The 57,671-nt window shown below is 36.1% G+C and carries 55 protein-coding genes and 2 pseudogenes (1 of these 57 running past the window's edge); 19 read left to right on the top strand and 38 right to left on the bottom strand.

The features are described from left to right. Window positions 1–1,078 carry the 5' portion of a sucrose-specific PTS transporter subunit IIBC gene (locus BLR36_RS13865; RefSeq protein ID WP_093062350.1) on the bottom strand. It extends 326 nt beyond the left edge of the window, so only the first 1,078 of its 1,404 coding nucleotides appear in the window; it begins with the start codon at window positions 1,076–1,078; its stop codon lies off the left edge, out of view. Window positions 1,079–1,245: 167 nt separating this feature from the next. Further along, window positions 1,246–2,235, bottom strand: a complete 990-nt coding sequence (locus tag BLR36_RS13860) for a LacI family DNA-binding transcriptional regulator (RefSeq protein ID WP_093062349.1) — start codon at window positions 2,233–2,235, stop codon at window positions 1,246–1,248. A gap of 239 nt (window positions 2,236–2,474) precedes the next feature. Between BLR36_RS13860 and BLR36_RS13855 the strand changes: the two genes are divergently transcribed. Further along, window positions 2,475–3,371 (top strand): EamA family transporter, encoded by an 897-nt coding sequence (locus BLR36_RS13855; protein WP_093062348.1) that lies wholly within the window; start codon window positions 2,475–2,477, stop codon window positions 3,369–3,371. A 173-nt stretch (window positions 3,372–3,544) separates the two neighbouring features. On the opposite strand, the gene BLR36_RS13850 is transcribed toward BLR36_RS13855, so the two are convergent. Then, on the bottom strand, window positions 3,545–4,042 hold the full coding sequence (locus tag BLR36_RS13850) for an LURP-one-related/scramblase family protein (RefSeq protein ID WP_093062347.1): 498 nt from the start codon (window positions 4,040–4,042) through the stop codon (window positions 3,545–3,547). Between the two features lie 429 nt (window positions 4,043–4,471). Here BLR36_RS13850 and BLR36_RS13845 point away from each other — a divergent pair, with 429 nt between their 5' ends. The 3 genes from BLR36_RS13845 to BLR36_RS13835 all read left to right on the top strand — a co-directional run bounded on the left by BLR36_RS13845 (window position 4,472) and on the right by BLR36_RS13835 (window position 6,301). After that, the gene (locus tag BLR36_RS13845) at window positions 4,472–4,771 is read left to right on the top strand and encodes a hypothetical protein (protein WP_093062346.1); all 300 of its coding nucleotides are present in this window, start codon (window positions 4,472–4,474) and stop codon (window positions 4,769–4,771) included. Window positions 4,772–5,144: 373 nt separating this feature from the next. Continuing rightward, complete coding sequence (locus BLR36_RS13840) at window positions 5,145–5,507, top strand: YciI family protein (protein WP_093062345.1); 363 nt, start codon at window positions 5,145–5,147, stop codon at window positions 5,505–5,507. A gap of 125 nt (window positions 5,508–5,632) precedes the next feature. Then, window positions 5,633–6,301 carry a Type 1 glutamine amidotransferase-like domain-containing protein gene (locus BLR36_RS13835; protein ID WP_093062344.1) on the top strand — a complete coding sequence of 223 codons (669 nt, stop codon included), beginning with the start codon at window positions 5,633–5,635 and terminating at the stop codon, window positions 6,299–6,301. Window positions 6,302–6,650: 349 nt separating this feature from the next. Here the strand turns inward: BLR36_RS13835 and BLR36_RS13830 are convergent, their stop codons facing one another. Then, on the bottom strand, window positions 6,651–7,046 hold the full coding sequence (locus tag BLR36_RS13830) for a VOC family protein (RefSeq protein WP_093062343.1): 396 nt from the start codon (window positions 7,044–7,046) through the stop codon (window positions 6,651–6,653). Between the two features lie 328 nt (window positions 7,047–7,374). On the opposite strand from BLR36_RS13830, the gene BLR36_RS13825 reads away from it, so the two are divergent. Beyond that, window positions 7,375–8,499, top strand: coding sequence for a hypothetical protein (locus tag BLR36_RS13825; RefSeq protein ID WP_093062342.1), 1,125 nt, complete (start codon window positions 7,375–7,377; stop codon window positions 8,497–8,499). A 256-nt stretch (window positions 8,500–8,755) separates the two neighbouring features. On the opposite strand, the gene BLR36_RS13820 is transcribed toward BLR36_RS13825, so the two are convergent. Next, entirely contained in the window at window positions 8,756–9,718 is a 963-nt protein-coding gene (locus BLR36_RS13820; RefSeq protein ID WP_093062341.1) for a helix-turn-helix transcriptional regulator, read from the bottom strand. 116 nt (window positions 9,719–9,834) lie between these two features. Between BLR36_RS13820 and BLR36_RS13815 the strand changes: the two genes are divergently transcribed. From BLR36_RS13815 to BLR36_RS13795, 5 genes are all read left to right on the top strand, one after another. Further along, window positions 9,835–10,314, top strand: coding sequence for a GyrI-like domain-containing protein (locus tag BLR36_RS13815; RefSeq protein WP_093062340.1), 480 nt, complete (start codon window positions 9,835–9,837; stop codon window positions 10,312–10,314). A gap of 572 nt (window positions 10,315–10,886) precedes the next feature. Next, complete coding sequence (locus BLR36_RS13810; protein WP_371326733.1) at window positions 10,887–11,120, top strand: DUF2975 domain-containing protein; 234 nt, start codon at window positions 10,887–10,889, stop codon at window positions 11,118–11,120. Between the two features lie 10 nt (window positions 11,121–11,130). Then, window positions 11,131–11,361, top strand: coding sequence for a helix-turn-helix domain-containing protein (locus BLR36_RS13805; RefSeq protein ID WP_093062339.1), 231 nt, complete (start codon window positions 11,131–11,133; stop codon window positions 11,359–11,361). Between the two features lie 57 nt (window positions 11,362–11,418). Then, complete coding sequence (locus BLR36_RS13800) at window positions 11,419–12,666, top strand: DUF4153 domain-containing protein (RefSeq protein ID WP_093062338.1); 1,248 nt, start codon at window positions 11,419–11,421, stop codon at window positions 12,664–12,666. A gap of 245 nt (window positions 12,667–12,911) precedes the next feature. Then, window positions 12,912–13,358, top strand: a complete 447-nt coding sequence (locus tag BLR36_RS13795) for a staygreen family protein (RefSeq protein WP_093062337.1) — start codon at window positions 12,912–12,914, stop codon at window positions 13,356–13,358. A gap of 364 nt (window positions 13,359–13,722) precedes the next feature. Here BLR36_RS13795 and BLR36_RS13790 read toward each other — a convergent pair whose 3' ends face one another. The 19 genes and pseudogenes from BLR36_RS13790 to rpsF form a co-directional block, all read right to left on the bottom strand. Continuing rightward, window positions 13,723–14,688, bottom strand: coding sequence for a quinone oxidoreductase family protein (locus BLR36_RS13790; RefSeq protein ID WP_093062336.1), 966 nt, complete (start codon window positions 14,686–14,688; stop codon window positions 13,723–13,725). Window positions 14,689–14,805: 117 nt separating this feature from the next. Beyond that, window positions 14,806–15,285: a 23S rRNA (pseudouridine(1915)-N(3))-methyltransferase RlmH gene (gene rlmH, locus BLR36_RS13785; RefSeq protein ID WP_093062335.1), complete on the bottom strand. Its 480-nt coding sequence runs from the start codon at window positions 15,283–15,285 to the stop codon at window positions 14,806–14,808. Between the two features lie 87 nt (window positions 15,286–15,372). Further along, window positions 15,373–15,540, bottom strand: a complete 168-nt coding sequence (locus tag BLR36_RS13780; protein WP_093062334.1) for a CxxH/CxxC protein — start codon at window positions 15,538–15,540, stop codon at window positions 15,373–15,375. Between the two features lie 167 nt (window positions 15,541–15,707). Next, a complete protein-coding gene (locus BLR36_RS13775; RefSeq protein ID WP_093062333.1) occupies window positions 15,708–16,940 on the bottom strand; it encodes a S1C family serine protease in 1,233 nt (410 codons plus the stop codon). Between the two features lie 134 nt (window positions 16,941–17,074). Further along, on the bottom strand, window positions 17,075–17,863 hold the full coding sequence (locus tag BLR36_RS13770) for an MBL fold metallo-hydrolase (protein WP_093062332.1): 789 nt from the start codon (window positions 17,861–17,863) through the stop codon (window positions 17,075–17,077). A gap of 12 nt (window positions 17,864–17,875) precedes the next feature. Continuing rightward, window positions 17,876–18,679 (bottom strand): two-component system regulatory protein YycI, encoded by an 804-nt coding sequence (locus tag BLR36_RS13765; protein WP_093062331.1) that lies wholly within the window; start codon window positions 18,677–18,679, stop codon window positions 17,876–17,878. Continuing rightward, window positions 18,666–19,994, bottom strand: a complete 1,329-nt coding sequence (locus tag BLR36_RS13760) for a YycH family regulatory protein (RefSeq protein WP_093062330.1) — start codon at window positions 19,992–19,994, stop codon at window positions 18,666–18,668. Before BLR36_RS13760 ends, BLR36_RS13765 begins: the two co-directional genes overlap by 14 nt. Next, on the bottom strand, window positions 19,985–21,805 hold the full coding sequence (gene walK, locus BLR36_RS13755; RefSeq protein WP_093062329.1) for a cell wall metabolism sensor histidine kinase WalK: 1,821 nt from the start codon (window positions 21,803–21,805) through the stop codon (window positions 19,985–19,987). The genes BLR36_RS13760 and walK overlap by 10 nt, the downstream gene beginning before the upstream one ends. Window positions 21,806–21,810: 5 nt before the next feature. Continuing rightward, window positions 21,811–22,515 (bottom strand): response regulator YycF, encoded by a 705-nt coding sequence (gene yycF / locus BLR36_RS13750; RefSeq protein ID WP_093062328.1) that lies wholly within the window; start codon window positions 22,513–22,515, stop codon window positions 21,811–21,813. A gap of 367 nt (window positions 22,516–22,882) precedes the next feature. After that, window positions 22,883–24,361 (bottom strand): peptidoglycan DD-metalloendopeptidase family protein, encoded by a 1,479-nt coding sequence (locus tag BLR36_RS13745; RefSeq protein WP_093062327.1) that lies wholly within the window; start codon window positions 24,359–24,361, stop codon window positions 22,883–22,885. Between the two features lie 321 nt (window positions 24,362–24,682). Then, window positions 24,683–24,751, bottom strand: a pseudogene (locus BLR36_RS19255) (hypothetical protein); the annotation flags it as partial. After that, a pseudogene (locus BLR36_RS13740) lies at window positions 24,736–26,004 on the bottom strand (adenylosuccinate synthase); the annotation flags it as partial. The pseudogenes BLR36_RS13740 and BLR36_RS19255, both read right to left, overlap by 16 nt. 335 nt (window positions 26,005–26,339) lie before the next feature. Continuing rightward, complete coding sequence (gene dnaB / locus BLR36_RS13735) at window positions 26,340–27,695, bottom strand: replicative DNA helicase (RefSeq protein ID WP_093062325.1); 1,356 nt, start codon at window positions 27,693–27,695, stop codon at window positions 26,340–26,342. A gap of 12 nt (window positions 27,696–27,707) precedes the next feature. Continuing rightward, the gene (gene rplI / locus BLR36_RS13730; RefSeq protein WP_093062324.1) at window positions 27,708–28,157 is read right to left on the bottom strand and encodes a 50S ribosomal protein L9; all 450 of its coding nucleotides are present in this window, start codon (window positions 28,155–28,157) and stop codon (window positions 27,708–27,710) included. After that, the gene (locus BLR36_RS13725; RefSeq protein ID WP_093062323.1) at window positions 28,154–30,130 is read right to left on the bottom strand and encodes a DHH family phosphoesterase; all 1,977 of its coding nucleotides are present in this window, start codon (window positions 30,128–30,130) and stop codon (window positions 28,154–28,156) included. The genes rplI and BLR36_RS13725 overlap by 4 nt, the downstream gene beginning before the upstream one ends. A gap of 12 nt (window positions 30,131–30,142) precedes the next feature. Further along, window positions 30,143–31,084, bottom strand: coding sequence for a YybS family protein (locus tag BLR36_RS13720; protein ID WP_093062322.1), 942 nt, complete (start codon window positions 31,082–31,084; stop codon window positions 30,143–30,145). A gap of 164 nt (window positions 31,085–31,248) precedes the next feature. Further along, a complete protein-coding gene (gene rpsR / locus BLR36_RS13715) occupies window positions 31,249–31,485 on the bottom strand; it encodes a 30S ribosomal protein S18 (RefSeq protein ID WP_093062321.1) in 237 nt (78 codons plus the stop codon). A 49-nt stretch (window positions 31,486–31,534) separates the two neighbouring features. Continuing rightward, entirely contained in the window at window positions 31,535–32,044 is a 510-nt protein-coding gene (gene ssb, locus BLR36_RS13710; RefSeq protein ID WP_093062320.1) for a single-stranded DNA-binding protein, read from the bottom strand. A 39-nt stretch (window positions 32,045–32,083) separates the two neighbouring features. Continuing rightward, complete coding sequence (rpsF, locus tag BLR36_RS13705; protein WP_093062319.1) at window positions 32,084–32,392, bottom strand: 30S ribosomal protein S6; 309 nt, start codon at window positions 32,390–32,392, stop codon at window positions 32,084–32,086. 167 nt (window positions 32,393–32,559) lie between these two features. Here rpsF and BLR36_RS13700 point away from each other — a divergent pair, with 167 nt between their 5' ends. After that, a complete protein-coding gene (locus BLR36_RS13700; RefSeq protein ID WP_093062318.1) occupies window positions 32,560–33,108 on the top strand; it encodes a DUF3267 domain-containing protein in 549 nt (182 codons plus the stop codon). 774 nt (window positions 33,109–33,882) lie between these two features. Here the strand turns inward: BLR36_RS13700 and ychF are convergent. The 3 genes from ychF to BLR36_RS13685 all read right to left on the bottom strand — a co-directional run bounded on the left by ychF (window position 33,883) and on the right by BLR36_RS13685 (window position 36,131). Beyond that, on the bottom strand, window positions 33,883–34,983 hold the full coding sequence (gene ychF / locus BLR36_RS13695; protein ID WP_093062317.1) for a redox-regulated ATPase YchF: 1,101 nt from the start codon (window positions 34,981–34,983) through the stop codon (window positions 33,883–33,885). 89 nt (window positions 34,984–35,072) lie between these two features. Continuing rightward, entirely contained in the window at window positions 35,073–35,273 is a 201-nt protein-coding gene (locus tag BLR36_RS13690; protein WP_093062316.1) for a DUF951 domain-containing protein, read from the bottom strand. 39 nt (window positions 35,274–35,312) lie between these two features. After that, window positions 35,313–36,131, bottom strand: coding sequence for a mechanosensitive ion channel family protein (locus BLR36_RS13685; RefSeq protein WP_093062315.1), 819 nt, complete (start codon window positions 36,129–36,131; stop codon window positions 35,313–35,315). Between the two features lie 78 nt (window positions 36,132–36,209). Here BLR36_RS13685 and yyaC point away from each other — a divergent pair, with 78 nt between their 5' ends. After that, on the top strand, window positions 36,210–36,809 hold the full coding sequence (gene yyaC, locus BLR36_RS13680) for a spore protease YyaC (RefSeq protein ID WP_093062314.1): 600 nt from the start codon (window positions 36,210–36,212) through the stop codon (window positions 36,807–36,809). Here the strand turns inward: yyaC and BLR36_RS13675 are convergent. The 11 genes from BLR36_RS13675 to rpmH form a co-directional block, all read right to left on the bottom strand. Further along, window positions 36,765–37,469, bottom strand: coding sequence for a DUF554 domain-containing protein (locus BLR36_RS13675; RefSeq protein ID WP_093062313.1), 705 nt, complete (start codon window positions 37,467–37,469; stop codon window positions 36,765–36,767). The genes yyaC and BLR36_RS13675 overlap by 45 nt on opposite strands. Before the next feature lie 66 nt (window positions 37,470–37,535). Further along, on the bottom strand, window positions 37,536–38,378 hold the full coding sequence (locus BLR36_RS13670; RefSeq protein WP_093062312.1) for a ParB/RepB/Spo0J family partition protein: 843 nt from the start codon (window positions 38,376–38,378) through the stop codon (window positions 37,536–37,538). After that, window positions 38,371–39,132, bottom strand: a complete 762-nt coding sequence (locus tag BLR36_RS13665; RefSeq protein ID WP_093062311.1) for a ParA family protein — start codon at window positions 39,130–39,132, stop codon at window positions 38,371–38,373. Before BLR36_RS13665 ends, BLR36_RS13670 begins: the two co-directional genes overlap by 8 nt. Window positions 39,133–39,268: 136 nt before the next feature. Further along, complete coding sequence (gene noc / locus BLR36_RS13660) at window positions 39,269–40,138, bottom strand: nucleoid occlusion protein (protein WP_093062310.1); 870 nt, start codon at window positions 40,136–40,138, stop codon at window positions 39,269–39,271. Between the two features lie 91 nt (window positions 40,139–40,229). Then, a complete protein-coding gene (rsmG, locus tag BLR36_RS13655; RefSeq protein WP_093062309.1) occupies window positions 40,230–40,946 on the bottom strand; it encodes a 16S rRNA (guanine(527)-N(7))-methyltransferase RsmG in 717 nt (238 codons plus the stop codon). 23 nt (window positions 40,947–40,969) lie between these two features. Then, window positions 40,970–42,859 carry a tRNA uridine-5-carboxymethylaminomethyl(34) synthesis enzyme MnmG gene (gene mnmG, locus BLR36_RS13650; protein ID WP_093062308.1) on the bottom strand — a complete coding sequence of 630 codons (1,890 nt, stop codon included), beginning with the start codon at window positions 42,857–42,859 and terminating at the stop codon, window positions 40,970–40,972. Between the two features lie 22 nt (window positions 42,860–42,881). After that, window positions 42,882–44,267: a tRNA uridine-5-carboxymethylaminomethyl(34) synthesis GTPase MnmE gene (gene mnmE / locus BLR36_RS13645; RefSeq protein ID WP_093062307.1), complete on the bottom strand. Its 1,386-nt coding sequence runs from the start codon at window positions 44,265–44,267 to the stop codon at window positions 42,882–42,884. Window positions 44,268–44,504: 237 nt separating this feature from the next. After that, window positions 44,505–45,254 carry an RNA-binding cell elongation regulator Jag/EloR gene (gene jag / locus BLR36_RS13640; RefSeq protein WP_093062306.1) on the bottom strand — a complete coding sequence of 250 codons (750 nt, stop codon included), beginning with the start codon at window positions 45,252–45,254 and terminating at the stop codon, window positions 44,505–44,507. Next, a complete protein-coding gene (yidC, locus tag BLR36_RS13635; RefSeq protein ID WP_093062305.1) occupies window positions 45,251–46,021 on the bottom strand; it encodes a membrane protein insertase YidC in 771 nt (256 codons plus the stop codon). The genes jag and yidC overlap by 4 nt, the downstream gene beginning before the upstream one ends. A 67-nt stretch (window positions 46,022–46,088) precedes the next feature. Next, window positions 46,089–46,436 (bottom strand): ribonuclease P protein component, encoded by a 348-nt coding sequence (rnpA, locus tag BLR36_RS13630; RefSeq protein WP_093062304.1) that lies wholly within the window; start codon window positions 46,434–46,436, stop codon window positions 46,089–46,091. Window positions 46,437–46,499: 63 nt separating this feature from the next. Then, on the bottom strand, window positions 46,500–46,634 hold the full coding sequence (rpmH, locus tag BLR36_RS13625) for a 50S ribosomal protein L34 (protein ID WP_053591131.1): 135 nt from the start codon (window positions 46,632–46,634) through the stop codon (window positions 46,500–46,502). Between the two features lie 514 nt (window positions 46,635–47,148). Here rpmH and dnaA point away from each other — a divergent pair. The 7 genes from dnaA to BLR36_RS13590 all read left to right on the top strand — a co-directional run bounded on the left by dnaA (window position 47,149) and on the right by BLR36_RS13590 (window position 57,202). Next, a complete protein-coding gene (dnaA, locus tag BLR36_RS13620) occupies window positions 47,149–48,492 on the top strand; it encodes a chromosomal replication initiator protein DnaA (protein WP_093062303.1) in 1,344 nt (447 codons plus the stop codon). A 173-nt stretch (window positions 48,493–48,665) separates the two neighbouring features. Further along, window positions 48,666–49,802 (top strand): DNA polymerase III subunit beta, encoded by a 1,137-nt coding sequence (dnaN, locus tag BLR36_RS13615; protein ID WP_093062302.1) that lies wholly within the window; start codon window positions 48,666–48,668, stop codon window positions 49,800–49,802. A gap of 100 nt (window positions 49,803–49,902) precedes the next feature. Further along, window positions 49,903–50,130, top strand: a complete 228-nt coding sequence (gene yaaA / locus BLR36_RS13610; RefSeq protein WP_093062512.1) for a S4 domain-containing protein YaaA — start codon at window positions 49,903–49,905, stop codon at window positions 50,128–50,130. Window position 50,131: 1 nt separating this feature from the next. Then, window positions 50,132–51,247: a DNA replication/repair protein RecF gene (recF, locus tag BLR36_RS13605; RefSeq protein WP_093062301.1), complete on the top strand. Its 1,116-nt coding sequence runs from the start codon at window positions 50,132–50,134 to the stop codon at window positions 51,245–51,247. A gap of 259 nt (window positions 51,248–51,506) precedes the next feature. Then, complete coding sequence (gene gyrB, locus BLR36_RS13600) at window positions 51,507–53,429, top strand: DNA topoisomerase (ATP-hydrolyzing) subunit B (RefSeq protein WP_175454091.1); 1,923 nt, start codon at window positions 51,507–51,509, stop codon at window positions 53,427–53,429. Window positions 53,430–53,456: 27 nt separating this feature from the next. Beyond that, window positions 53,457–55,973: a DNA gyrase subunit A gene (gene gyrA / locus BLR36_RS13595; RefSeq protein WP_093062299.1), complete on the top strand. Its 2,517-nt coding sequence runs from the start codon at window positions 53,457–53,459 to the stop codon at window positions 55,971–55,973. Between the two features lie 122 nt (window positions 55,974–56,095). Then, window positions 56,096–57,202 (top strand): HD-GYP domain-containing protein, encoded by a 1,107-nt coding sequence (locus BLR36_RS13590; protein ID WP_093062298.1) that lies wholly within the window; start codon window positions 56,096–56,098, stop codon window positions 57,200–57,202. Window positions 57,203–57,671: the final 469 nt, after the last annotated feature.

The following is a 57,671-nucleotide window of genomic DNA, read 5'->3' as shown; positions in this document are numbered from 1 at the left end:
ATTTTGTTTTTAAACCTACTGCTAGAGCAGCTCCCCCTTGTGCGGCTACAGAACAAGTTACAATAGCGTTGTATGGATTGTTTTTAAATTCGGAAAGTAATTGAATCTCTAACATATTGAATACATGGTGTACTCCTGTGATTACAATCAGCTGATTCAAACCGCCAATTAATAGACCACTAATACCAAGTGGCCATGAAAGAACACTTGTTGCAACTGTTAATATACCTTGTTCAACACTATGGAAAATAGGTCCTATTACGAGCAATGATAAAATGATCATCACCAAAAGAGTTAAAAACGGTGTCACAATCAAGTCCAATACTTCTGGCACACGTTTTCTGATAACCCTTTCCAGCTTAGCACCAAGAATACCCGCAATAAATGCTGGTATGACAGAACCTTGATACCCTACAACAGGTATGAAACCTAAAATAGTAATTGCTTCTGCACTTCCTCCAGCTACGTCATACGCATTAGGTAAGGAAGGGGATACAAGCATAAGCCCAAGTATCAAACCAATAATCGGAGTTCCACCGAATACTCTAAAAGTGGACCACGCAACCAAAGCTGGTAAGAAAATAAAAGCTGTATCCGTTAATACTTGTGTAAAAAGTATAAAGTTTTCTGAAATGTCTTCGGTGCTTAATCCAAATAGAGCCAGAATTTGATCTTGCATAATTAGACCACGAAGCCCCATGAATAAACCTGTAGCTACGAGAACAGGTATGATAGGAACAAATACATCCCCAAACGTCCGAATTGCCCTTTGAAATTTAGAGCCACTCTTCACGGCTTCCACTTTCTGTTCAGAAGCTGACTTCGTTTCGAGCCCAAGCTTGGATACTTCCTCATAAATCCGATTCACCGTACCAGTTCCAAATATTATTTGATATTGTCCAGAATTAAAGAAAGCTCCCTTAACCTTGTTAATGTCTTCTACTTTTTCTTGATTAATTTTGTCTTTGTCATTTACCATGATGCGAAGCCTAGTAGCACAATGAGCCACCGATTGGATATTGTCCTTCCCTCCAATTGCTTCAATAACCTCTTTTGCTATTTTACGATTTTCCTCCATCTCTCTTTCCTCCTTATGAAATCGCTTACATATAACAGAAAAAATATTTTCAAAAAGCACTCTTTTATTATCTCAAAATATTTTTTCTGTTGCTATGGAATCGATTCCATATTAGAAAAAAATAAAGTGTAATCGCAGATGACTGTATGGAATCGATTACACTGGTATTATATACTAAAATGATTTAAAAGTCTATGATCTATTAATCTAATGACATCCTTGCAGCTGCTCCCATCTATCTGCTTTAATAATAATTTTGCTGCTTCTCGACCTGCATCTTCAATGGAAAAATCGATAGTGGTTAAAGATGGAGAAATATATTTAGAAAGCTCTGATCCTCCCATTCCGGCAACAGCTATGTCGTTTGGAACAGAAAGTCCTATATCGTTTAAATATCTTATCGCACCAATTGCCAGTCGATCTGTTACAGCTAGTACTGCGGATGGTTTTTGCTTCGCATCTTCCATAATGGACTTCATGGATTCGTACCCTGATTCCACATCAAATTTTCCTTTTTGAATCCACTTATCTTCAGCAGTCAGACCATACTCTTCCAACCCTTTCAAATAACCCTGTTTCCGAAGATATCCTACGGAATGGTCTTGCTCATCCACCCCAATAAAAGCAATTTTTTTATGACCTTTCTCAACAAATAAGCTCACCATATCCCTTGAAGCCCTGTAATCATCAAAAAGGACATTGGCTAATCCAGCTATATGTTGACCGACCGTTACAAACGGGACTTCCCCCTGGTGTATTTCTTCAATTAATACTTCGTTGATATTAGTTGCTGACAAGATAATTCCATCTACATTACGGCTTTTTAATAGCTTTAAATACTCTATTTCTTTATTAGGATCCAGATTTGTGATCGTAAGAAGTATCTGATAGCCTTCCTTTGCCAGAATTTCATCAAGACCTTTTACGAGGCGGCTTGAAGTTTCAGTACTAATTTTCGGTAGTATGACGCCAATTACTTTTGTACTTTTGGTCCGCAGTGACTTGGCATACTGATTCGGTACATATCCCGTATCTTCAATAACTTTCAACACTCTTTTTTTAGCATCCTCACTGACATAACCCGAATTGTTGATCACTCTCGAAACAGTTGTCCGTGAAACTTTTGCTCTTTCTGCTATTTCCTTAATTGTTACCATGATTTTAGTCCTCCTGGACAATAAAAGATCTTTATTTTAATTACCCTGTTCTTTCTTTAAAACAATACCAACTTTTCAAGTATCAATCAAACCATTGTTTCTTACACAGCGACACTACCCAGCAACTAAGTCTACTCTTCCTATTTGTTCCTTTGTTAAAGCATTTAAGGTGGAACCAAGATTATGCTTATATATGTTATAATAGTTCGGTTGTGTCTTGACATCAAGGAGGTCATATTATGAAATTAAATAAAGGTGTTATATATATATTACTAGGTGCATCCTTTTTCGGCTTTACTCCGATATTTGCTAAACTTGGATTTAGCTTTGGCTACTCACTTGGGCAAATCAATATCGTTCAAATGGTCATCTCATTCTTTTTATTATGGTCCTTAACTCTGATTAAACGCGCGAGTTTCAAAGGGCTTAACAAGAAGAATGTTCTTCAAATAATGATTACCGGTTGCTTTATCGGTTTAACTAGTATTTTTTATTATGGTTCGATGCAATATTTACCGGCCTCGTTGGCCATTATTTTAATGTTCCAATTCGTTTGGATTGGCATCATTTTAGAATGGATTTTCAGCAAAATTAAACCTGCGCCTGTAACTATATTGTCCATCATTCTAATCTTAATAGGGGTCTTTTTTGCTTCGAATTTCGTGAATGGGGACATACAAGGTCTGCCATATAAAGGCTTAATCTACGGAATTCTATCAGCATTCACTTATGCAGGTTTTATTTTTTGCAGTGGAAAGGTCGCTGTAAATGTGGATCCATTAACGCGGAGTTCTTTGATGGTAACTGGGTCAACAATTTTAGTGTTTGTCCTTTTCATGCGGGACATTCCAACTGTCGTGCCACTGGAACTAAACTTATTTACAACAGCGATTGGCGTTTCGCTGTTTGGCGCAGTCCTACCACCATTATTTTTCGCAGCTGGTGCCCCTTTGGTTTCAGGAGGAGTTGCAAATATATTAACATCCATTGAATTACCTATTGCGATTCTTTCAGCAAGTATTATATTGTCGGAAGTGGTAACACCGTTACAGTGGTTAGGCATCGCTATTATACTAATAGCTATCGCTTTTAATGAACTCGGTACTAACTTTTTACGAATTAGGAAGCATTATTAGCGCTTAAGATGAATTCACTTAAGTACTTAGACTATTGCTAAGAGCATCTTTTTGCTAGTCTAAGACGGTAATTAATCTCGATGAAATTTGAGCTTGATTACCGTCTTTTTATTTTAATCAAGATATTCTCTCATATAATTTAGGTAAAGTGGGTGAATCTGAAAGAAAAATTATTACATCGTGGATGCGGAAGAAGCAGCTGCTTGGTCTGCTTTCACACAATCGATGGCTACAACAAACGCTATAATAATAGCCTCCATATCCTCATTCATAATTTGAACCTTGTAGCTATCGCCCCAAGTGAACCACTCTTTGCTTACCCTACCAACAACTACACCATGCTGTAACACTTCAAAGTTCATATCCCACCAGTTACCGTGTACTTCAATGTCTGCCGCATCAATCGTGTAGCGAGCTTTAAAGAAAGAAAACTCTTTCTTTATCGTTAACACCTCTCGACCATTCACTTCAACAAAAAACTTAGGTAAAAAACTGAAAACCTTTTTCGTAATAAGTGCGATTTCATCTCGAGTTGTATTCATAATAGAGAAAGTCTTAGGAATTTGCATAAAACTTCCCTCTACATAATAGATATCGTTCTCCTGCTCATCCTTCACGGTAAATTTACCGCTTAAACTGAATACTTTTTGCTTTATATATAGTTGCTTCATACTACCCCTCCTTGAACTAGAAAATCTAAAACTAAACTTTTCATTAATTCTATTTTAGCAAACTCTCAGAATAATCCCTACAACTAGAAAAGACTTTCAGTTTAGTTTTAATAGGCTATGTTTAAGATAAAGGTTGTTTTATAGTGATTGGTATGGTGACACGTACCCTACATCTGATTAAATTAGATTCTCCCGAAGGTTTACACTCAATCTAACGCGGCAGGCTAGTTGAATAAGCATTGTTTGTTTAGTTCAGATGGAAAGAGGAGTAGATAATCCTTTACTAATGTTTCGTTCGTTGTTTTCTCATCTGGCTTTGAAATAACGTTTGATTCACTAAAAGAAAGAACGATAATTTATATAAAAGTTTGATAAAATGTTATTAAAAAATTGAGATTGTGAACTATAAATGATCGGGGTGGAGATTTAGTGAATAACAATTCTTATAATATTGTCGTGCATGTTGTCAATTTAATCTTATTGGGAGCTATTGGTGTTCTCGCTTTTTTCTCTGTGGTAAATATTAGCCCAGTCCAAGACCCCATCGGTGACATATTTACATTCGGTCTTTTGGGTTTTCTGCTTGTCATGTGGGCAGTTAATTACTGGTTCCAATACAAGAAGCAAAAATGGAGTCTACCAATAGCCGGAACCATCCTGTACGTCGTCATCGCTTTGTTTGTCATGGGAGTTGTTATGCCATTCCTACGCCACATCATAGAAGCTTAGTTTTTATGAATTAACGGGTGCTTTACTTCAAGAAGGAGTAAAGCCTTTTTTCTTATTGAACTAAATCGGCAGCTTAGCTGAAGAAGGATTCCCTGTTTAGATGTGGAATAATACCAAAAGGTAAGAAATTTTATTGGAATTACTATTATTAGGGAGACATTGTTAATCTCTTGTATTTAATAGGACTATTACTAATTACGAAGACGGTAACATTTCTTATTCTACTATTGAAGCTATAAAAGCTTGATGAACAAAGGGATAAAGGAATAATGGTCAATGCTGCAATAGTAAGAATGATATCAATCTATAATGGCTGAAGGAAGGATTTACCTCAGAAAGATATTACTCAGCAAGTAAAAAGGAGGTTTTCTTAATGAAATTTATGATGGTTGTAAAGGCTTCAAAGGATTCTGAAGCAGGAACAATGCCAAAAGAGAAGATGGATCAGATGTTTGCTGCGATGAAGAAATACAATGAAGAATTGAAGAATGCTGGACTTCTGGTATCAGTCGGTGGACTCCATCCAAGCTCTGAAGGCATTCGTATTACTTACCCTGTTCCGGGAGAACCACCGACCATTACAGAGGGTCCTTTCGCCGAAGTCAATGAGTTGATCGCTGGATACTGGTTTATAGATGTGAAGTCTCGCGAGGAAGCTATCGAGTGGGCGATGCGTGCACCAGATCCGCATGGTCTTGGAGAAGGACAGATTGAGCTTCGCCAGGTATTCGAATAGACAAATAAGCTGAACGTCGGATTAACAATGATTCAAGAAGTGTTCTAATCATTTATAAAGCTAGGGTTGCTGCCTTAGAAGTAAGAAAAACTTGACAGTACCACACAAAGACAAGGAGTGAAATTATGAAATTTCTGCTCACATCTGCAGGCATCAATAACAAAAGCATACACGACGCGCTGGTTGACATGTTGGGCAAGCCGATCGCAGACTCCACCGCCCTGTGCATTCCCACTGCTATGTACGGACACCCTTGGGTTGGCCCCGGAGTCAAAGCTTGGCAGTTCATCAGTGGAAAATCCGAGAATCCTATGGTCGACCTCGGTTGGAAGTCCGTCGGCGTGCTGGAGCTCACAGCGCTACCAAGTATTGACGAAAACCGCTGGATACAGCTGGTTCAGGAGACGGATGTACTGCTGGTGTCGGGTGGCGACGCCCTTTACTTATGCCACTGGATGCGTCAATCCAGGCTGGCAGACCTCTTGCCCTCACTGAACTCAGTCTATGTGGGAATGAGTGCTGGGAGCATGGTGATGACACCTAACATCGGGGAATACTTCGTTGGCTGGACTTCACCAGGCGGCGGTGATGAAACACTGGGACTGGTTGATTTTTCAATCTTTCCTCACTTGGATCATGAGATGCTGCCGGGAAATACCATGGCTGCAGCAGAGCGATGGGCAGCAGGGATGCAGGGACCTGCGTATGCAATTGACGATCAAACCGCGATTAAAGTGATTGACGGAGCGGTAGAAGTTGTATCCGAAGGGCATTGGAAACTATTTTCACCTTGATCATACTATACGCTAGTTTCTTGGGTATAAACTGATGGGATAACTTAACGGCGAGATTCTTCAATATAGAAGAATAGTTTTTCTAATTACACTAGAGGGTAGCATTCCTGTAATGATTAAAAATGGTACATGAACAGAAGAACAACCTCTGGGTATGGAACGAGTGTCAGAAGTAGGCCGGCGAAAGGACAAACTATCTATGCTAGGAGTAAAGGGAGCTCTCCTGATAACATCAACTTTAGGTAAAACCTTAGTAAACTCCTTCAACTAACGCTGCAGGTTAGTTGAAGGAGTTTTTATGTCGCATTAGACTCATTATGTGTAATAAAAAGAATGGCGCAAAAAAAATTTACTGTTCTGGGTGAAGGATATTGCAGGCACTTAACCAATTTCCAGAGGGATCTCTAAATCCAAAACCACCAAATTCGCCTTGTAAATTTAAAGGACCAACTTCAACTTGTTTTTCTTCAAGCCACTCATATAATTCTTTTAAAGTAGGAGTATAAAAGTCAATTATGCTATGAACGATATTTGTATTTGTATTTCTGAATGATAATCCATTAATTTCTTCAGTTTCAACCAAGAAAATCGTTGGAACTCCTTTTGATTTCATAGTAAGCATAGCATTTTTTTCACCTCGAAAGTGGACTTCAGCACCCAGGATATCGATATAAAACTCTATAGATTCTTCTAAATTAGTAACTGGTATTTCCAGTGTAGCAATATGTGATATTAAATTAGTCATAGTAGCCCCCTGTGTTTTATTTGCACATATATTTTTCTACACTCAATTAAGAAATCCCTCTTAAGTTCCATTAAGAATGGAAAATAATTTATCGCTAATTCCATTTGATACATGAAGTTTGAAGTATGACAAATGGGTGGAAAAATACGATTAATATCTAATACGCATCTCGATAATAACTAACGCAGCAGGTTAGTTGAATAAGAAATGAAAGAGTGAATCTTAAAGTTCAGAATTTTAACATAAGCCCCACCAATTAGGAGGTATATTTAAATTTTGTAACATAATAGTTATGTTTCCGTCTACTTCCATGATAGGGGGTTAAGCCATGAAAAAATACATCACACCTATAGGAATTGCATTATTGTTGACAGTTGCAGGATGTGGTACTTCTGAGAAGGAACAGATTACACTTGGACAAGGTTCAGAAGTGGAAAAAAAGGAAACTGAACGGGAAATCATTGCAGAGCTGGAACAAACGTTGACTGAAACACCGGAACGGGATAAAGTTTTAGCGGAAATTGAAGAACAGCCCGAGTTTAAGGATGGAATTTACGGAAAACCGACCGACCGACTTGCAGAAAATCTATCCGTCCAGCAGGTTGAGGGCCAGATTGCAATCGCGGCACTTGAGGAAGTGTATGGAGGGCAAAAAGGTTTTCACAAAGAGGGAATCCTCTTTTTTGGAGCTGATGAAGACCCAGGTTTTTGGATTGGAATTAAGAATCCGGACGAGCGATTGGATGAGCTTCTAAAGATTCTTCAAGGTAAAGTAGATAGCGGAGAACTCCTTGCCAAATATATTCATATCTTTAAGAGTGATTTTACGGAAGAAGAGCAGTGGGCACTAACGGATCAAGTGCACCGGGAAGTAAAGAAGATGGGGGAGGTATTCCATAATCCAGGTGCTGCCTCCATGGGTATTTCGGTTGATACATTAACCGGTAACATTGAAATCAACCATAACTTCTTGACGGATGAACAAAAAGAGCAACTCAAAGAACTCTTTGTTGACCATAACATTGTTTTCTCAGTTCAAGGAAGAATGGCTCCGAAAGAAGGCGAATCTGATGTGCTATATCCGGAAAAAGAGTTTACAAATGTACCACATTCAGAAGGTAAATTTATATTGAGTATCGAGGAAGATCGATTCTTTACGGGATCCATGTATTATGACTTTACAGACGCTAAGAAAAAGCTTAAAGCTGGACAGCGGGTAATTGTGTCAGATACAGGATCTATCGCTATGTCCATGCCCGGGCAAGGAACGGCGGTGTTTGTAGAGGTATTAGCCGATTACAGGCCGGATGGTGCTGACTTAACCGAATCACAGGTTGCTGCCATTGTTGCTGAGAAATCAATTGGCTTCATTGAGAAAATAGAATTCAATCAAGATGAGGACCAATGGATTGTTTTCACTTCTCAAGACAAAGTAATTATTAATGATAAATAAACAAGTAAGCGAAGAATTCCCATTATGTGCTGAACGCCGCAATTCTTACGATGAAGGATACGTTAATATATTAGATTATCATTTGGATCTATGTGTGGAGTAAGAGAAAATCAAGTTTAACAATTTAAGTAAATCAGTTATAAAGGCGTTGATCCTTAAAAGATTAACGCCTTTTATGTTGAATACTATTATAAGTGAAATACTCTCTTCTCAAAACAAATTAACAATTGTAGAAGGGCGTTTTAACTGGTACTTCTTATGGGCAGTATAGGAATAGCCTCTCTTGTAAACCTTTTAAGACTTCTTCTGGCACTTTCCTAACTGTTATATCCCCACCCAGAAAGGGAAGCCAATTTGTTATTTCGATCAATTCTTCGGCGTTATTAATATTGATAAATGTTTCTAGAACGGCTGTAGTTTGGTAGGGATTTGTATAGGAAATGGAAACTTTTAAAGGATGGTATTTTTTGAACTGGGCTATCGCTTTTGGACCAAGCTCAAGGACAAGGTTACTCTCTATATCCCGTCTACTAAGTTTTTCTAAAATTCTTCTTTTACTTATTTTATTTTTCGTATGGTCTGGTTTGACATCGATGAGATTGGAGACAGGAAAAATCATTCTCTTTTCTTCCTTTACGTTAAAGCCTTCTACCAGCCATTTTCCCTTTTCATGATGAAGGTGCAAGAGATAAATTGGATAAAATTTTGTCATTTTCTCTTCCTTGACAGTAATCAATAAATATCGGTCCAAAAGAAGAATTTGAATAAGCTTTTCTAGTACAGGATCAGGTAAATCCGATAAATCAAGTAACTCTGGATTATGCGGGTTCGTCCCTTCAAAAAGTAAGATTTGATTTAAAAGTATAAGGTCTTCTTGCTGATTCTCTGAAATAAGGCCAAGTAATTTTTCAGCTAAAGACTGACGACTCTTTAAATAGGGAAGTTGTTGATTTCTTGTGGCCATAAAGGCGATAAAAAGTGCTTTAATCTCATTATCAGTAAAGCGAACAGTCGGAAGTACAGAGTTGTTTAAGACATTATAACCGCCATCCCTGCCAACTTCTGCGACAAGCGGCATCCCCATGGCTTCAATTTCTCTAATATCTCTAAATGCGGTCGAACGTGAGATATTAAATTCTTGCATGATTTCAGAAATTGTAAAGTGAGCTCGGTTGTTAATATACCGCATAATTGTATTAATCCGTTCAACTTTATTCATCGGAGCCTCCTAAATAGGGTCATATTTTGACATGATTTAAGGTTATTATAAACTCATCAAGTATATAAATAAATCACTTGATTGATTGAAATTAAAACGAAAGAAGGGTTTTGTATATGGAAAATTACACAATAGAAGAAAAAGACAGCTTTCTTGTTTTAGGTTTTGGAACTGAGTTAAAGAGCAATTACACAGACTATGCTGGTATTAATAAAGAAAAGGAAGACTTCTGGCATGATGTCAAACAAGATGGACGACTTGATACGTTAAAATCTTTAGCTACGAACGACTATATTTTTGTGGTGAATGAAGCAGTAAATAACAAGATGATGCATTATGCTGGCGTGATGACAGAGAAAACATTACCTGAAGCAACTAGAGTGATTCAATTCCCTAAAGGGGAATATGTAGTTGTTAAAGGAGAAGCCCAAACTGATGAGGAATTGAGTAATACGCTTACTGGCATCGCTTTTGGACAAGTATTACCAGAAACGAAGGAGTATGCCTATGTAGGCGGCCCAAATGCCGCAGTTATAATTGGGCACCGAAACGGCTTAGTATACGGTGAAATGTGGATTCCGGTTGTTAAGAAATAACTAGAGGACTAGAAGGATTGAATTGTACAAAAGCAAAATAACCATTTATGCAACAGCTTTTCATCCTTCACTTATATAACAAAACAGCAGTACCATTCTATTAAATTAGAAGGTGCTGTCTTTTTTTGCAAAAACCTCATTTGCGGCTCACTTTTCTTATACACAAAGTTAGTTTTTTTTAGTGATTAACTATAATTTAATTGAGACTCATGAGATACACCTTTAGAGCATTTCTTTGAATATTTTTGTTTTTGTCTTAATAAATTATTAACAATAAAAATATTATAAAAATAAATAAAAATTTATTGTTTATCAATAAATAACGTGTTAATATCTAAAAAACAATACTTATGAGAGGTGCTTTTCATCTTATGGGCTTTCCAGTTCTTGCTTTATGCATCTTTTTGGTACCTGAGTTAGGTAATATTGCAGCGAAATAGGTTCCATAGTTTGACTTGATTAAATACCTCGTTACTATCGTTTTTGATGCATCGGCGATTCCCTTTTACTGGCTTTGTATCAGGCTATTAAACTTTTACGCTATATTGAAAAAATAAAGTTTTCTCGCCACTATCTGTATAATCTTTGAGGAATATCAAATTCTGTGCCATCACAATCAGTACCGTGCATGTGCTAGTCTTGCCACTCTTCTATCTCTTTGCGGAGAAAGACGACGCCCAGGTGTCATCTTTGTCGGATTGGTTGTTCCTTTTGCTTCAATGATGATTGCAGTCTTTGCTGCTGTTCTTCAAAAGCTATTAAAAAATGCCATCGATATAAAATCAGAAAATGATTTAACTATATGAGGTGAAACCAATGGCAATTATAATCAATATTGATGTGATTTTGGCTAGAAGGAAAATGAGCGTAACGGTAATTTCGGAGAAGGTTGGCATCACGATGGCGAATCTTTCTGTATTGAAAAATGGAAAGGCAAAAGCGATTCGATTATCAACTCTAGAGGCTTTTTGTAAATCACTAGAATGTCAGCCTGGAGATATTTTAGAATACAAAAGTGACGAAGACAGGCAAAGAGAGTTTGATTAATAAACATTGCTGATGAAAGTAGGACTTACTATGACAATTATTAAGGGAGGTAAAATCATGGATAGCAAAAATTTAATTACTGAAAATATTGCTAATCCACATGAGCTGGAGAGAATGTTTAGAAATGACCCCAAAGCCTTTAAAAATTCATTCTCAGACGCATGGGAACAAAATCCTGATTCTCAGGTCCTTGGCATTTGGTATGAAAGATTGCATTTCAAGGAGACGGCAAATTCAGAAAAATCTTCCTTACTTCAAAAAGGCTTCTTATTCATGGGCATTTTAGCCATTCTGGCCGGGATAAGTACCAGAATCATTTTCTCTTTTGTCGAACAGGAAGCAATTGCTCCAATAAACCTAGCTTTTGGTATAATTCCCTTTATTGCTGCCTATTTTGTTTACAATAATACTCCGAAAAAAAGTGTTATTTATTCCCTTGGAGCGTTATTCCTAATTTCTTGGTTTTATCTAAATATGCTGCCATTAAATTATAAAGACAGTATTATCCTTGCTTATTTACACCTTCCTATATTTTTATGGATATTGGTAGGGCTTGCATTTACAGGAAATGAATATTCAAAAGGCAGTACAAGATTAGCCTATCTTAAATTTAATTTGGAATATTGTATTCTTTACGCTAGCATGGCAGTTAGCGGAATGGTACTAGCAACGTTAACCATGCAGTTATTTAGCTTTATTGGCTTGGATATAGAGGACTTCTATTTTAGTAACGTCGTTTTATTTGGTGCTGCCGCTCTCGCTATTGTGGCTGCATACCTGGTATCAATGAATCTTAAACTTGCTAAGAATATTACACCGTATATAGCCAAAATTTTTAGTCCCCTTGTCCTGGTCACATTGTTGGTCTATCTTATAACGGTTATATGGGTCGGAAAAAATCCATTTTTGGACCGCAATTTCCTGATAGCCTTCAACGGAATACTCCTTGGTGTATTGGCCGTTACCATATTTTCTATTATCGAGAGCGACTCAGACGAGAAAAAGAACATTTCAGATTATATAAATTTTGCCTTAATTGTTCTTGCTCTTATCATTGACAGTGTAGCTTTGTCAGCTATCGTATTCAGACTTTCTACTTACGGGATTACGCCTAATAGAATTGCTGTTTTAGGTGTAAACATACTTATCTGGGGAAACCTTATTTGGATTATGGTCTCCTATATGCGTTTTCTACAAAACAAGACTGGACCTTCACCCATCCAAGATGCGGTCACTAAGTATTTGCCAGTTTACGGACTTTGGGCGGCTTTCGTTACATTTACTTTTCCTTTCTTTTTTAATTAGGAAGGCTATATTAATGTACGGATGTTGGTTGCTCTTCCTTATAAGCACCAAAAATGAAAAAGTTATGAGTATAACTTTTTCATTTTTGGCTTTTTCCTTATTTACTTATGATACGGTCCTCCGTAACTAATCTCTATATAAGGTTTTTGTTGCGAAGCCCTCTCATTAAGACACAAGCAAATATCGAAGTATAAATGATTAATAAACATCATAATATTAAGAAAAAAGTGTTGGGAAGTGGTTGCTTGAGCATTTTTAATCCCGATAAACTTTATGTTGAGTTTAGAGAAGGAATCACCACTACAGAACCTATAATGCATAGACGCTACACACTGACCCATTCGGATATTACTGCAGACCTTTTTTTAACAATTGGATTAATTTTTGCCTACGATAAAATTAATCCAATGAGAGATGAAGTACTTGGAGAATGGACTAAAATTAGAGGTTGTTATGTATATAATGTTTATTTGGATGTAGATGGACAATTTAATCAGACTGTTGCTACAAAACGAAATGACATTTTTAGACGGGAATTACCACTTGCTTTGAAAGCAATCAGATATGGAGATAGTAGATTTTTTATTTCACATCCTGAGTTGAATAATTCTCCCATAATAGTTCACTTTATTTCAATATATCCTCAGCTTAATAAGATAGAAAATTGGGGAACTTTTGCAAATTATACTTAACTCAGATTTTATTAACCAATGGAAATAAAAAGAGAAGATGGCCAAAGTTTGAATTGAACCCCGAATAGGTCCAATTTTTTTAAAGTGTCTACTATTCGGGGTTCAGTTAGTTTATTGGTACCTCTTCTTTGATTTATAGAAACCTCATCTACTTGTGATACGGTTGCCCTCAGCGCATCTAAATGAGGTTTCCTTTATGGCAATAAGCCATTCCGGAGTACTCTGCGGGTGAATAAGGACAAAAGACATGTAAGGGTGCAACCTGATTTCTTTTCCTATGTGTTCAAACCGAAAGTAAAAAGAAAGGACGTTCTAGATTCAAAACATGAGAACGTCTTCCTTTCTTCCAACACAGCTTATCATTTTATGGTCTTAATAAAATTTTCCCTGTGCTTTTGCGGCTTTCTAGAAAATGATGCGCTTTGCGGCCATCCCGTAGTGCAAATACCGTAGGCTCAGATACCGTTACTTTCCCCTCTTCTATCCAGCGGAACAACTCGGCTGAACGGGCTATCCGTTCCTCACGGGAAGTAAGGACATTCCAAAGATCCCCACCAGTCAAAGTCTTTGACGTATCCATCAACATCCTTGGGTCAACTGGAGCAGGGTCTCCCCCTGCCATTCCAAAAAATACGACCGTTCCCCCAATGCGAGTTGCTGCAAAGCTGTCTTCGAGTGTAGAGCCTACTGAGTCATAGACAACATCCACACCTTTTCCGTTTGTTTCCTCTAAGACTTTTCTCTTCCAATCATCCGAGTACAAGAAAACCTGATTCGCTCCAGCTTTCTTAGCTGCGGACGCCTTCTCCATAGAAGAGGTTAAACCAATGATCCTTCCACCTAGGAGCTTTGCAATTTGGATGAGTAGCTGTCCAACGCCCCCTGCTGCCGCATGAACAAGAATTATCTCATTCTCCTTAACCGCATAACTATCTTTTGTTAAATAATGGGCAGTTAAGCCTTGCAGCAAAACGGAAGCCGCCTCTTCAAAAGAAATGGTTTCTGGAAGAGGAATTGCCTTTTCCAGCGGAACAGCTACTTGTTCCGCGTTAGCATATGGGACATCGGCAAATGCAACAGGATCACCAACATTGATTCCTTGGACATTTGCTCCCGTCTTTTCAACGACTCCCGCCCCTTCATAACCTAAAATAAATGGAGGATTGCCAGCAAGATGATAGTTCCCTCTTCTTCTATAAATATCTGCAAAATTCAATCCAATTGCTTTCATCCTTACTAAAATTTCATCAGGCTCGATAACAGGATCCGCAATTTCAAGATATTCCAGAACTTCCGGTCCTCCGAATGAATTAAACACAAGTGCTTTCAAATGAACGACCTCCTCTTCTATATATATTTTTTCGATACATTTTAATTTAATTACGATTGGAAATGTAAATCATTTTCTATCCTTTTGGAAGGATAGGGTGATTGATAAACACCTCATTTACTTATGATACGGTTCACCCTTCATAATCCGAAAAGCTCGGTAAATCTGCTCCACCAGCACTAGCTTCATCAACTGATGTGGTAACGTCATTTTGCTAAAGGATAGTTTTTCGTCAGAACGCTTCATCACCTCTTCGTGCAGACCAAGAGATCCACCGATAACAAAGGCAATTTTACTTCTACCGTAAGTCATCAAAGATTCTACATCACTTGCCAGCTGCTCCGATGTCTTCATCTTTCCTTCTATTGCTAGAGCAATAACATACGTGTCGGCTCCTATTTTCGCTAAAATACGGTCGCCTTCTTTTTTCTTAACGATTTCCATATCAGCTTCACTTAAATTTTCAGGTGCTTTCTCATCTGGGACTTCGACTAAATCTATTTTTGCATAAGCACCTAATCGCTTTGTATATTCCTCTATCCCCATTTTCAAGTATTTTTCTTTTAATTTTCCTACTGAAATAATTTGTATATTCACAGGTTATCCACCTTTACATTTCATTTACAAACAAGTTATACACATAGTTTATCCACATATCCACAATAGTTATCTACATCTTGTGTTTTAGTTTTCAGTAGCCACAATATATATCGCATTACTTTCACAGTAGGAGCAAACTGTGGATAACTTTTCCTCGTTATTTAATTCCTCTAGCATTGGAAAAGTTTTTTGTTCTGCTACAAACATGTCTAAAGCGTGATTTATATGGTTTTCACAGCTGAATATTCTCATTTTTTCCTCTCCTTTCGTTGTCGGAATACTTTAAATAGTTATGCACATATCCTCCGTTGTTATCCACAACCTATTTTACCAAACGAAAAACGAGTAGGAAAGACAAGCTTTTCTTTTCCTACTCGTTGTGTAAATCTCTTCTTTACATTATTTAGTTATCCACATGTTTATAGTTCAGCCGATTCCTTTAAATGGAGTGTTAACTCGACTAGTTTCCCTTGTCTGTATACTTTCACTTTCAGTTCGTCACCCGTTTCCTTTTCATTGTATAAGTGTTTTCGCAACTCAATCGTGTTTTCTACTTTTTCTCCATCCATTTCAACAATGACATCGTATGATTTCATCCCTGCTGCTGCAGCTGGAGTTCCTTCTACAACTTCGTCAACTACTACACCAGTTGTAACTTCCGCTGGTAATTTTAATGTCTCTTTTTGATGAAATGCAGGTACATTCGTCAAATCTATAAGCGTGATCCCCATAGATGGTCGAATTACTTTTCCATTTTGCTCTAAGTCTTCAATAATAGGAATAGCCGTGTTGACTGGAATGGCTAAACCGATTCCTTCTACAGTGGCTTGCGAAATCTTCATCGAGTTAATACCTATTAGTTGACCTGCTAAGTTGATCAATGCACCACCACTATTACCAGGATTAATCGCTGCATCTGTTTGTAAAACTTCTGATTGCCAATCCTCTAATCCATCTCCGTTTAAATCAACCGGGACTGCGCGGTCTTTACCTGATACTACTCCAGTTGTAACAGAGCCATAAAAATCAAGTCCCAAAGGATTACCGATAGCAATGACCGTTTCTCCTTGTTTTAATGCATCAGAGTCACCAAATTCTATTACAGAATCTATACCCTTATCATCAATCGCAAGAACTGCTAAATCTGTCCATATATCTTCTCCTACAATACTTGCTTCTACTTTAGATCCATCTGCTAATGTAACTTCCACTGATTTTGCATTTTCAATAACATGATAATTTGTAATAACATAAGCTTTCCCATTCTCTTTTTTATATATAACTCCTGATCCCGTGCCAGCATCCTGTGTTGCTTCTGACTGGCTCCAGAAGTTTGTGACTGATTGAATATTGGTTATCCCAACAACAGCGCTGGAGGCTTTTTCTACAGCTCCAGTTACATCTGTTGTAACGTCTACTGAAAGCTGTTGGGTTTGTTTAGTTGTTTCACCAGATTTCGTTGCTCTATCCGTTGGTAGATTAGTCACTACGGAAGGTATTAAAAACCATACAAGCAATGCACCTACAAGTACACCTGCTAGTCCGCTAAAGAAATAACCTGCTACTCCTCGTTTTTTTTCATTTCTTTTTTTCGGTTCTATCGGAGGTTGTTCGTTTGGTAGTTGTGGTCCATAAGGGTTATTTATATCCATCTTTCTCTTCCTCTCTATATCTAATATGTCTCTACTAACAATGTACCCATTCCACATTAAAATAAGATGAAAATTACTTGAAAAATAAATAAAAGTTCCCAATACTACATACATAGTATTGGGAACTTCTATTTTTACACAAAAACTAGCTCTGTTGGTTTATTGGCATCCGTATCATGTAGATGCACATACTCTCCTGCAATAACACCACAGGATTGAAGTGTTTGAGCAACACTCATACGAGCTAGATCCTTCATATTATTATCCTTACTCAAATGGGATAAATAAATATTTGTATTCTTCACATCAATTACTTCACTCATCGCAACTGCAGCATCCTCATTAGAGACGTGTCCTACATCACTTAATATTCTTCGTTTAACGGACCAAGGATAACGTCCCATCTGTAGCATACTAACATCGTGATTGCTTTCAAAAACAAAGGAATCCGCTCCTTTAATAAGTCCTTTCATTCGGTCACTCACATATCCAGTATCTGTAATTAAAACGAGCTTCCGATCGTTTTCGTGAAAAATGTAAAACATCGGATCCGCTGCATCGTGGGATACTGCAAAGGATTGGATATCAATGGATCCAAAACTTTTTACTGTTTCCATATCAAATTGAAATCGCTGATCTAATGGAACATTTCCAATAAGAGGATCCATTGCTGTCCAGGTTTTTTCATTTGCAAAAATGGGAACCCCATACTTTCTAGCTAAGACACCTAACCCTTTAATATGGTCGCTATGCTCATGTGTGATGAAAATTCCTGATAGCTTTTTAATATCTCGGTCAATCTCTTGAAATAATTGATCCATCTTTTTACCACTCAAGCCGACATCTACTAAAAATGAATGTTCATCATTTTCCACATATATAGCGTTACCACTACTACCACTTGCTAATACACTGAACTTCATCATTAAAACTCCTTATTCTACTGCTGTTTGTTCCTTCTCGGTTTGAATATCAACAACTCTGCCCTCTACTGCATTTACAAAGTATTCTTCGATTGTTCCATCTAAAAGTTCTACAAGTATATGCCATGTTGGTGCAAAGACCTGCGTCTCTGTTAGTTGAGCTAATGTAGAATATCCCAGTTTAATTTCTTTAATCATAGAATCTGGTTTTAATAGCGAATTATCATACAGTTTATTGATCACCTGCATATGAGGCAACAGCTTTTGCGACATATTAAAATTCTCTAAATCATCAAGTATTGTCTGTTCATATCCAATAAGTTCGTTTTCTTCATTCCAGCGAACTAGTAGTTTCGCATTCGAATTATAATAAACGAGTCGTTTGTTTACTTGTTGAAATAATATAGCAGTATTATTTTCTTCATCTATTTTCCAAAGACTATAAGCAGCACCATTTATCACTTGCTCATGTACTATTTTTTCTAACGTATTTTCATCTGTTATCTTTATAGGTTCATCGAACGTGCTGATTATTTTATCTTTAGCCGCTATTTCTATTGTCTGGTTAGACAATTCTTCAATTTCCTCTTGGTTAAAATTATGGACGGTACCCGATACATATGAAGCTTCTTTAATCTCATCGTTTGTGGCTAAAACTTTTATATTGTCAAGAATAAGTTTTTCTTCAATAGGTGTATCATTAGGTTTATCTATTTGTTGAGATGCATTATACCGATTCAAGTATAGGGACAATAAAAATACATTTAAAATAGAAAAAACTATTATGAATATAGTCTTTGTTTTACTCCAATCCAAATTTTGCACCTCCTAATAATTCTGGAGATATGCGAATCCAGCTCCCACTCTCCTGGTAATACCAAGAAGGCTCAAGATTAAATAAAGATTGATCGTCATCTCGAGATAAATAAAATCCAATCATCACATCATCAATGGAATTCATATTAATATCTGTGGCAGTAGAAAGAAAATCATAAATGGACTGCCCAGAAGCTAATTGTACTTGGCGCGTTTTCAGAGGAAAAGGAACATCAAGCGTATAAAAAGGACGATAGTATCGATACACTCGGTCAATTCCCCAGTATTGCGAGATTTCTGTTAATGTATCCTTACTAAAAACAGGTAGACCTGCAAAATACAATTGATAATTAATTTGGCGATTTGCGGTGTTCATCCGTGAATAACGATAGTCATCTGTCCAGCCACTATGCTCATTAATAAAATTCAAGCTGTTTTGAATGAGCTCTAGAGGATTCCCTGGATTTTCATTTTCGGAAGCAGGATGCACATAGTTTAAACTTTTATAAGGAAAATTCACATTCATTAATGCATTATCATCCGTATATTGTTGTTCACTCATACTAACAGAATTGCTTCTCACTAGGCTAGGATTATTGAAAAGGGCATCCTTGAACTTATTTGGATTAATTTCTTTAATAGAGTAAGAATAACTAATGATATTTTCCGGTGATGATGAAACGTATAATGATAATTTGTTGTTTCTAACAATTTCATTATACACTTGCATTGCGTCAGCTTGCTCAATAGTACGCTCGATAAACCCTAATTTATCCGTTTTTTCTGCAGTTGCCTTATAAATTTTCTGCTGTGATGTACTGATAAAATACAAACTCATATTATCCGAGCTGTCCTCATTCCAATCTATTACTAATCGATTAAAATAAGCCTTAGGAAAATTATGATCTGCAAAGGTTAAAATATTGTCCAATATTTCTATAGGGACATCTGCTGTAAAAAAGAAACTTGCACGGTTAGGGGTTTTAATAAACTCATTTATTTGCTCCATATTAACTTTATTGCTAGCTAACTCAACCGTTTGAATTTCCCACGTTTTCATTTTATTAAGTACAAAGTCAATTGGTTGACTCGCAAATGATCCTTTTAGGACATTTTCTTGGCTTATAATCATACGATACGGTTTAATAATGTCTTCTAATTTCTTTTTTTCGGCAATGGATATATCTACAATAGCTGCCTCATTTGTTTGAATGACAGGAGAGAATGTCCAAATAGAAAAAGTTAAAGTAAAGCTGAGGATTATAAGTAAGAATAAAACAACGGATTTTACATGCTCAATGTATTTCAATCCCACTCACCTTCCTCATCCGTTAAAATATCCAATGTAAAGAAAATGGTCGTCCCGTGTCCTTCTTCACTTTCTGCCCATATTTTACCTCCATGAGCTTCAATCATTTCCCGGGCAATTGCTAAGCCGAGACCCGTTCCTCCCATAGATCTTGCTCTTGCACGATCTACCCTATAAAAACGATCAAAGACTCGATCAACATTTTCAGAAGGAATTCCCATGCCATCATCAGAAATCATTACTTTTAAAATCGAGTCAGTAACTACTACGCCAAATCGTATATTCCCACCGTCTGGGGAATACTTTATCGCATTTGAAATAATATTATCGATTACCTGTGTTAATTTATCCGTATCGATATCTACATAATACGACTTATTAGAAAGCATGCGGACAAACGTAACGTGATCTGATTTGGAAAGCTCAAATCTATCGATAATGCGGTTAAAGAATTGATTGAAATTGACAATTTCTCGATTCAAATCATAATCTCTACTATCCATTTTAGATAATTGAAGTAGGTCATTTACTAGTCGAATCATTCTATGTGTTTCTGTTTGAGTTACCTGTAAAAAAGATGGAGCAATTTCTTCATCCTTCCAAGCACCGTCAGCCAATGCCTCCAAATAACTACTCATGGTCGTAAGCGGTGTTCGTAATTCATGAGAAACGTTCGCAACAAACTCTCTTCTTTCCATATCCACTTTTTCTTGTTCTGTATTGTCATGTAATACTGCAATTAAACCGTTAACAAAACCAGTTTCTTTTTGTATCACTGAAAAATTTGCACGTAAAATAAATGGTCGTTCAATGGAGCTTAAATCCAAATTGATCGGTTCTTTTAAATGGATTAAATCCTCAAACGAATGTTCAGGATCTATTCCAAGAACAGATATAATTGGACGATTTAACACCATTTCTCTAGGTATGCGCAAAAGTCTAAGTGCTGGATCATTTATAAGGATAACTCTACCTTTGCGATCTGTAGCTATTACGCCATCTGTCATATTGGTTAAAACAGATGCTAGTTTCCTACGCTCTGCTTCGGTTGTCGATTGAGCTTCTTGCAATCTATTCGTCAGATGATTAAAGGTAATTGCTAGCTGCCCTATTTCATCACTGCCATATACTCGAACTTTTCTAGAAAAATTACCTTTGGCCATAGCTTGTGCTTGTTTTCTCATATCTGCGATAGGACGGGTAATTGTCTGTGCGATTAGAATCCCTAGTATGACAGTAATAACTAACGCAACTGCTGTACCTCCTGCAAGTATTTGATTAATTTCATTCATCTGAACAAAGATATTTTCAATATTAGATTCTATATATAATGTTCCAATTACTTCTCCCTTATAAATAATAGGAGTAGCTAATATCCATATTCTGTGTGTTTCTTCATCCAGCGATATACTATCAAAATCATCTTCTGCAGTAATCGATTTTCGAACCAAATCATTCATGGACCGTTGACCTACAATCGACTGATTATTATTATCAGAAGTTGCCAAAATTCGATACCGTGCATCGATTACACGTACTTCTTTAATATCATACGAATTAAGACTAGACAAAATTGAACGTAAACTTTGTTCTTTTGTTTGGTCTTCTTCGCTTCGTATTTTTATTAATTCTTCTCGCGCGCTATATTCCAATATGCTAACACGTTCACGAATCGACGTTTGAAAATTATCCTTTAATGTTTCCTCTAACCCACGGACAAAATACAATCCAATAATTTGCATAGCAATAATGATAAGTAATACGTAAATCAGCACAATCTTTACATGTATCGATTTAAAGTATCCAACCTTTTGCATTCTTTTTACTCCTGTTCAGGACTTCGTAAATAGTAGCCTACGCCTCTTCTAGTTACTATCCAAGTCGGATGGCTTGGATTGTCTTCAATTTTTTCTCGTAAGCGACGAATCGTTACATCCACTGTACGCACATCTCCAAAGTAATCATAACCCCATACTGTTTGTAGTAAATGCTCACGTGTCATAACTTGTCCTATATGTTTTGCCAAGTAATGCAACAGCTCGAATTCTCGATGTGTAAGCTCAATTGTTTCGTCTCTCTTTAATACTAGATACGCATCTGGCTGTATAGTTAATGGACCAATAACAATATCATTTGTCACTACTTCAGCATCTTCTTGAATAGTTTGGTGTCTACGCATATTTGCTTTAACTCGAGCGATTAATTCTCTCGTACTGAATGGTTTAGTTACATAATCATCTGCTCCAAGCTCAAGACCTAGTACTTTGTCTATCTCAGAATCTTTTGCTGTCAGCATGATTATAGGAAAGTCATATTTTTTTCGAATTTCTCTACAAACTTCCATTCCATCTTTGTTAGGCAACATAATATCTAATAGCATTAAATCCGGTTGATCCTCCTCTACCTTTTTTAATGCTTCATCTCCATTATATGCACAAACTACTTGGTACCCTTCTTTTTTAAGGTTAAATTGAAGTATATCTGCAATTGGCTTTTCATCATCTACAACTAATATCTTTTTACTCATTTTTACTCCCCCTGTTTCTAGTATTCTATATTTAACTCAATTGAATTATTTTTAACAATAATAATATCTACTTTAACATTGTTTCAGGCTTCCTGCATCTCTAAAGTAGTAGCAACGCTATAATTCGACACCCTATGTCGAAATATTTCCTAGGAAATTTTATAAAAAAATATTCTTTTCGTGTGACCTAAAATAGAATAAAAAATTGAGTAAAAAAATTTCGCAATAAGCTATCCCTAATCCCTTTATGTAGTATTACACATTAATGGATCTTCGTTACAGGCGACGAGGTCGAGTTTATGAGATTATTATTTACTAAGAATAAAAAAGAGACAGTCCATATATTGCAACTGTCTCATATATTATTTTATTTATTTAATACAGTTAAAGGATTAATCGTAACTCCATTTTTTTCAACTTCAAAATGTAAGTGCGTTCCTGTAGAACGACCTGTACTTCCCATTACACCAATTTTAGTTCCTGTTGGGACTACTTGCCCTACCTTAGCTGAAATAGAAGATAGATGTGCATACGTTGTCTTGTATCCATTTTGGTGGTCGATAATGACACGTTGTCCGTACGTTCCATCCCAACCAGCTGCAACTACTATTCCATTATCTGCTGCTTTTATCGTAAAGCCGCTTGGTCGTGCAATATCAATACCTTCATGCTGACGTCCCCATCGATATCCCATCTTACTAGAAATATATCCTCCTTCAGCTGGCCAAGCAAATGCACCAGAGCCACGTGAAGGAATTACTTTCGTTCCTTTTAAAACAATATGATCTTTTGGTTCTACAATAATCGTTTCTTCCACAACTGATTGCCCAACCTGTACCCCATTCTCTTTACGAATTAGGTAAGTTGCCACTTTTTGACCATCTGAACCTTCTTGTTTTACCTTTGTATCCCCTTTATACATACTCTCTGTTTCTTCTACTTTTTTTGTATGTACGATAGTTTCTTTAACCTTTTTCTCATACTGTACTTCTATATTAATAAGTGGTTTTAGAACTGTTACATTTAGCTCTTGACCTATTTGTAATACGCTAGAATCTGTTATTCCAGGATTCAAGGCTATTAGTTCATCTGATGTTAGATTATGCTTACTAGCAATAGTTCCTAATACATCACCTTGTGCCACTGCATATACCTCTTTTTCTAATGTTCCTTCTAAGAGAAGCTTCACTGCATCATCTGGAGAAACAATCTTCGTAGGTGCTGTTTGAACAGTAACTCCTGATACCTTTTCTTTTAATATTAAATTAGCAATACGAGTTTCATTTTCTTTTAGTTCGGGTAAAGAATTACTAGTATTGTTTCTAGCTTCCAGTATGTTCAATTCATCTTGTGAAACAAAATGTAATTTTAGTTTTCTAATAGCTTCATGGTAAGCATCTATGTCTTTGACGTAGACTGCCATCTCGTCATTGACCGATAATGCAAATGCTTTTGCCTCTACTTCGATTAAGCCTTCCAGCTTTTGAAGAGTAGTTTCATCATTTGTATTTGGTGTAAATACTTGTTCTGATACTACCGACAAGTTAGAACCAGCTGTTAAAGTCATATTTTTATACTGGGAGCTAGATTTTTCAACTTTTTTGTCGAGCATAGATTGTATTTTAGTTTGATCCGAAATGGTTCCAACATATTGACCATCCGTATATATATGATATATTTCTTTTAAAGTATTACTTTCACTTTCTTTTGCAAAAGCCATATTAAACGAAATACTCGAGATAAGTAAAACTGATATAGCTGCTTTTTTCACTATATTTGACTTTCCGTTTGAAAGAACACCCGGTTTCGATACCTTCTGTTCCTCATTCTTACTTTTCAAAAACATGATAAAGCCCCTTCCAGACAGTATGTAAACTCTTCTATCATTTCACGCTTCTCTAATTTAACATATTTGAAATGAAGATGTGTATCTTTGGAGTAGGTTGTAAAGAAACTGTAGTATTAATACCATATATTTCATCATTTTTACATTTTTTATCATTTAATAGTCCCTTGTAACTAATCACTAGACTTTTATATAATAGCTTTCTCCAAAATTTTCATATATTATACATAAACCAATAGAATTCTTTGTTATATTTGTCATAATAGAAGATTTACATAATAAAACCTTTTCAAATATCTCCATTAATAGACAAAAAAACCATCAAAAGCTTGTGCTCTTGATGGTTTTTTTACTTTTTATTTCCAAACACTTGTAATAATATTCGTTTGGGTACGATCTGGTCCGACTGAGAAAATGGAAATTTGTACACCTGTAAGCTGAGAAATACGCTCTAAGTAATGTCGCGCTGTTTCAGGAAGCTCATCAAGTGATTTACATTTAGTAATATCTTCACTCCAACCTGGCATTTCTTCATATACGGGCTCACATTCACTTAACATACGAAGGTTTGCTGGGTACTCCGTAATTAACTCACCTTTGTATTTATAAGCAGTACATAATTTAACTGTATCTAAGCCAGTTAAGACATCAATTGAGTTAACCGTTAAATCGGTTAAGCCACTAACACGACGAGCATGTCTTATTACTACAGTGTCAAACCATCCAATACGACGTGGTCTACCTGTAGTTGTTCCGTATTCTTTCCCAACTTCACGGATTTGGTTTCCTATTTCATCAAATAGCTCAGTTGGGAAAGGACCATCACCTACGCGTGATGTATATGCTTTACAAACTCCTACTACATGATTAATCTTTGTTGGACCTACTCCTGCTCCAATTGTCACTCCTCCAGCAACTGGATTCGAAGAGGTTACAAATGGATAAGTACCTTGGTCGATATCCAACATAACTCCTTGGGCACCTTCAAATAACACACGACGACCGTCATCTAATGCGTCGTTTAATACTTTTGAAGTATCTGTAACGTATTTGGCAATCTCTTGTCCATAGGCATAGAATTCTTCTAAAATTTCTTCTGAAGTAAATCCTTCTGTTTCGTAAAACTTCTCAAACATTCTATTCTTTTCTTCTAAGTTAATTTCTAATTTTTCTTTAAACACTTCGTAATCCAATAGGTCAGCAATACGGATTCCTACACGTGCAGCCTTGTCCATATAAGCTGGTCCAATACCTTTACCTGTTGTTCCGATTTTATTTGCTCCTCTACGAGCTTCTTCTACTTCGTCCTGTTTTATGTGATAAGGCAGAATAACATGAGCTCGATTAGAAATACGTAAGTTTTCAGTTGTAACACCACGATCATGCAATCCTTTTAGCTCTTTTACAAGTGCTCTTGGATCCACTACCATTCCGTTTCCTATAACAGAGATTTTATCTTTATAGAATATCCCTGATGGAATCAAATGAAGCTTGTAAGTTTCTCCACCAAAAATAATGGTATGACCTGCATTATTACCTCCTTGGTAACGTGCAATTACTTCTGAGTTTTCGGATAGAAAGTCTGTGATTTTCCCTTTACCTTCGTCTCCCCATTGTGTTCCAACTACTACTACTGATGGCATTTTCCAGCACCTCCGTCAGACATTTTACATGTCCTGATTCAAACAGTGTTATTGTACCAATCTAAAAGCACTTAGTCAACTGATTTAAAGTAAAAACACGAACAAATAAATGACCCCTTTCATTTATCGTTCGTGTTTTTATATTAAGCTATTTAATTATATTTTGTTTACAAGCATATCTCTAAATCTCGGTGGCGCTTGCACTTTTCTATCTGTCTAGTTTCAGCGCCTAGCCCTTCGAGTCGCTTCAGGCTTTCAAGTAAAGGCAAAGTACACCTTTACGTGAAATCCTTCCAGCGCTTGTCAGGGCTACATAGGCGCTTGCACTTTTCTCATTATGCTGGTGGTGCTTGGTGTTGACTCCAGTCGATGTTAACGAATTTGTTAAACTCTTTTACGAATGCCAGTGTAACAGTTCCAGTAGGACCATTACGTTGTTTTGCTATAATAATTTCAATCATATTCTGATTTTCGGTTTCTTTGTCATAATAATCTTCACGATACAGGAACGAGACAATATCTGCATCCTGCTCAATAGAACCAGATTCACGCAAGTCAGACATCATTGGTCTCTTATCTTGACGCTGCTCTACTCCACGAGATAACTGAGACAAGGCTATTACAGGAACTTGCAATTCACGAGCTAAACCTTTTAAGGAACGAGAAATTTCCGAGACCTCCTGTTGACGGTTTGCTTGGCTTCCTCCACTACCTTGGATTAGCTGTAAATAATCAATCAAAATCATTCCTAGGCCATGCTCTTGTTTCAGTCGACGACATTTTGCCCGGATTTCATTTACCCGAATACCAGGAGTATCATCAATATAAATACCTGCATTTGAAAGGCTTCCCATTGCCATTGTAAGCTTGCGCCAATCCTCAGTTGTTAATGCCCCTGTACGAAGAACCTGAGCGTCTATATTCCCCTCCGCACAAAGCATACGCATAACTAACTGTTCTGCACCCATCTCTAAACTAAAGATTGCTACATTTTCATCTGTTTTTGTCGCTACGTTTTGAGCCACATTCAGAGCAAATGCCGTTTTACCTACAGATGGACGAGCAGCTACAATGATCAAGTCATTTCGTTGGAAGCCGGCTGTAATTCGATCTAAGTCACGGAATCCTGTCGGTATACCGGTAACGTCGCCTTTTCTCGTATGAAGTTTTTCTATATTATCGTATGTTTCCACTAATACATCTTTAATATGTTCGAAATCACCCGCATTTTTTCGGCTTGCGACTTCCATCATTTTGCGTTCGGCTTCTGCTAATAATGCTTCTACTTCATCTTCTCTTGTAAAACCATCTTCTACTATTGTGGTGGCTACGCGTATTAAGCGGCGTAAAATAGATTTTTCTTCTACAATTTTAGCGTAGTATGCTATATTGGCTGCTGTTGGAACTGCATTAGCAATTTCGCTTATATATGAAATTCCACCAACATCCTCTAATTCTTTCTTTGCAGAAAGCTCTTCCGTCACGGTTACAACATCAATTGCCTTACCTTTATCGCTCAAATGAAGCATTGTTTGGAAAATCTTCTGATGTGCTACCCGATAGAAATCTTCCGCTAGCAAGATTTCACCAGCAGTAATTAATGCCTGTGGTTCTAAAAATATAGCGCCAATGACAGATTGTTCAGCTTCTTGGTTATGTGGCGGTACACGGTCCAACATCGGATCGCTCATTTACCTCTCTCCTTACGCTTCTTCAGAAACAAGAACTTTTAGTGTCGCCACAACTTCATGATGAAGTTTTACAGGGACATTTGTATATCCTAATGCTCTAATTGCATCATCTAATTCCATTTTTCGTTTATCTAATTTAATACCATGTGTTTTTTCTAATTGAGAGGCAATTTGTTTCGTTGTAATTGAACCAAATAGTCGACCGTCACTTCCAGACTTTGCTTTTAACTCAACAGTTATCTGCTCTAATTTTTCTTTTAAATCTTTTGCTTCTGCCAATTCTTGAGCTGCTTCTTTCTCGGACTTTTTCTTTTGTCCTTCTAGTGCACTTAATGCAGCTGCGTTTACTTCAACCGCTAATTTGTTTTTAAGTAAAAAGTTATGTGCATAACCATCTGCAACATTTTTTACCTCGCCTTTTTTCCCTTTACCTTTTACGTCTTTTAAGAATACTACTTTCATTCTTCATTTCCTCCTTCAATTGTATCTATAATTGCATTTTTTAGAAGTTCTATTGCTTCATCTATCGAGGTTTCTTCCATTTGGCAGGCAGCATTTGTTAAATGTCCACCACCATTTAGTTTTTCCATAATTACTTGAACATTGATATCTCCTAATGATCGTGCGCTGATGCCAATCGTAGATTCACTTTTACGTCCTATTACGAAAGAAGCTGCGACATTATTCATCGTCAATAATATATCTGCAGTTTGAGCAAGTAATACCTGGCTGTAGGAGACGTTTTCCATACCATGAGCAATAGCAATACCTTCTTTAAAAAATTCAACGTTTTGGACGATTTTAGAACGTTCTATATAAGTATCAATATCTTCCTTTAGCATCCGCTGAACAAGAATTGTATCTGCTCCGTGTGTCCGTAAATAGGATGCAGCTTCGAATGTTCTTGCGCCTGTACGTAAAGTAAAGCTTTTCGTATCTACTATAATTCCTGCTAGCATAGAAGTTGCTTCTAACATGGATAGCTTTTCATTTTTAGGCTGATATTCAATTAGTTCGGTTACCAGCTCTGAAGTAGAAGAGGCGTATGGTTCCATGTAAACTAGCAGCGTATTGGAAATAAATTCCTCCCCGCGCCGATGATGATCAATCACAACTATTTTTTCTGCCTTTTGAAGAAGCTTTTCATCAATAACCAAGCTCGGCTTATGTGTATCAACTACAACTAATAATGTTTTATCTGTCATTTTGCTGATCGCTTCTTCAGGACTTATAAAACGATTATATAGCTCTGGTTCTTCCTTTATCTCATCCATTAATCGTGTCACGCTATTGTCTAGCTCATTACTGTCCAATACAACGTAGCCCTCTACTTTGTTCATACCAACCATTTTTCTTACACCTACAGCCGAACCTATTGCATCCATATCTGGCATCTTGTGCCCCATCACAAATACTTGGTCACTATCCTGTATAAGATCTCTTAAAGCATGAGAGATAACTCTGGCTCTTACACGTGTCCGTTTTTCTACTGGATTTGTTTTTCCACCAAAAAACTTTACTTTTCCACTTGGATGCTTGATGGCTACTTGATCTCCACCACGACCTAAAACTAAATCTAAGCTGGACTGAGCAAGTTCTCCAAGTTCAACAAGGGAAGTGGAACCTGCACCAACACCAACGCTTAAAGTGAGCGAAAATCCAAATTTAGAGGTAGTTTCTCTTATATCATCCAATATGGAGAATTTACTTTTTTCTATTTCTACGAGGATTGATTCATTAAAAACGGCTAAAAAACGATCTGAAGAAATTCGTTTCACATAAATACCGTATTTTGCTCCCCAATCATTCACACAGGAAGTAACAATGCTATTAAGCCTTCCTCTTGTTTGGTCGTCCATACCCTGTGAAATTTCATCATAATTATCTATAAATAGCACACCAATTACGGTTCGATCACCGTAATAGAGCGATTCCATCTCTACTTGTTCTGTTATGTCAAAGAAGTATAAAAGCTTTTCTTCGGCTTTATAGAGCACTTTATAATTTTTTTCATCTAAAGAAATGACCATTTCTTTAGATTCTTCTTGTTTCTTCAGCTGTTGAAGATCCTTTGATATAGAAAGAAGCTCCTCACCAATAATCGTATCGAATGGAAGCTGCTGCGTCATGTATGGATTTGCCCACTCAATGATGTACTGATCATTTATGAGTAGGATCCCGATTGGCATTTCTAATAAGGCTTCTTCCCCTACCTTTTTCATCCGGTAGGAAAGAGTTTCGATATGTTTTTCTGTCTCTTCATATACACGTTGTTCAATAATCCACGCATAGATAAATACACCAATTACCATTAGAGAAAATAATAATCCAATCAATAAATTGGTAGACAGTAACAAATAAGTTGCAACCCCACTAAGTAATAAGAACAATATGAGTGGATATCGAATTGGCCGTTTTCTAAAAAAAGATGCCACTAGATCAGCTCCTTATTTTTTGTATCTGTCTTTTATAAATCCTCGTATATTAAATCCTAAATCTAATACCCCTACTATAATAGTAAACGTAAATAATGGAATTGCAAAAAATGTTGCAAATATCATAGACCATTTTGGCAATCCTTTTACGTAAAAGTAGTAGTGAATAAGTGATACACCTTGTAAAAACAACAGTGCTCGCAAAATTATTGCGGCATTTACGAATAATAAATAACCAAACGTCCCTACCTCATAGGAAACAAACAATGAGAATATAGATACGATTAAATAATACCATAACACTGCTTTAGGTAGTCTAAAATGCATGAATTTAGGAAACTTCGGGACATCTAATTTCAATTTTTTCAATAGGGGCAAATTAATGATTAAATATAACCAAGCACTTATAAACACAGCACCAATAAAATAGCTAGGCATAATAGATTCAATAAGTATAATGCTTTGTCTAACTAACTCATCATAACCCTCAGGCAACTGTCCAACCGAAGACATAATATTTCCCAGTTGTTCGTAGTATACTTCAATGGTCGCAATAAATTGCTTCAAAACATTCATATTAAAAAATAAAACGGATAATATGTATTGTGCAGCTGTCATTAAAAGTAAAAACAGGCCTGTTGCCATAAGCATATATAACTTGGACTTTTTAGCTCGTATAGAGTCTCCAATGATAAAGCCTAATGGACCAACTAACAATCCAAAAATAAGCCCGAAAACACCACCAATTATAAAAGAAATCAGTAATGCAATAATAACGACAAATGCAGCTTGCTTTCTTTCAAATCTTGCACTGTACCATGCAAGAGGTAATGGTACAACGAAAGAGGTGAAAAAACCGAGTACAGGAACATAGACAGACATTGCCAATAAAATAGCAAACAGTGCTATCATTGCAGCTCCATATGTTAAATAACTTGTTTGATTTCTTTGCATTTAGGAACCTTCCTTTAATGTAATCATCTATCCATTGTAACAGATTTTTTACAACAACTAAAATCCCACAGTGCTGAAGCTAATTAAGAATGAACATAAAACATACAACTGTAAGTGTATAAAAAAGAAAAAAAGACCGGTTTCCCGGTCTTTCTAATTTATACTTATCTCTCTTCAGTAGAGAATGGAAGTAAAGCCATGATACGAGATACTTTAATAGCTCGTGTTAACTTACGTTGGTACTTCGCACTAGTTCCTGTCACACGACGTGGAAGAATTTTTCCACGTTCTGACACGAATTTTTTCAACAAATCTACATCTTTATAATCGATGTGTGTGATATTGTTTGATGTGAAGTAACAAACTTTACGGCGTCTTTTGCCTCCGCGACGTGGTGCCATATTAGGTTGCCTCCTTTTCGATTAAAGTAAACATGCTGGATGATACTTTTTAGAACGGTAGGTCGTCATCCGATACTTCGATTGGTCCGCTACTATTAGAAAAAGGATCCTCATCTACACGTGTATAGTTTTGCTGATTCATAGGTTGGCTTTGCTGATATGAAGGTGTTGAAAATTGCTGCTGGTTATTGCTACCAAATGATTGTCCACTTTGGTTACGATCTCCAGAGCCAGAGCTATTACGTGGTTCTAAGAACTGAACGCTGTCTGCGACAACGTCTGTCGTATATACTCGTTTTCCATCTTGTCCTTCATAACTACCCGTTTGAATGCGCCCTTCCACACCAGCTAAACTTCCTTTTTTCAAGTAGTTTGCTGTGTTTTCAGCTTGCTTTCTCCAAACGACACAGTTGATAAAATCAGCTTCTCTTTCACCTTGTTGGTTGGAGAATGTACGATTTACAGCAAGTGTAAATCTTGCCATTGCAACACCACTTGGTGTATAGCGAAGTTCCGGATCTTTTGTTAGTCTTCCAACTAAAACGACACGGTTAATCATCAGTAAACAACCTCCCTTGATCAGCTTTTTTAGTCAATTTTATTTTTTTGCTTTAACTTTAATATCGTCGATACGAACAGCAATGTGACGGATAATGTCTTCATTGATGTTAGCTAAACGTGTGTATTCATCGATTGCTTTTGAATCAGCAGTTACTTTAAGGATTTGGTAGAATCCTTCACGTAAGTCATTGATTTCGTAAGCTAAACGGCGTTTACCCCACTCTTTTGCTTCGATGATTTCTGCACCATTTGAAGTTAAGATTTCTTGGAAACGCTCTACTAAAGCTTTCTTCGCATCTTCCTCAATTGCTGGTTGAATAATGTACATTAATTCGTACTTTCTCATCTATTTACACCTCCCTATGGTCTTTGGCCGACTATTGAAAGCCGACAAGGAGCAAGTAATTCTATTACTCACATCAATGAATTGTAACATAGTTTATCTATCGTATCAAGGATGATTGTCATTATATTACTCATTGAGGTATATTTATTTTTAAATAGGAGGATTCTATGGAAAATAAGGAAGAAATTTTAGTTGTAATTGATATTAATTTGAAAAAGGTTGCTTGGGAAAGTATTGGATTAACTATCGGTTTATCTATAATAGGATTACTTCTTTTCCCTTGGATAACGGATATTACAGAAATCACTTTCTCATTTTGGAGCTTTCTCTGGTTCTTAATCGGTTATGTAGTATTAATCGTTTTACACGAGTGCTTTCACCTTGTTGGATTTTGGATTTTTGGTAAAGCACCTTGGAGTAGTATGGATTATGGGGTTAATCTTCAAATGGGGGTCGCTTATGCTACAACTATTATTCCATTACAAAACAGTGCCATGAAAAAGGCATTATTACTTCCTTTTTGGTTAACTGGTGTTTTACCAATGATTATAGGGTTTTGGATAGGCTCTCTTTTGCTCGTTCTTTTAGGTGCTTGGCTGATCGCTGGTGCAGCTGGTGACTTTGCCATGTACAAAGAGCTCCGAAAATATCCAAACGACTTATTGATCAAAGATGATCCAGAGAAGCCTAGATTATATGTATTAAAGAAGGATTAACAAGAACAATCCTTAAGTTCAAAACCTGGTTCTATGCGTTTCCGAAGGGCTTTGGACAGACTTTTTACTATATGATTACCGAGGGGATTTTTAGGGATATTGGTTGTGACGTCCGTCACAACCAATATCCCTTTTTTCCGGTAATCTTATGGCGTTTGCCTGTCCGTCGCCCTCCTACAAATCTTAGAAACAGGTTAGTGCGTTTCTGGATAACTAGAGAAAAGATCCTTCCCTACTAATAGAGCAAGCTCTCGAAGATACAATTTCGTTCGCTATCTTACTTCTTTATTTAGTATATGCTTACTATTTCTCCTCATTTCCACTAGTATGAAAGAAAATCTACTTCAGCATCATTAAGTAATAGCGACATCCCAAGTTCAACTGTAATTTCAGAAAGTTTTTTCCAACATTAACTAAAACTAATCTCCTTAGCGATAAGCTATGCTAAATCTTAAATGGAGGTACTACACTCTTTATTGATTGGAGTGAAAGGTGGCGACTCCAGCGGGAATAGCACGAGCTGAAAGCCCCGCAGGAAAGACATTGGTCAATCCTTGTTTGACCAATGTCTTTGCGACGAGTAACCGCAGGAGCATATGTTTTCGTAGTGACGAGGAGATTGAAGCCGTGCCCGCGGAAAGCGTCCACCTGAAACGGAAATCAAGAGTATTTTTCGTTCTTTCAAGTCCCATGATCCCAGTGTTCACCGGACACTTTTATATACTTTATTCTTCAAAAAAGGATCAGTGATAAATCACTGATCCTTTTTTGCTATTATACGTTGAAGCGGAACAACATTACATCTCCGTCTTGTACAATATATTCTTTTCCTTCTAAACGAACCTTACCTGCTTCTTTTGCAGCAGCCATCGATCCAGCTTCTACTAAATCATCATAGGCAACTGTTTCCGCACGAATAAAACCTTTTTCAAAGTCCGAGTGAATGACACCCGCACATTGAGGTGCTTTCATCCCTTTTTTGTATGTCCAAGCACGTACTTCCTGTACGCCAGCTGTAAAGTATGTAGCTAGACCTATTAATGAATAGGAAGCTCTAATCAACTGATCTAAGCCAGATTCTTTAATTCCTAGTTCTTCTAAGAACATTGCCTTTTCTTCATCTTCTAGAGCTGCCATCTCTTCTTCAATTTTTGCACATATTAATATTACTTGTGCTCCTTCTTCAGCTGCAAATGCACGTACTTTTTGTACATATTCATTTTCTTCTTCTGCCATAATATCATCTTCTGAAACGTTCGCAACATAAAGCATTGGTTTCGTAGTTAGCAAATGAAATCCTTTTACTACACGTAGCTCTTCTTCTGTAAACTCAACCGAACGACCAGGTTTCCCTGCTTCAAAAGCCTCTTTCAAACGAGTAAGAACTGGTTCTTCTGCTAGGGCTTCCTTATCTCTTTGTTTTACCATTTTAATGACGCGAGCAAGGCGTTTATCAACGCTTTCTAAATCGGCTAATATTAACTCAAGATTAATCACTTCAATATCAGAGATTGGATCTACTTTTCCAGATACATGTGTAATGTTCTCATCTTCGAAGCATCGTACAACCTGACAAATTGCATCTACTTCACGGATATGGGCAAGGAATTTATTTCCAAGTCCTTCTCCTTTACTTGCACCCTCCACAATTCCTGCGATATCAGTAAATTCAAATGCAGTAGGAACGGTTTTCTTTGGTACTACTAGTTCTGTTAATTTGTCTAAACGTGCATCAGGTACTTCAACTACTCCAACGTTTGGATCAATAGTAGCAAAAGGATAGTTTGCTGCCAAAGCTCCAGCTTTTGTTATTGCATTAAACAATGTAGATTTCCCTACGTTTGGTAATCCTACGATTCCTGCAGTTAACGCCATATATGTCACAACCCTTCATTATTTTCAACCAAGTTTCACTTTATATACAACTTGTTCATTATATTGATTTTAGAGGTAAAAGTCTATCATTACTCAGCATTAGCTTGTACAATAAGCCTTTTCATCTTTTTTTCAAATTCTTTTCTAGGTATCATCACACTGTGCTGGCATCCTTCACATTTGATACGGATATCTGCCCCCATACGAATGATTTTCCAAGCATTTGTTCCACATGGATGTTGTTTTTTCATTTCTACAATGTCGTTTAACTGAAATTGTTTTTTCTCCATTCTATCACCTACTTATTTTCTTTAGTAAAAATTAATGACTCATGAAATTTTAATGCCTTTTTGTTCAAGAAACTCTATTAAATCTCTTCTAATTTTTCTAGCAACAATGTTTTGTTTCGTTGGTATAGTCTCAGCGGTGAATCGTACAACTATTTCAGATGCATCAAAACTTTGGACACCTAGATAACTAGGTGTTTTAACAAGATCTTCGTACTTGTTAGGTAATTCTTCAAGAAATTCCTTCATGTTTTTTTCCATAGATGGAATATCATTTTCAGGTGCAACACTAATATCTATTAACGCCAGCGAGTTATAAATGGAATAGTTTATGACAACTAGAATGCTACCATTCGGAATTATGTGAAGTTCCCCTGTATAACTTTTCACTTTTGTTGTACGTAAACCTATTTCCTGTACAATTCCGTTGGCTGTCCCTATCTGTACTTGATCCCCCACGGCAAATTGATCTTCAAAGATTATAAAAAATCCAGTAATAACATCCTTCACTAAACTTTGAGCACCAAAACCAACTGCTAGACCAACAATCCCTGCACCTGCTAGCAATCCGGCCACTCGAATACCAAAAGTAGTCAAAATAGCTATAATAGCACTAAAATAAACAACATAAGTTAAAACATTTTGAAGAAGCTTTAGTAATGTGTTTTGTCTTCGTTCTGAATATCCTAAAGGACTCCTCTGTCTGACTAAGAAAACCTTTTGTATAATGTGTTTACCAATTCTTATCGTAAGAGCAGTTACTATTAAAATAATGATTACTTTAATAACTATGAGCCCAAGTTGAACCCAAGTCTCTTCTTTAAATAAATAATCCTTCCAACTTTGAATCATTGCTTCCATATAACTTCTTTCCACCTCACTTGAATAAATAATTTCCTAGATGCATATACTGGCTTTAAAAAGAAAGTGAGTAATTATATGAACTCTTATGCTACTACTATTACCGAACCTTCTACTATTTATTATAAGGAAACAGGTGTAATTTGGCGATTAAGTAACTTCTTTATAGAACAAATACCATTTGACCATCCAAATCTAGTATTTTGTTGTATTGGTACTGATCGTTCTACTGGCGATGCGCTAGGACCGATGACCGGTTCTTTCTTAACCCAGCTTAAGTCATTTCCATTTGAAATTATAGGTACCTTAGATAATCCTTTGCATGCACTTAATATTGAAGAAATTACAGATACTCTTCGCAAATCTTCTACAGCTCCCTATATCATAGCTATAGATGCTTGCTTAGGAAATGCAAACAATATTGGACAAATTATTGTCCATCCTGGTCCATTGTATCCTGGTAAAGCAGTAAAAAAAGAATTACCACCTATCGGAGAAGTCTCTATTAAAGCAATTGTTAATATTGGCGGTTTCATGGAATATAATGTTTTGCAAAGTACTCGCCTTCATCTCACTTACGAAATGGGGAGAGTGATCTCTCGTTCACTACTATTAGCGTGGCATCGTTACAATTTAAAAGTTATAAATAATAGCAACAGCAATGCCGACGATAACTAAACTTGGCAGTAGATTCGCTACCCTTATTTTTGTTATCCCCAAAAGGTTAAGTCCAATTGCAATAATCATAATACCACCAGTAGCTGTCATCTCTTGTAGAAACAATTCAAGGGCAGCTTCTGGTATTATTTTTGTAATTTGAGTAGCAAACAATGCAATCGATCCTTGATAAATTGCTACGGGAATTGCAGAGAAAAGCACTCCTATCCCCAGAGTTGCAGATAACACGATAGAGGTAAAGCCATCTATTATCCCTTTACTAATTAATAGCTCATGGTCATTTTGTAATCCACTGTTGAGAGCTCCTAATACTCCCATTGCTCCTATGACGAATATTAATGTACCTGCAACAAACCCCTGTGCGATACCCCCTCCTTGCTTTTTAGATCCCATTTTAGTTTCTAAATACTGAGCAAATCGATTTAACCATTTATCTAAATCAATCCACTCACCTAATACTCCCCCTAAAACAATACTAATAATAACTAATACAAAATTATTACTTTCTAATCCCATTTGAATACCTAACAAAGCAACCGCTATGCCTATTGCATTCATAACTGTTTGCTTCATATTTTCCGGAATTCCTTTTAATAATCTTCCTATTAATGCACCTATTACTATTAATACAGCATTGACCAATGTCCCTAACAAAACCATTTCTATGCCTCATTCCAATTTATAAAAATATAACCTATTCCTAGGCATGGCCTAAGGAATAGGTTCTTAATCTTCTAACAATTGTAATATTCGTTCTAAATCATCATCGGAATAAAACTCTATTTCGATTTTACCTTTGTCCTTATTTTTAATAATTGAAACGGGAGTTCCAAATATTTCTCTAAGCTCTGATTCTTTTTCTTTAGTAAAAATGTCTTTTTGAACTTTCTTTGTTTCACGTGGAACATTTTCGTTTAAACGTTGAACTAAAGCCTCTAGTTGTCTAACGTTCAAGTTTTCTTTAATAGTCTTTTGCATAATTAACGGTATAGACTTTTTCTTCTTTAACCCAAGAAGAGCTTTTCCGTGTCCCATAGTTAAAATACCATCTGAGATTGCATCTCTAACAACAGGAGGTAAAGATAGTAAACGAATATGGTTTGCAATATGTGGTCTGCTTTTTCCTAATCTAAAAGCAAGTTGTTCTTGTGTTAAGTTTAAATTCTCTATTAAGTTTTGATATGCCTCAGCTTCTTCAATAGCTGTCAAATCTTCTCTTTGCAGGTTTTCAAGAATTGCAATTTCCATCATCTGTTGGTCATTAAGTTCTCTTATTACTGCAGGAATTACTTCTAAATTGGCTAACTGAGATGCTCTAAATCTTCTTTCTCCTACAACAATTTCAAACTTCGAACCTTTTTTCCTCAAAATGATGGGCTGCAGTACGCCGTGTTCCTTAATAGATTCAGAAAGTTCTTTCATAGCTTCTTCATCAAATATTTTACGAGGTTGAAAAGGGTTTGGCTTGATATCGGTTATGAAAATTTGTTCAACCTGTTCTAATTGGTCTAAATCTAAATCTTCTCCTGGGAAAAGTGCATTAATACCCTTTCCTAATCCTTTAGCCATTACGAATCACTTCCTTCGCTAGTTCTAAGTATACTTCTGCTCCTCTAGACTTCGGATCGTAAATAATAATAGGTTCCCCATGACTTGGTGCCTCACTAAGTCGAACATTTCTAGGTATAATTGTCTTGTATACTTTATCTTGAAAATACTTTTTTACTTCTTCAATTACTTGAATACCTAAATTTGTGCGAGCATCAAACATTGTAAGTAACACTCCATCGATAGCGAGGTTTTTATTTAAATGCTTTTGAACTAAACGTATTGTACTTAATAATTGACTTAAACCTTCTAAAGCATAAAACTCACATTGTACTGGAATAATAATTGCATCAGAAGCAGTTAATGAATTAATGGTCAATAACCCTAAAGATGGTGGACAATCTATAACAATATAATCATAAAGATCTTGCACTTCCTGTAATGCTCTTTTTAAGCGAACTTCTCTGGAAATGGTAGATACTAATTCTATCTCTGCACCAGCCAAGGAAATAGTAGCCGGAACTATATGTAAATTCTCTACTTTTGTTTCTAGAATAGTTTCTTTGACATGTACGTCATCAATGAGCACATCATAAATACATTGCTGAACCTCACCTTTATTAACTCCTACTCCACTCGAAGCATTTCCTTGTGGATCTATATCAACTAGTAATACTTTCTTCCCCAAGTATGCAAGACAGGCACTTAAATTTACGGATGTAGTTGTCTTCCCTACCCCACCTTTTTGATTGGCGATTGCTATAATTCTTCCCACTCTTGCACCTACTTTCTAGCTATATTAATTGCCACTATTATATTCTATCAAATTTCGAATGAGAAATGGGTGATATTCTTGTTACAAAAGAAAAACTCTCGCAATTTTTATGCGAGAGTTGAAATAAGATAGTATTTTATGATTTCTTTTTAGGTATTTTTACGGTAATTTGATAAAATTCTTCAGTATCTTCTTCTTCGGTTTTAATATTAATACCACTTTTAGTAACCATCGATAAAGATTGTTTAATTGTATTTAATGCAATACGCACATCTTTACTTATTACTTTTCGTTTTGACTTATCTTTTTTTCCATTTTTCTCAGGTGGGTTAATGATTTCATTAACCTTTTCTTCTAGTTGTTTCACATTCCACTGTTTTTCAATAGCCATATTCATAAGATCTATTTGTGTCTCTATTTCTTTAATAGGCATTAAAGCGCGAGCATGTCTTTCGGAAAGTTCTTTTTTCATAATAGCTTCTTGAACTTCTTGAGGTAACTTTAGTAATCTCAGTTTATTCGCAACTGTAGACTGTCCCTTACCTAGACGTTGTGCTAATGCTTCTTGAGTTAGTTCGTGTAATTTCAATAATTTTTGATAAGCAACGGCCTCTTCTATAGCTGTTAGTTCTTCTCGCTGTAAATTTTCTATTAGAGCAATAGAAGCCGTTTCTTTGTCACTTAAATTACGGATTATTGCTGGAACCTCGGTCCACTTTAATTTGGTCATCGCTCTAAAGCGACGCTCTCCAGCAATTATCTCGTATTTTTCATCATCCATTTTTCGGATAATGATTGGTTGAATCACACCATGAGTATGAATGGTTCTTGCTAGTTCTTCTATTTTATCGTCATCAAAAACAGTCCTCGGTTGGTATCTGTTAGGGACTATTTTCTCAATTGCTATATTTAAAACTTCTTCTAAATGATTTTGCCTTGGCTCAATCATTTCATCCTGTCCCTGTTTTTCAGAACTACCAAAAAAACGTGAAAACGGACTTTTCATCTTACTCGCACCACCTTTTCGAAACTCTATACACAAAATATTCACGGTTAATATTATTATACATTAAATGTTTCACGTGGAACGTTCCTCATTAAATAATTGGTGTTTTGTTTGGAATACCTGGTTTTCGAGGGTATCTTTTCGGTGTGCTTTTAGTTTTAGAAAAGACATACAACGTTCTTTCACTATTTTCTATTGGTAACAGAAAAGAATAATCTGCAGTCTTTTCTGCACCTAAAACAGATAACGCTTTTGAAGCATCCTTAAGTTCATCTGAAGCACTAGCAGCTTTCATCGCTATAAATTTCCCTCCAACTTTTACTAAAGGAAGACAAAGTTCAGATAACACGGAAAGTCTTGCAACAGCTCTTGCAGTAACGATATCATAATTTTCTCTATATTCCTTATTTTGCCCAAAGTCTTCTGCACGGGAATGAACAAAATGAACATTTGTTAAACCAAGTTCTTGACTTAGGTGAGTTAAAAATTGAATTCGTTTATTTAATGAGTCTACAATTGTGACACTTAAATTAGGAAAACAAATTTTTAGAGGAATACTAGGAAAACCGGCTCCAGCCCCAACATCACAAAGAGTGTATTCTCCTGTTAAATCTTCATAAAAAGAAGCACTAATGGAATCGAAAAAATGCTTTAAATATACGGATGCTTCATCAGTTATTGCTGTTAAATTCATTTTTTCGTTCCATTCCACTAGTAGCCTAAAATAAGTTTGAAATTGTTCTATTTGTGTATTACTCAAATCTATTCCTTGTTCATGAAGGGCTTGTACAAATTGTTCTTCGTTCATGTAGTTCTCCTTATCATTTAAGACTATCCAGTGACTTTAGCAATTTTTCCTTGTTCAATATATATAAGAAGAATAGAAATATCAGCTGGATTAACTCCTGAAATACGGGATGCTTGGGCAATTGATAACGGACGAACTTCCATCAGTTTTTGTTTTGCCTCTGTAGCAATACCATTGATCGCATTATAATCAATATTGTCAGGGATTTTTTTGTCTTCCATTTTTTTAAGTTTTTCTACTTGCTGAAGAGATTTTTCAATATACCCTTCATATTTAACCTGTATCTCAACTTGTTCTTTTTCTTCTAGTGATAATTCTACCTCAGGTGGTGATAATTGAACTACTAAATCATAGTTCATTTCAGTTCTTTTTAATAGATCGGCTGCACGAATTCCATCTTTCAATTCGCTTCCATCCACACTTCGGATTAAAGCTTGAGTTGTTTCATTTGGTTTTATCATAGTCGAACGTAAACGAACTAACTCATCTTCTATTCTTTTCTTTTTCTCTAAAAATTTATTATACCGTTTTTCTGGAACTAATCCAATTTCGTATCCAACTTCTAAAAGTCTTAAATCGGCATTGTCGTGACGAAGTAATAAGCGATATTCTGCACGAGAAGTAAGTAAACGATAAGGTTCATTTGTTCCTTTCGTTACTAAGTCATCGATTAATACACCTATATATGCATCTGATCTACTTAACACTTTTTCTTCTTTCTTTAGTGCTCGTAGACCTGCATTTATCCCTGCCATCAATCCTTGACCAGCTGCTTCTTCATAACCAGAAGTCCCATTGATTTGACCAGCTGTATATAAATTTTTAACTTTTTTCGTTTCTAATGTAGGCCATAACTGTGTCGGTACCATTGCATCATACTCAATGGCGTATCCAGCACGCATCATTTCGGCATTTTCAAGTCCAGGAACAGATGCTATAAGCAGACGTTGCACATGCTCTGGCAAACTTGTAGATAATCCTTGAACATATACTTCACGTGTATTTCTTCCCTCTGGCTCTAAGAAGATTTGATGACGTGGCTTATCGTTAAAGCGAACTACTTTGTCTTCAATTGACGGACAATATCTTGGTCCTGTACCTTTAATCATACCAGAATACATCGGTGATAAATGTAGATTTTCATTTATAATTTGATGTGTGGTTTCGCTTGTATATGTTAGCCAGCATGGTAATTGATCCATAATGAATTCTGTTGTATCAAAACTGAAAGCTCTTGGAACGTCATCCCCTGGTTGGATTTCTGTTTTGCTATAATCGATTGTTTTACTATTTACTCGTGGTGGAGTCCCTGTTTTAAACCGAACTAGATCAAATCCTAAATCACGAATACTGTCCGCTAATTTTATAGATGGCTGCTGATTATTTGGTCCACTTGAGTATTTCAAGTCACCGATAATAATTTCACCACGCAAGAAAGTTCCAGTTGTTATAACGACTGTTTCTGCACGATAAACTGCTCCGACCTGTGTTACTAGCCCTACAATTTGATCGTTTTCCACTATTAATTCTTCTACAACTGCCTGATGAACCGTTAAGTTATCTTGTTCCTCTAAAAGACGTTTCATCTCATGCTGGTATAATACTTTATCTGCTTGTGCACGTAATGCTCGAACAGCTGGTCCTTTCCCTGTGTTCAGCATTCTCATTTGAATATGTGTTTTGTCTATAACTTTTCCCATGGCCCCGCCAAGCGCGTCTATTTCACGCACAACAATTCCTTTTGCAGGTCCTCCGATGGATGGATTACAAGGCATAAATGCAATCATATCAAGATTAATTGTTAGAACTAACGTTTTTGCACCCATTTTAGCAGCTGCTAATGCTGCTTCTACGCCTGCATGTCCTGCTCCAACAACAATCACATCGAACTTGCCTGCTTCAAACTTCGGCATGTTCGTAACTTCCTCTCATTTTTTATTTTCCTAAACAGAATTGTGAAAATAGCTGATCAATCAAGCTTTCTTCTACAGTTTCTCCAGTTATTTCACCTAAAATTTCCCACGTTCTTGTAACATCTATTTGTATCATATCTACAGGCACATTACTTTGTGCTGCTTCTAAGGCATCTGTAATTGTCGATTTTGCTAAAGTTAACAATGATATATGACGAGCATTTGAAACATAAGTCAAATCACCTGCTTCAATTGTACCTTCAAAGAATAAAGAGGCAATTGATTCTTCTAACTCATCGATCCCTTCTTCTTGTAGCAGAGATGTGGTCACAATACGTTTTTGACCAGATAAATTTCTTACTTCATCTATATTAATTTTTGTTGGTAAATCTGTCTTATTAATAATAATGATATAGTCCATACCTTCAATTGCTTCTAACAATCTTCGGTCTTCTATCGTTAAAGGCTCAGCGCTATTTAAGACAAGCAATATTAAATCAGCTTCCTTAAGCACCTGCCTAGATTTTTCTACTCCAATTCTTTCTACTATATCTTCTGTTTCTCGAATACCGGCTGTATCTACTAATTTTAATGGAACTCCGCGCACGTTAACGTACTCTTCTATGATATCTCTTGTGGTTCCTGCAATATCGGTCACAATTGCTTTATTTTCTTGTATTAAACTATTTAAAAGGGACGACTTCCCCACGTTTGGTCTTCCTATAATTGCCGTCGATAACCCTTCTCTTAGTATTTTACCTTGGGAAGATGTTAGCAGTAATTTGTCTATTTCTTCTCTAACCCAAGTACATTTTTCGATCATAAGTGGCAGTGTCATTTCTTCTACATCATCGTATTCAGGATAATCTATATTTACTTCAACTTGAGCCAAAGTCTCTAAGAGTGCTTGCCTCAATGTTGCAATAAGTCTCGATAAACGACCTTCCATTTGGCCTAAAGCAACGTTCATAGCTTTGTCTGTTTTTGCTCTTATTAAATCCATTACAGCTTCCGCTTGAGACAAATCGATTCTCCCGTTTAAAAAAGCCCGTTTAGTAAACTCACCTGGTTCTGCAAGTCTGGCACCGTTTGTCAATACTAACTGTAATACTCGATTGACAGATACTAGTCCTCCATGGCAGTTTATCTCAATTACATCTTCTCTTGTAAACGTTTTTGGACCCTTCATTAAGGATAACATCACTTCCTCAACAACCTCATCTGTTTTTGGGTCAACTAAATGTCCATAATGAATAGTATGAGAACTCTGGTTAAATAACTCTTTTCCGTTTGGTGAACGGAATATTTTGTTTGCTATTGCTATTGCACTAGAACCACTTAGTCTCACTATTGCAATGGCACCTTCTCCCATTGGAGTCGAAATAGCAGTTATTGTATCAAATTCCATAGGTGTCCACCTCCTTACAAATCCATGCTTATCCACATGTGTATAACTAAAACGCACACGACTATCTAACATATAACAATACCATAAAACAACGAAAATCAGAAGTATAGATACTTTTACATATATGAATAAAAATACCTAAACTTAGAGCTTGGATAAATTATTAATAAAACTAACTTGCGAAATAGCAAGAAAAACGGACTTCAGTATTTTACATAGCTGAAATCCGTTAAAAAGTTATTTAATTGGTTCGATTACTAGATAGCGATTTGGATCTGTTCCCACTGAGTATGTTTCAATATCTACTCGTACAGACAATGCGTTATGAATTATTTTACGTTCAAATGAAGACATCGGTTCAAATTCTACTTTGTTGCCTGTTCGGATTGCTTTGTCTGCCATTCTTTCTGCTAGCTGCTCCAGAGACTCTTGTCTTCGTTCGCGGTAATTACCAACATCTAATTTAATGATAATAAAGGAGTTAGAAAATTTATTGGCAACTAGCTGTGATAAATTCTCTAAAGCATTTAGTGTTTGTCCACGCTTCCCTATTAACATAGCAGCTTTTTCGCTATTTAGGTGAAGATGAATAAACTTTCCTTCTCTTTTCTCATTAATAACTAAATCATCAATATTCATTTCTTTTGCAATCTCAATTATATAGCTTTTTGTTTCTTCTACTGCTTGTTCATTCGTTTCTATACTAGTAGGTTCTTCTTCCATAACCGACTCATGTGCGACTGTCTTTTCGAAAGCGGTTATTTCTTCAACTATAACTTGTTCTTCTGCTTGTTCTACTTTTACTTCTGGTTCTTTTTTCAAAACAGTTACTTCAACAACTGCAGGTTTCATACCAAATCCAAGAAAACCTTTTTTACCTGCTTCCACTACCTTAATTGTCACGTCGTCTCGTGTTACGCCAAGCTTTTCAAGTGCAACTGTTATAGCTTCTTCTTTTGTAGGTGCAGTTTGTGTAATCTGATTCATTTTTTTGGTCCTCCCGTTTTAACAGGTTCTGTTTTTGGTTTGTTCCAAGGCTTATAAATGAATAAATTTTGAATGATAGAAATAATATTTCCAATAACCCAATACAAAGTTAATGCTGCAGGTAATACGATACCAAATCCAATGATCATAAATGGCATAATATACATCATCAGTTTCATTTGGGGATTATCCATTGCTGGACCAGTACGTAAAACGATCAATTGCATAAGACCTGCCAAAATAGCTAGAGTAATACTTGGTTCCGCTAGTGCAAAGCCTAGAAAATCACCTAGATTAATTTCTGGCGTATTGTTCATACGACTAATGGCGTGATAGAAACCTATTAATATCGGCATTTGAACAAAAACTGGTAAACAACCAGCAGCTGGATTAACTCCTTTTTCTTTAAATAGGGCCATCATTTCTTGTTGATATTTTTGCTGCGTAACAGCATCTTTAGAGCTATATTTTTCTTTTAACTTCTTTAATTCAGGTTGAACTTCTTGCATATTTTTAGAGCTTTTCGTTTGTTTAATCATTAATGGTAGGATTGCTAAACGAATAATAATCGTTACGACAATAATACCCAGTCCATAAGTTCCTAATAATTCTTTAAAGTACGTAATTGCTGATACTAATGGCCATACGATGTATTCATTCCAAAATCCTTTTGAATTATCGTAGATTGGCTCGTTAAATTCTGTACATCCTGCAAGCAATGCAGTAGTCACTATTAATAATAGTACAAGTGATAAACGTTTATTCAACCTTCTTCCCCCTAATATGTCTTATATATATCTCTTCGTTTTATCTTACCATTTCTTTAAAAAGTTACTACTTACTTTTCCTATTTAAGACTTTAGCTACTTTTAAAACATGTTCTAAACTTTTTTTGGTTTCATGATAGTCTAACTTGGCCGCCGGATTTCTGGCGATAATAATATAGTCCATGTTCGGAAATACTTGATCATGTATTTCAAGGAAGGTTTGTCTAATATATCGTTTAATACGGTTGCGAACTACTGCATTCCCAACTTTTTTACTGACAGATAATCCAACTCGATAATAATCTTCTTCTTTATTTAAACAGTAAACAACAAATTGTCTGTTCGCAAAGGACTTGCCCTTTTTGAAAATTGTTTGGAACTCTGCATTCTTTTTAATACGTTGTTTTTTGTTCATCTTCTCACCAGCTCCAACTAATCGTTTTAAAAGAAAAAAAGACCACTGAAATGGTCAGTGGACTTATGCTGATAACACTTTTCTTCCTTTAGCACGACGGGCTGCAAGTACGCGGCGACCGTTTTTAGTACTCATACGTGCGCGGAAACCGTGATTTTTGGCACGTTTACGTGTATTTGGTTGGAATGTACGTTTCATCTATATGACACCTCCTGAGTGATCATCTTCAATCTTCCTAAGACAGTCTCCGATATTATATATAAAATACAGGGCTTTTGTCAATTACTTTTAATAATTATTATCTCTCATAAAAAAATAGTTATCCACAATAAAGAGTGAATCTTTTTTAAGTGTTGTGTATAATAAAATTCACTCAAAAATTATCCACAATACTTATGAACATATTTTTCACATATTATTCTATTGTGGACAACTTATAATGTTAATAATTAAATAATTGTGGATAACCCTTAAATCTCTTGTAATTTCAATGTTATTTTGTTAAGATACTTGTGTTTTACTTTTTCAAAAATATTTAACTCAATTTTCTTATCCACAATTGTTAGTAATCTGTGGATAAGTTTATTCCCATAACTTTATAAAGTTTATCCACAATCGGTGGATTTGTGTATATGTCGAATTTTGTCATACATATTTTATTTTATTGAAAAAGAGTTTAACGACTAAATCTACAGTAAAGGAGACTAGATAATTGGAACATTTAGAAGAACTTTGGGCTAAAGTTCTCTCTGAAGTAGAAAAGAAAACATCTAAACCAAGTTTTGAAACTTGGCTGAAGTCGACGAAACTACTTTCTTATAAAGGAGAAACTGTCACGATAGCTGCGCCCAATTCATTTGCTAGGGATTGGCTAGAAAATCATTATGTTCACCTAATAGCTGGTATTTTAACTGAGTTAACCGGTAACGAACTGCTTATATCATTTGTCGTACCTAAAAATATCGATATCGATGATTTCGACATTCCTAAACCAAAAACCCCTGCAAATAACGGAGATCAACCAGATTTTTCACCAGGGATGTTAAATTCTAAAAATACATTCGATACATTTGTCATTGGATCTGGTAATCGCTTCGCTCATGCAGCATCTTTAGCTGTAGCCGAAGCACCTGCAAAAGCCTATAACCCACTTTTCATATATGGAGGAGTTGGATTAGGAAAAACCCACTTAATGCATGCGATTGGTCACTATGTACAAGAACACAATCCAAATGCTAAAGTGGTTTATTTATCTTCAGAGAAGTTTACAAATGAGTTCATAAACTCTATTAGAGATAATAAAGCTGTCAATTTCCGCAATAAATATAGAAATGTAGATGTTCTATTAATAGATGATATTCAGTTCCTTGCAGGAAAAGAATCAACTCAAGAAGAATTTTTCCATACTTTTAATGCCCTGCATGAGGAATCAAAGCAAATTGTCATTTCTAGTGACCGTCCACCTAAAGAAATTCCTACTTTAGAAGATCGTTTACGTTCTCGCTTCGAATGGGGATTAATAACAGATATTGCACCACCAGATTTAGAAACTCGTATTGCTATTTTGCGTAAAAAGGCCCGTGCCGATGGATTAGATATATCTGATGATGTAATGGCATATATAGCAAATCAAATAGATTCCAATATACGTGAACTAGAAGGTGCTCTTATTCGTGTAGTTGCCTATTCTTCACTTATTAATAAGGACATTAATATTGACTTGGCTGCAGAGGCTCTTAAAGATATCCTGCCAAATGCTCGTCCGAGAATTATTACGATTTTAGATATCCAAAAGGTAGTTGGGGAGCATTTCCATATTAGGTTAGAAGATTTTGTCGCTAAAAAACGCACAAAGTCAATTGCATTTCCACGACAAGTTGCAATGTATCTTTCAAGAGAGTTAACTGATTTTTCGTTACCAAAAATCGGGGAAGAGTTTGGTGGACGTGACCACACAACTGTTATTCATGCTCATGAAAAAATATCCAAAATGTTAAAAGAAGATACAAATCTTCAAGATGACGTAAAACAAATTAAATCTATTCTGGGTAGATAAAAAGAGTTTGTGGATAAACGCTTAGTTTACTAGATTACTTAAACACAACTTATACACATGTGGACAAGTAACTCTAAGTAAAGGAAAAAAGACTTATCAACATATCCACAAGCCCTAGTACTATATCTATTATTCTTTTAAATAATTAATAATTATATAAGTGAGGTATAAAAATGAAATTCGAAGTAATGAGAGATAGTTTATTAGAAGGATTAAGTGATGTTATAAAAGCAGTAAGTTCCAAAACAACAATTCCAATTCTTACTGGATTAAAGTTAGAAGTAACTAATAAAGGACTTTATATTACTGGTAGTGATTCAGATATTACTATTCAAACTTTTATACCTGTTGAAATAAATGGAGAACAAGTTATCAGTATTACTGAACCAGGCTCTATCGTTTTACAGGCAAGAGTATTTAATGAGATTGTACGTAAGTTACCAACAAATGATGTTGAAATTGAAGTAACCAATCAATTCCAAACTCATATTAGATCAGGTAAATCAGAATTTAATTTAATTGGATTGGATGCATCAGAATATCCATTGCTGCCTCAAATAGAAGAGGATAGACAGTTCTTTATTCCATCTGATTTACTCAAATCTATTATTAAAGAAACTGTATTTGCTGTATCTACTTCAGAAAGTCGTCCAGTTCTTACAGGTGTCAATTGGCAGGTTAAAGAAGGAGAACTACACTGTATAGCAACTGATAGTCATCGATTGGCGAAAAGAAAAACAGCTATTAAGGATTTGCCAGAAGGAGAATACAGTATAGTAGTTCCTGGGAAAAGCTTAAATGAATTAAATAAAATTTTAGAAGAAACATCATCAGAAGTAGCAATTGTGATGACTCAACAACAAGTTTTATTTAAAACAGGTAACGTACTATTCTACTCGCGCTTATTAGAGGGTAATTATCCAGATACGTCAAGATTAATCCCTAGTGAAAACAAAACAACTATTTTGGTGAATAGTAAATCTTTATTGCAAGCCATTGACAGAGCCTCTTTACTTGCTCGTGAAGAAAGAAACAATGTCGTACGCTTTTCCACTTTGGGTAATGGATTTATAGAAGTGTCTTCTAACTCTCCGGAGATCGGGAATGTAGAAGAACAAATTCAAGCGGAAGAAATAGTCGGGGAAGAATTAAAAATTTCATTCAGCGCCAAATATATGATGGATGCATTAAAAGCTATTGATGGTCAAGATGTGAAGATTTTATTCACAGGTGCTATGAGACCATTTATTTTGAAATCTGTTCATGACGATTCAATATTGCAACTAATTTTACCAGTAAGAACTTACTAATATGTTAAGGATAGTCACGTTTGTGGCTATCTTTTTTACTTATTTCGTTATTTGGGGTAAAATGAAGGGATAATGATTAGGAGAAGAGGTTGAATTATTGTTGGAAGAAATTCGATTTGACTCAGAATTTATAACACTTGGGCAATTATTAAAAATGACAGATGCAATTAGCTCCGGTGGAATGGCCAAATGGTTTTTGAGTGAGCATGAGGTATATGTGAACGGAGAAGTGGATCAAAGACGAGGTCGTAAACTACGTCATAATGATGTCGTAAACATCCCGGAAGTAGGAAGATTTAAACTGGTTGGACCTGAGAACGGGGATTGATATGTATATTGAACGGTTAGAGTTAAAAGATTTCCGTAATTACGATTCAATTGAGATGAAATTTTCCTCTAAAATCAATGTGCTAATAGGTGAAAATGCACAAGGCAAAACAAATTTAATGGAATCTCTCTATGTATTATCCATGGCAAAATCTCATAGAACTTCTAATGATAAAGAATTGATACGTTGGGAAGCAGACTATGGTAAAATAAGAGGGGATATACAAAAAAAATATGGTCATTTGCCTTTAGAATTAATTCTTTCAAAAAAAGGAAAAAAAGCTAAAGTAAACCATTTAGAGCAAACCCGTTTAAGCGATTATATAGGTCAGCTGAATGTAGTAATGTTTGCGCCAGAAGATTTATATTTAGTAAAAGGAAGTCCACAAGTGAGAAGACGATTTCTTGATATGGAAATCGGTCAAATTTCCCCTATCTATTTACATGATTTACTTCATTTTCAAAAAATAATGAAGCAGCGAAATCATATTTTAAAACAACATCAAGGTAAGCCTATGTTAAATGATGTGATGTTCGATGTTTATACAGAACAATATATAGATGCAGCAGTAAAAGTGATACAAAAAAGATTTCATTTTATGCAATTATTACAACAATGGGCGGAACCAATTCACTTTGGAATCTCTAGAGGTCTAGAGAAATTGCGAATTACCTATAATTCCACTACCGGCATTCAACCAGAGTGGTCCTCAAACGAAATGAAAAATCATCTTGAAAAAAAGATAGCAGATAGTCAAAATAGAGAACTCTACCGAGGTGTATCCTTAATCGGTCCACATCGCGATGATTTGCAATTCTTTGTAAATGACTATGACGTTCAAACTTATGGATCTCAAGGACAGCAGCGTACTACTGCATTATCTTTGAAGCTCGCTGAAATCGAATTAATAAAACAGGAGGTTGGTGAATCTCCTGTTTTATTACTGGATGACGTACTATCAGAATTAGATGACTATCGACAATCTCACTTGTTAAATACAATTCAAGGAGATGTCCAAACGTTTGTAACGACCACAAGTGTTGAAGGAATAGCACATGAGACTATTCAACAAGCAGAATTGTTTCATGTGGAACAAGGTGCAGTAAAAGATAAATAAATAAGTCAATTTCATAATTCCTAAATATATTTAAAAACACGAATGTTTACTTTATATCTTAGTTTTTTATTCGTTTTAAAAAAAGATTCTTCAGCGGCAACAGCATGAGCCCGCGGAAAAAGTTTGCCTAGAGCAGAAATCAGTGTTGTTAGGATTTCACTAATAAGAGTACGTTTTTATGAAAATGATTCAAATAGTCAAAGTTATTAAATGAATCTCCATTATTGAATGAATGAAAGAGTGGGTGAGCAAGTTGGCAATGGAAGAAAAAGATCTAAATCAGTCTTATGATGCCGATCAGATACAAGTATTAGAAGGACTAGAAGCTGTTCGAAAACGTCCTGGGATGTATATTGGTACAACAAGTTCAAAAGGCCTTCATCATCTTGTTTGGGAAATTGTCGATAATAGTATTGATGAAGCATTAGCAGGGCACTGCGACCATATTATTGTTACTATCGAAAAAGATGATTGGATCCGAGTAGAAGATAATGGCCGTGGCATACCAGTTGATAATCAAGAAAAAATGGGCAAACCAGCAGTAGAGGTAATTATGACTGTTCTACATGCAGGTGGTAAATTTGGAGGCGGCGGATATAAAGTATCCGGAGGACTACATGGTGTTGGTGCCTCAGTTGTAAACGCCCTATCCGAATATACAGAAGTATATGTAAAACGTGATGAAAAAATTCATGTGATTAAATTTGAGCGTGGAGCAGTGTCGGCTCCTCTAGAAATTATTGGAGAAACAGATGTTACTGGAACAACTACTAGATTTAAGGCAGACGCTGAGATTTTCACGGAAACTACTGTGTACGAGTATGAGATTCTTGAACATCGTGTGCGTGAACTAGCGTATTTAAATCGTGGGTTATCTATAACACTTGCAGATGAAAGAGAAGGAAAAGAGAAAACGGTTAAATACTACTACGAGGGTGGTATTAAATCGTACGTTGAAGATTTAAATGAATCCAAAGAGCCTATAACAGAAGAAGCTATATTTGTTGAAGGGGAAAAGGATGGAATTTCTGTAGAGATTGCTATGCAATATAATTCAGGGTACTCTTCCAATATTTTATCTTTTGCTAATAATATTAGTACTTACGAAGGTGGAACACATGAATCTGGCTTCAAAACTGCATTAACTCGTGTCATAAATGACTATGCAAGAAAGAATGGTTTATTAAAAGAGGCAGATACCAATTTATCTGGGGACGATGTAAGGGAAGGTTTAACTGCAATTGTTTCCATAAAGCATCCAGATCCTCAATTTGAGGGACAAACAAAAACAAAATTAGGTAACTCCGAAGTTAGCCCTATTACTAATAGTCTTTTTTCTGAAGGTTTTGACCGATTTTTATTAGAAAATCCGCAAATTTCAAGAAAAATAGTAGAGAAAGGCTTGATGGCTGCTAGAGCTCGCGTTGCTGCTAAAAAAGCACGTGAATTTACACGTCGTAAATCGGCATTAGAGGTATCTAGCCTACCTGGTAAATTAGCAGACTGCTCTTCTCGTGTTCCTGCAGAAAGTGAATTGTATATCGTAGAGGGTGACTCGGCTGGTGGTTCTGCTAAATCTGGTCGTGACCGTCATTTCCAAGCAATACTGCCTTTGCGTGGTAAGATTCTGAATGTCGAAAAAGCCCGTTTAGATCGAATTTTAGGAAATGCAGAGATTCGCGCGATGATCACGGCACTTGGAACTGGTATTGGAGAAGAGTTTACTTTAGAAAAAGCACGTTATCATAAGATTATTATTATGACTGATGCGGACGTCGATGGTGCACATATTCGGACATTATTACTTACATTCTTCTTCCGTTTTATGAGACCATTAATTGAAGCTGGTTTTGTATATGCAGCTCAGCCACCTTTATATCAAGTGAAACAAGGGAAGCATGTAGAGTATTGCTATAATGACGAACAATTAAAAGAAATTCTAGACCGTTTACCTAAAACTTCAAAACCAAATATTCAACGTTATAAAGGTTTAGGAGAAATGGATGCAGATCAGCTATGGGAAACAACTATGGACCCGGAACAACGCACATTACTACAAGTAAATTTAGATAATGCAATGGAAGCGGATAAGGTCTTTGAACAACTAATGGGTGAGGAAGTAGAACCAAGACGTCTCTTCATCGAAGAAAATGCTGTATACGTGAAAAACTTAGATATTTAAGAATGTGTGTGACTGGAGGTCTTTAGGATGTCAGAAATACCGAATAAAGGCGTAAAGGGAATCAATATTAGTACAGAAATGAGAACCTCATTTTTAGACTATGCGATGAGTGTTATTGTATCCCGTGCCTTACCAGACGTTCGTGACGGGCTAAAGCCTGTACATCGTCGAATTTTATATGGTATGCAAGAGTTGGGCAATACGCCTGATAAACCTCATAAAAAATCGGCTCGTATTGTAGGAGACGTAATGGGGAAATACCATCCACATGGTGACTCATCTATTTATGATGCAATGGTACGTATGGCGCAGGATTGGAGCTACCGCTACATGTTAGTAGATGGACATGGTAACTTCGGTTCCGTGGATGGCGATGGAGCAGCAGCAATGCGTTATACAGAATCCAGAATGTCTAAAATTGCAATGGAATTATTGCGTGATATTAACAAAAACACAATAGATTACAAAGATAACTATGATGGACAAGAAAAAGAGCCTGTTGTATTACCAAGTAGATTTCCTAACTTACTTGTAAATGGAGCTTCAGGAATTGCAGTTGGTATGGCTACGAATATTCCATCTCATAATTTAGGAGAAGTAATTGACGGAGTATTGGCTTTAGCTGAAAATCCTGCAATTACACTTGAAGAACTGATGTCTATTATACCCGGACCTGATTTTCCAACAGGTGGGATAATTTTAGGACGAAGTGGTATTCGTCGTGCGTATGAAACAGGTAGAGGATCTATATTAATTCGTGCGAAAGTAGAAATTGAAGTTAAATCAAGTGGTAAAGAAGTTATTATTGTAAAAGAATTACCATTCCAAGTAAATAAAGCACGCTTAATAGAAAAAATTGCGGAGTTAGTACGCGATAAAAAGATAGATGGCATTACCCACTTGGCAGATGAATCTGACCGTAATGGAATGCGAATTGTTATTGAAGTACGGAAGGATGCAAATTCTCACGTATTATTAAATAACTTATATAAACAAACTGCATTACAATCAAGCTTCGGGGTTAATATGCTTGCATTAGTAGACAATCAACCCAAAGTCTTGAACATAAAAGAAATGCTCTATCATTACTTAGAACATCAAAAAGTGGTAATACGTCGTCGTACCCAGTTTGAACTGAACAAAGCGGAAGACCGCGCACATATTTTAGAAGGACTTCGAATTGCTTTAGATCATATTGATGAAATTATCAAGTTAATCCGAGCTTCACAAACAGGTGAAGAAGCAAAAAATGGATTGATGGAGTCATTCAATTTATCCGAAAGACAAGCTCAAGCAATTTTAGATATGCGATTACAACGTTTAACTGGTTTAGAACGAGATAAAATTGAAGAAGAATATCAAAACTTAATGAAATTAATTGAAGAACTTAAATTCATTTTGGCAAATGAGTATCGGGTAGTTGAAATCATAACAGAAGAAATTACCGAAATAAAAGATCGCTATGCAGACAAACGTCGAACGGAAATTGTTGCTGGAGGAGCAGAAGTATTAGAGGATGAAGATTTAATCCCGGTAGAAAACTCTGTTCTTACTTTAACAAACAAAGGCTACATTAAACGTTTACCTGCTAATACGTATAAGAGTCAAAAAAGAGGCGGTCGTGGTGTTCAAGGGATGGGTACAAACGAAGACGACTTTGTTGAGCATCTATTGTACACATCAACACATGATACAATTCTCTTCTTTACAAACAAAGGTAAAGTTTATCGAGCTCGAGGATTTGAGATCCCAGAGTATGGTCGTACAGCTAAAGGATTACCGATTATAAATCTTTTAGGTATAGAAAAAGATGAGCACATCACAGCAATGATTCCGATGGCATCGTTTGAAGAAGATAAATACTTTATCTTCACAACTAAGCACGGGGTAACTAAGCGCTCGCCTGTAACTGGATTTGCACATATCCGTGCGAATGGATTAATTGCTATTTCCTTACGTGAAGATGATGAACTGATTGCTGTTCGTCTAACTGATGGTAGCAAGCAGATTATTATTGGTACACGTCAAGGAAAATTGGTTCGATTCGAAGAAACAGACATACGCTCCATGGGTAGAACTGCTGGAGGAGTAAGAGGTATTCGTCTGAAGGATGATGACTATGTAGTCGGCATGGAAATTATCGAGCCAGATCAAGAGATATTAGTTGTTACTGAAAATGGATACGGAAAGCGTACTCCAGAATCTGAATATCGTTTACAAACTCGCGGTGGTATGGGAGTGAAAACTTGTCATATTACAGACAAAAACGGTCCTTTAGCAGCTGTTAAAGCTGTTGGGGGTACAGAAGACTTGATGCTCATTACGATTAACGGCATGCTGATCCGTATGGATGTAAATGATATTTCTATAACAGGTCGTAGTACACAGGGTGTTCGTTTAATGAGATTAGCAGAGGATGAGATAATCTCCACTGTAGCAAAAGTTGAAAAAGAAGAAGATGAGAATGTAGAAGCTGAAGACAATCTAGAAGAAAGTTCTACAAATGACATCGATTCATCAACAACAGAAGAACAAACCGAATAAAAACAATAAACACCTTTCCATTTTGGGAGGGTGTTTTTACTTTTTAGTTAGTTTTTTTACATATACTTTCCATGTGAATATTTAGTATAATTAAAGAAATATTTGGAAAAGGGGAATACTAAATGAGCCAAACCCTCATCAACTTAGAGGAATTGAAATTGGGCGCAATAATCGCGGAAGATATATTAGTTAATACTAATTCACCTATCATTCATAAAGAGTCAAAGGTAACTAGAGAGCTTATTCAAGTTTTGCGAGCTTTTAATATAACAAAAGTACCTGTGGCCCTAGAAAATGTTTTTAATAGATCAGAGGAAGAGATTAAAAAGTTAACCGAAGATAAAGAGGTATTAATTCAAAAAGAAGAAAAAACGATAGTTAATACTAGTTTTGTACAATTATATAAAGAGGCCGTAGATAGTTTCTATAAAGAGTTTGTAAGCTGGGAAGCTGGTATGAAAGTAGATGTGGCGAAGTTACGGAATATAATCATGCCTCTAGTCGAAAAAGCAATGATAGAAAAACAAGTATTTTCTCTGTTAAATATGTATTCCATGATGGATAAATATATTGCACATCATTCAATAGCTGTGGGAATTATTTCAGGTGCTATAGCTAAAAAGTTAAATTTTTCATCTGGTCAAATAACACAAATGGCTACTGCTGGTTTGATGGCTGATATAGGTATGGCAAAAGTAGATCCGAAAATACGAGAAAAAAAATCTGCTTTAACAGAATCCGACTTTTCAGAGGTAAAAAAACATACTATTTACAGCTTTCAAATGATTAAAGATAGTCCTTTACTAAAACCTGAGATGAAATTAGCAATCTTCCAACATCATGAACGTCTAGATGGGAGTGGCTACCCAAAAAGCGATAAAATGAATGATGTTTCTGTTTATGCTCAAATTATTGCTGTAGCAGATGTCTACCATGCGATGACATCAGAACGTATTTATCGTGCTAAAAGCTCTTCTTTTAAAGTATTAGAAATGATTCGAGAAGAAGGGTTTGGACAGTTTAATATAGAAGTAGTAAACAAATTAATAGAATTAGTAGGGTCTCTTCCTATTTCAACTAGTGTACTTCTATCATCAGGAGAAAAAGGAGAAGTAGTTTTCTTACATAGAGATTCTCCAATGCGTCCAATGATTCGATTATCAGACAGTGGGCAAATAATAGATTTAGCTGCGAAAAGATCCATTCACATAGAGAGCGTTATTAGTTAATTAAGTTAAGATGCTGGGACAAAACCCATAAACAAAATCGATTTCCGGTCCAGGGACACCTTCCGGGGCAAGGTCGGATCCTGTAGACACAGGCTTCGTGCTGTTCCCCGAGGAGTCAATCTTCTACTACAATCAATTTATAAAGTATCGAATCTGTATGTAGATTTAGGCTAGATTCTATAAATTTATACCTCTATCCCAGCTTCTTAATATTATTTTCAATTAAAGTGTTGACATATCCCTGAGAACTTGATAATATATAGAAGTCGCCAAAACGACATAACAACAACATGAACATTGAAAACTGAACATGCAAAACGTTAAGACATAAAGCTATCTGCTAACTTAGTTAGTTTGATAGCAAAACAATTTTTGACATCATTTAATGATGATGCCAGCAAAACAAAATGAGCTTTTTAAGTTCTCTATTATGGAGAGTTTGATCCTGGCTCAGGACGAACGCTGGCGG

This window comes from Psychrobacillus sp. OK028, assembly GCF_900103605.1.
GTDB lineage: Bacteria > Bacillota > Bacilli > Bacillales_A > Planococcaceae > Psychrobacillus.
This window is presented reverse-complemented; position numbering and strand designations above follow the sequence as displayed.

What these genes read in the sequence shown, in the direction of transcription:
- BLR36_RS13745 (WP_093062327.1), bottom strand. Translation starts at nt 24,361, where the DNA reads ATGTTTTTGAAAAGTAAGAATGAGGAACAGAAGGTATCGAAACCGGGT.
- BLR36_RS13860 (WP_093062349.1), bottom strand. Translation starts at nt 2,235, where the DNA reads ATGGTAACAATTAAGGAAATAGCAGAAAGAGCAAAAGTTTCACGGACA.
- rpsR (WP_093062321.1), bottom strand. Translation starts at nt 31,485, where the DNA reads ATGGCACCACGTCGCGGAGGCAAAAGACGCCGTAAAGTTTGTTACTTC.
- BLR36_RS13775 (WP_093062333.1), bottom strand. Translation starts at nt 16,940, where the DNA reads ATGGATATAAATAACCCTTATGGACCACAACTACCAAACGAACAACCT.
- BLR36_RS13590 (WP_093062298.1), top strand. Translation starts at nt 56,096, where the DNA reads ATGAGCCAAACCCTCATCAACTTAGAGGAATTGAAATTGGGCGCAATA.
- mnmE (WP_093062307.1), bottom strand. Translation starts at nt 44,267, where the DNA reads ATGGAATTTGATACAATAACTGCTATTTCGACTCCAATGGGAGAAGGT.
- rplI (WP_093062324.1), bottom strand. Translation starts at nt 28,157, where the DNA reads ATGAAAGTAGTATTCTTAAAAGACGTAAAAGGTAAAGGGAAAAAAGGC.
- BLR36_RS13815 (WP_093062340.1), top strand. Translation starts at nt 9,835, where the DNA reads ATGGAAAATTACACAATAGAAGAAAAAGACAGCTTTCTTGTTTTAGGT.
- rsmG (WP_093062309.1), bottom strand. Translation starts at nt 40,946, where the DNA reads ATGAACGAAGAACAATTTGTACAAGCCCTTCATGAACAAGGAATAGAT.
- BLR36_RS13675 (WP_093062313.1), bottom strand. Translation starts at nt 37,469, where the DNA reads ATGGTTTTGTTAGGGACATTGGTCAATGCTGTATTAATAGTAATAGGT.
- rnpA (WP_093062304.1), bottom strand. Translation starts at nt 46,436, where the DNA reads ATGAACAAAAAACAACGTATTAAAAAGAATGCAGAGTTCCAAACAATT.
- ssb (WP_093062320.1), bottom strand. Translation starts at nt 32,044, where the DNA reads ATGATTAACCGTGTCGTTTTAGTTGGAAGACTAACAAAAGATCCGGAA.
- BLR36_RS13670 (WP_093062312.1), bottom strand. Translation starts at nt 38,378, where the DNA reads ATGGCTAAAGGATTAGGAAAGGGTATTAATGCACTTTTCCCAGGAGAA.
- mnmG (WP_093062308.1), bottom strand. Translation starts at nt 42,859, where the DNA reads ATGCCGAAGTTTGAAGCAGGCAAGTTCGATGTGATTGTTGTTGGAGCA.
- gyrA (WP_093062299.1), top strand. Translation starts at nt 53,457, where the DNA reads ATGTCAGAAATACCGAATAAAGGCGTAAAGGGAATCAATATTAGTACA.
- rpmH (WP_053591131.1), bottom strand. Translation starts at nt 46,634, where the DNA reads ATGAAACGTACATTCCAACCAAATACACGTAAACGTGCCAAAAATCAC.
- BLR36_RS13855 (WP_093062348.1), top strand. Translation starts at nt 2,475, where the DNA reads ATGAAATTAAATAAAGGTGTTATATATATATTACTAGGTGCATCCTTT.
- recF (WP_093062301.1), top strand. Translation starts at nt 50,132, where the DNA reads ATGTATATTGAACGGTTAGAGTTAAAAGATTTCCGTAATTACGATTCA.
- BLR36_RS13685 (WP_093062315.1), bottom strand. Translation starts at nt 36,131, where the DNA reads ATGGAAGCAATGATTCAAAGTTGGAAGGATTATTTATTTAAAGAAGAG.
- BLR36_RS13835 (WP_093062344.1), top strand. Translation starts at nt 5,633, where the DNA reads ATGAAATTTCTGCTCACATCTGCAGGCATCAATAACAAAAGCATACAC.
- BLR36_RS13850 (WP_093062347.1), bottom strand. Translation starts at nt 4,042, where the DNA reads ATGAAGCAACTATATATAAAGCAAAAAGTATTCAGTTTAAGCGGTAAA.
- BLR36_RS13720 (WP_093062322.1), bottom strand. Translation starts at nt 31,084, where the DNA reads ATGCAAAGAAATCAAACAAGTTATTTAACATATGGAGCTGCAATGATA.
- jag (WP_093062306.1), bottom strand. Translation starts at nt 45,254, where the DNA reads ATGAATCAGATTACACAAACTGCACCTACAAAAGAAGAAGCTATAACA.
- yyaC (WP_093062314.1), top strand. Translation starts at nt 36,210, where the DNA reads ATGAACTCTTATGCTACTACTATTACCGAACCTTCTACTATTTATTAT.
- ychF (WP_093062317.1), bottom strand. Translation starts at nt 34,983, where the DNA reads ATGGCGTTAACTGCAGGAATCGTAGGATTACCAAACGTAGGGAAATCT.
- BLR36_RS13700 (WP_093062318.1), top strand. Translation starts at nt 32,560, where the DNA reads ATGGAAAATAAGGAAGAAATTTTAGTTGTAATTGATATTAATTTGAAA.
- walK (WP_093062329.1), bottom strand. Translation starts at nt 21,805, where the DNA reads ATGCAAAAGGTTGGATACTTTAAATCGATACATGTAAAGATTGTGCTG.
- BLR36_RS13800 (WP_093062338.1), top strand. Translation starts at nt 11,419, where the DNA reads ATGGATAGCAAAAATTTAATTACTGAAAATATTGCTAATCCACATGAG.
- BLR36_RS13780 (WP_093062334.1), bottom strand. Translation starts at nt 15,540, where the DNA reads ATGAGAATATTCAGCTGTGAAAACCATATAAATCACGCTTTAGACATG.
- BLR36_RS13690 (WP_093062316.1), bottom strand. Translation starts at nt 35,273, where the DNA reads ATGGAGAAAAAACAATTTCAGTTAAACGACATTGTAGAAATGAAAAAA.
- rpsF (WP_093062319.1), bottom strand. Translation starts at nt 32,392, where the DNA reads ATGAGAAAGTACGAATTAATGTACATTATTCAACCAGCAATTGAGGAA.
- noc (WP_093062310.1), bottom strand. Translation starts at nt 40,138, where the DNA reads ATGAAAAGTCCGTTTTCACGTTTTTTTGGTAGTTCTGAAAAACAGGGA.
- BLR36_RS13830 (WP_093062343.1), bottom strand. Translation starts at nt 7,046, where the DNA reads ATGACTAATTTAATATCACATATTGCTACACTGGAAATACCAGTTACT.
- BLR36_RS13770 (WP_093062332.1), bottom strand. Translation starts at nt 17,863, where the DNA reads ATGAAGTTCAGTGTATTAGCAAGTGGTAGTAGTGGTAACGCTATATAT.
- BLR36_RS13825 (WP_093062342.1), top strand. Translation starts at nt 7,375, where the DNA reads ATGAAAAAATACATCACACCTATAGGAATTGCATTATTGTTGACAGTT.
- BLR36_RS13820 (WP_093062341.1), bottom strand. Translation starts at nt 9,718, where the DNA reads ATGAATAAAGTTGAACGGATTAATACAATTATGCGGTATATTAACAAC.
- BLR36_RS13840 (WP_093062345.1), top strand. Translation starts at nt 5,145, where the DNA reads ATGAAATTTATGATGGTTGTAAAGGCTTCAAAGGATTCTGAAGCAGGA.
- gyrB (WP_175454091.1), top strand. Translation starts at nt 51,507, where the DNA reads ATGGAAGAAAAAGATCTAAATCAGTCTTATGATGCCGATCAGATACAA.
- yycF (WP_093062328.1), bottom strand. Translation starts at nt 22,515, where the DNA reads ATGAGTAAAAAGATATTAGTTGTAGATGATGAAAAGCCAATTGCAGAT.
- dnaN (WP_093062302.1), top strand. Translation starts at nt 48,666, where the DNA reads ATGAAATTCGAAGTAATGAGAGATAGTTTATTAGAAGGATTAAGTGAT.
- dnaB (WP_093062325.1), bottom strand. Translation starts at nt 27,695, where the DNA reads ATGAGCGATCCGATGTTGGACCGTGTACCGCCACATAACCAAGAAGCT.
- BLR36_RS13805 (WP_093062339.1), top strand. Translation starts at nt 11,131, where the DNA reads ATGGCAATTATAATCAATATTGATGTGATTTTGGCTAGAAGGAAAATG.